The 57671-nt window shown below is 59.7% G+C and carries 53 protein-coding genes (2 of these 53 running past the window's edge); 19 read left to right on the top strand and 34 right to left on the bottom strand.

Annotated elements, in window-relative coordinates; genetic code table 11:
• On the bottom strand, positions 1-1384 hold the 5' portion of the coding sequence (locus AC1DCP_RS03025; RefSeq protein WP_112152806.1) for an acyl-CoA dehydrogenase. It extends 401 nt beyond the left edge of the window; 1384 of the gene's 1785 nt are visible here — the first part of the coding sequence; it begins with the start codon at positions 1382-1384; its stop codon lies beyond the left edge, outside the window.
• Positions 1385-1607: 223 nt separating this feature from the next.
• On the opposite strand from AC1DCP_RS03025, the gene AC1DCP_RS03020 reads away from it, so the two are divergent.
• Positions 1608-2603, top strand: coding sequence for a transporter (locus tag AC1DCP_RS03020; protein ID WP_065688054.1), 996 nt, complete (start codon positions 1608-1610; stop codon positions 2601-2603).
• Between the two features lie 102 nt (positions 2604-2705).
• Here the strand turns inward: AC1DCP_RS03020 and AC1DCP_RS03015 are convergent, their stop codons facing one another.
• The 4 genes from AC1DCP_RS03015 to AC1DCP_RS03000 all read right to left on the bottom strand — a co-directional run bounded on the left by AC1DCP_RS03015 (position 2706) and on the right by AC1DCP_RS03000 (position 6435).
• Positions 2706-3230, bottom strand: coding sequence for a BA14K family protein (locus AC1DCP_RS03015; RefSeq protein ID WP_065688053.1), 525 nt, complete (start codon positions 3228-3230; stop codon positions 2706-2708).
• A gap of 224 nt (positions 3231-3454) precedes the next feature.
• On the bottom strand, positions 3455-3919 hold the full coding sequence (locus AC1DCP_RS03010; protein WP_065688052.1) for a BA14K family protein: 465 nt from the start codon (positions 3917-3919) through the stop codon (positions 3455-3457).
• Between the two features lie 181 nt (positions 3920-4100).
• Positions 4101-5183: an FAD-binding oxidoreductase gene (locus AC1DCP_RS03005; protein ID WP_065688051.1), complete on the bottom strand. Its 1083-nt coding sequence runs from the start codon at positions 5181-5183 to the stop codon at positions 4101-4103.
• A gap of 7 nt (positions 5184-5190) precedes the next feature.
• On the bottom strand, positions 5191-6435 hold the full coding sequence (locus tag AC1DCP_RS03000) for an aromatic ring-hydroxylating oxygenase subunit alpha (RefSeq protein WP_003511714.1): 1245 nt from the start codon (positions 6433-6435) through the stop codon (positions 5191-5193).
• A gap of 332 nt (positions 6436-6767) precedes the next feature.
• On the opposite strand from AC1DCP_RS03000, the gene AC1DCP_RS02995 reads away from it, so the two are divergent.
• From AC1DCP_RS02995 to AC1DCP_RS02985, 3 genes are all read left to right on the top strand, one after another.
• Positions 6768-7376 (top strand): DUF6656 family protein, encoded by a 609-nt coding sequence (locus AC1DCP_RS02995; protein WP_065688050.1) that lies wholly within the window; start codon positions 6768-6770, stop codon positions 7374-7376.
• A gap of 64 nt (positions 7377-7440) precedes the next feature.
• On the top strand, positions 7441-8418 hold the full coding sequence (locus tag AC1DCP_RS02990) for an L-threonylcarbamoyladenylate synthase (RefSeq protein ID WP_065688049.1): 978 nt from the start codon (positions 7441-7443) through the stop codon (positions 8416-8418).
• Between the two features lie 48 nt (positions 8419-8466).
• Entirely contained in the window at positions 8467-9900 is a 1434-nt protein-coding gene (locus AC1DCP_RS02985) for an FAD-binding oxidoreductase (RefSeq protein ID WP_065688048.1), read from the top strand.
• Positions 9901-9927: 27 nt separating this feature from the next.
• On the opposite strand, the gene AC1DCP_RS02980 is transcribed toward AC1DCP_RS02985, so the two are convergent.
• The gene (locus tag AC1DCP_RS02980) at positions 9928-10446 is read right to left on the bottom strand and encodes a glycosyl transferase (RefSeq protein ID WP_065688290.1); all 519 of its coding nucleotides are present in this window, start codon (positions 10444-10446) and stop codon (positions 9928-9930) included.
• 288 nt (positions 10447-10734) lie between these two features.
• Between AC1DCP_RS02980 and AC1DCP_RS02975 the strand changes: the two genes are divergently transcribed.
• From AC1DCP_RS02975 to AC1DCP_RS02965, 3 genes are all read left to right on the top strand, one after another.
• Positions 10735-11892, top strand: coding sequence for a PA0069 family radical SAM protein (locus tag AC1DCP_RS02975; RefSeq protein ID WP_003511704.1), 1158 nt, complete (start codon positions 10735-10737; stop codon positions 11890-11892).
• 337 nt (positions 11893-12229) lie between these two features.
• Entirely contained in the window at positions 12230-12883 is a 654-nt protein-coding gene (locus AC1DCP_RS02970) for a ribonuclease HII (protein ID WP_065688047.1), read from the top strand.
• Positions 12884-13020: 137 nt separating this feature from the next.
• A complete protein-coding gene (locus AC1DCP_RS02965) occupies positions 13021-13710 on the top strand; it encodes a permease (RefSeq protein WP_065688046.1) in 690 nt (229 codons plus the stop codon).
• Positions 13711-13928: 218 nt separating this feature from the next.
• Here the strand turns inward: AC1DCP_RS02965 and AC1DCP_RS02960 are convergent, their stop codons facing one another.
• From AC1DCP_RS02960 to AC1DCP_RS02905, 12 genes are all read right to left on the bottom strand, one after another.
• Positions 13929-14414, bottom strand: coding sequence for a F0F1 ATP synthase subunit B (locus AC1DCP_RS02960; RefSeq protein ID WP_003511699.1), 486 nt, complete (start codon positions 14412-14414; stop codon positions 13929-13931).
• Position 14415: 1 nt separating this feature from the next.
• Positions 14416-15057, bottom strand: coding sequence for a F0F1 ATP synthase subunit B (locus AC1DCP_RS02955; RefSeq protein ID WP_003511698.1), 642 nt, complete (start codon positions 15055-15057; stop codon positions 14416-14418).
• Positions 15058-15138: 81 nt separating this feature from the next.
• Positions 15139-15366: a F0F1 ATP synthase subunit C gene (locus AC1DCP_RS02950; protein ID WP_003494147.1), complete on the bottom strand. Its 228-nt coding sequence runs from the start codon at positions 15364-15366 to the stop codon at positions 15139-15141.
• A gap of 73 nt (positions 15367-15439) precedes the next feature.
• Complete coding sequence (locus AC1DCP_RS02945) at positions 15440-16189, bottom strand: F0F1 ATP synthase subunit A (RefSeq protein WP_003511697.1); 750 nt, start codon at positions 16187-16189, stop codon at positions 15440-15442.
• A gap of 60 nt (positions 16190-16249) precedes the next feature.
• On the bottom strand, positions 16250-16615 hold the full coding sequence (locus AC1DCP_RS02940; RefSeq protein WP_003511695.1) for an AtpZ/AtpI family protein: 366 nt from the start codon (positions 16613-16615) through the stop codon (positions 16250-16252).
• 270 nt (positions 16616-16885) lie between these two features.
• Complete coding sequence (locus AC1DCP_RS02935) at positions 16886-18037, bottom strand: cell wall hydrolase (protein ID WP_065688045.1); 1152 nt, start codon at positions 18035-18037, stop codon at positions 16886-16888.
• Positions 18038-18183: 146 nt separating this feature from the next.
• The gene (locus AC1DCP_RS02930) at positions 18184-20103 is read right to left on the bottom strand and encodes a potassium transporter Kup (protein ID WP_003511693.1); all 1920 of its coding nucleotides are present in this window, start codon (positions 20101-20103) and stop codon (positions 18184-18186) included.
• Positions 20104-20118: 15 nt separating this feature from the next.
• On the bottom strand, positions 20119-21096 hold the full coding sequence (gene corA / locus AC1DCP_RS02925; RefSeq protein ID WP_065661583.1) for a magnesium/cobalt transporter CorA: 978 nt from the start codon (positions 21094-21096) through the stop codon (positions 20119-20121).
• Between the two features lie 337 nt (positions 21097-21433).
• Entirely contained in the window at positions 21434-22585 is a 1152-nt protein-coding gene (locus tag AC1DCP_RS02920; protein ID WP_065688044.1) for an Mrp/NBP35 family ATP-binding protein, read from the bottom strand.
• A gap of 127 nt (positions 22586-22712) precedes the next feature.
• The gene (locus AC1DCP_RS02915) at positions 22713-23936 is read right to left on the bottom strand and encodes a CmpA/NrtA family ABC transporter substrate-binding protein (protein WP_065688043.1); all 1224 of its coding nucleotides are present in this window, start codon (positions 23934-23936) and stop codon (positions 22713-22715) included.
• Positions 23937-24014: 78 nt separating this feature from the next.
• Entirely contained in the window at positions 24015-24755 is a 741-nt protein-coding gene (locus AC1DCP_RS02910; RefSeq protein WP_019564223.1) for a helix-turn-helix transcriptional regulator, read from the bottom strand.
• A 208-nt stretch (positions 24756-24963) separates the two neighbouring features.
• Positions 24964-25833: an IclR family transcriptional regulator gene (locus tag AC1DCP_RS02905; protein WP_065661318.1), complete on the bottom strand. Its 870-nt coding sequence runs from the start codon at positions 25831-25833 to the stop codon at positions 24964-24966.
• An 84-nt stretch (positions 25834-25917) separates the two neighbouring features.
• Here AC1DCP_RS02905 and AC1DCP_RS02900 point away from each other — a divergent pair, with 84 nt between their 5' ends.
• From AC1DCP_RS02900 to AC1DCP_RS02885, 4 genes are all read left to right on the top strand, one after another.
• A complete protein-coding gene (locus tag AC1DCP_RS02900) occupies positions 25918-26688 on the top strand; it encodes an SDR family NAD(P)-dependent oxidoreductase (protein WP_111798830.1) in 771 nt (256 codons plus the stop codon).
• Positions 26688-27602: a 2-dehydro-3-deoxygalactonokinase gene (locus tag AC1DCP_RS02895; protein WP_065688041.1), complete on the top strand. Its 915-nt coding sequence runs from the start codon at positions 26688-26690 to the stop codon at positions 27600-27602. Before AC1DCP_RS02900 ends, AC1DCP_RS02895 begins: the two co-directional genes overlap by 1 nt.
• Before the next feature lie 77 nt (positions 27603-27679).
• The gene (locus tag AC1DCP_RS02890) at positions 27680-28309 is read left to right on the top strand and encodes a 2-dehydro-3-deoxy-6-phosphogalactonate aldolase (protein WP_065688289.1); all 630 of its coding nucleotides are present in this window, start codon (positions 27680-27682) and stop codon (positions 28307-28309) included.
• A gap of 4 nt (positions 28310-28313) precedes the next feature.
• On the top strand, positions 28314-29201 hold the full coding sequence (locus AC1DCP_RS02885) for an SMP-30/gluconolactonase/LRE family protein (RefSeq protein WP_065688040.1): 888 nt from the start codon (positions 28314-28316) through the stop codon (positions 29199-29201).
• Between the two features lie 94 nt (positions 29202-29295).
• On the opposite strand, the gene AC1DCP_RS02880 is transcribed toward AC1DCP_RS02885, so the two are convergent.
• Positions 29296-30648, bottom strand: a complete 1353-nt coding sequence (locus tag AC1DCP_RS02880; RefSeq protein WP_003519050.1) for a putative bifunctional diguanylate cyclase/phosphodiesterase — start codon at positions 30646-30648, stop codon at positions 29296-29298.
• A 142-nt stretch (positions 30649-30790) separates the two neighbouring features.
• Positions 30791-32410, bottom strand: coding sequence for a response regulator (locus AC1DCP_RS02875; RefSeq protein ID WP_065688288.1), 1620 nt, complete (start codon positions 32408-32410; stop codon positions 30791-30793).
• A 407-nt stretch (positions 32411-32817) separates the two neighbouring features.
• Here AC1DCP_RS02875 and mutL point away from each other — a divergent pair, with 407 nt between their 5' ends.
• Together mutL and AC1DCP_RS02865 are read left to right on the top strand one after the other, a co-directional pair.
• Positions 32818-34638: a DNA mismatch repair endonuclease MutL gene (gene mutL, locus AC1DCP_RS02870; protein WP_041694517.1), complete on the top strand. Its 1821-nt coding sequence runs from the start codon at positions 32818-32820 to the stop codon at positions 34636-34638.
• Positions 34639-34788: 150 nt separating this feature from the next.
• Positions 34789-35010: a DUF2093 domain-containing protein gene (locus AC1DCP_RS02865; RefSeq protein WP_003519053.1), complete on the top strand. Its 222-nt coding sequence runs from the start codon at positions 34789-34791 to the stop codon at positions 35008-35010.
• A gap of 130 nt (positions 35011-35140) precedes the next feature.
• Here the strand turns inward: AC1DCP_RS02865 and lpxK are convergent, their stop codons facing one another.
• The 6 genes from lpxK to AC1DCP_RS02835 form a co-directional block, all read right to left on the bottom strand.
• Positions 35141-36187 carry a tetraacyldisaccharide 4'-kinase gene (gene lpxK / locus AC1DCP_RS02860; protein ID WP_065688039.1) on the bottom strand — a complete coding sequence of 349 codons (1047 nt, stop codon included), beginning with the start codon at positions 36185-36187 and terminating at the stop codon, positions 35141-35143.
• Between the two features lie 164 nt (positions 36188-36351).
• Complete coding sequence (locus AC1DCP_RS02855; RefSeq protein WP_065688038.1) at positions 36352-37089, bottom strand: HAD family hydrolase; 738 nt, start codon at positions 37087-37089, stop codon at positions 36352-36354.
• Positions 37083-38405: a lipid IV(A) 3-deoxy-D-manno-octulosonic acid transferase gene (gene waaA / locus AC1DCP_RS02850; protein ID WP_004432170.1), complete on the bottom strand. Its 1323-nt coding sequence runs from the start codon at positions 38403-38405 to the stop codon at positions 37083-37085. The genes AC1DCP_RS02855 and waaA overlap by 7 nt, the downstream gene beginning before the upstream one ends.
• Before the next feature lie 215 nt (positions 38406-38620).
• The gene (locus AC1DCP_RS02845) at positions 38621-38860 is read right to left on the bottom strand and encodes a DUF4170 domain-containing protein (RefSeq protein WP_019564234.1); all 240 of its coding nucleotides are present in this window, start codon (positions 38858-38860) and stop codon (positions 38621-38623) included.
• Between the two features lie 58 nt (positions 38861-38918).
• Positions 38919-39725, bottom strand: coding sequence for a 3'(2'),5'-bisphosphate nucleotidase CysQ (locus AC1DCP_RS02840; RefSeq protein WP_004432172.1), 807 nt, complete (start codon positions 39723-39725; stop codon positions 38919-38921).
• A 93-nt stretch (positions 39726-39818) separates the two neighbouring features.
• Complete coding sequence (locus AC1DCP_RS02835) at positions 39819-41165, bottom strand: TldD/PmbA family protein (protein WP_004432174.1); 1347 nt, start codon at positions 41163-41165, stop codon at positions 39819-39821.
• Between the two features lie 116 nt (positions 41166-41281).
• Between AC1DCP_RS02835 and AC1DCP_RS02830 the strand changes: the two genes are divergently transcribed.
• On the top strand, positions 41282-43111 hold the full coding sequence (locus AC1DCP_RS02830) for a monovalent cation:proton antiporter-2 (CPA2) family protein (RefSeq protein WP_004432178.1): 1830 nt from the start codon (positions 41282-41284) through the stop codon (positions 43109-43111).
• A 42-nt stretch (positions 43112-43153) separates the two neighbouring features.
• On the opposite strand, the gene AC1DCP_RS02825 is transcribed toward AC1DCP_RS02830, so the two are convergent.
• From AC1DCP_RS02825 to AC1DCP_RS02815, 3 genes are all read right to left on the bottom strand, one after another.
• The gene (locus AC1DCP_RS02825) at positions 43154-44080 is read right to left on the bottom strand and encodes a patatin-like phospholipase family protein (protein WP_013635561.1); all 927 of its coding nucleotides are present in this window, start codon (positions 44078-44080) and stop codon (positions 43154-43156) included.
• 188 nt (positions 44081-44268) lie between these two features.
• Positions 44269-44826: a 16S rRNA (guanine(966)-N(2))-methyltransferase RsmD gene (gene rsmD / locus AC1DCP_RS02820; protein WP_004432183.1), complete on the bottom strand. Its 558-nt coding sequence runs from the start codon at positions 44824-44826 to the stop codon at positions 44269-44271.
• Positions 44807-46783, bottom strand: coding sequence for a pseudouridine synthase (locus tag AC1DCP_RS02815; protein WP_142851140.1), 1977 nt, complete (start codon positions 46781-46783; stop codon positions 44807-44809). The genes rsmD and AC1DCP_RS02815 overlap by 20 nt, the downstream gene beginning before the upstream one ends.
• Positions 46784-46854: 71 nt before the next feature.
• On the opposite strand from AC1DCP_RS02815, the gene AC1DCP_RS02810 reads away from it, so the two are divergent.
• Entirely contained in the window at positions 46855-47313 is a 459-nt protein-coding gene (locus tag AC1DCP_RS02810) for a nucleoside deaminase (RefSeq protein ID WP_013635558.1), read from the top strand.
• Positions 47314-47365: 52 nt separating this feature from the next.
• Here AC1DCP_RS02810 and AC1DCP_RS02805 read toward each other — a convergent pair whose 3' ends face one another.
• From AC1DCP_RS02805 to AC1DCP_RS02790, 4 genes are all read right to left on the bottom strand, one after another.
• Positions 47366-48019: a hypothetical protein gene (locus tag AC1DCP_RS02805; protein ID WP_065661324.1), complete on the bottom strand. Its 654-nt coding sequence runs from the start codon at positions 48017-48019 to the stop codon at positions 47366-47368.
• Between the two features lie 205 nt (positions 48020-48224).
• Complete coding sequence (gene ileS, locus AC1DCP_RS02800) at positions 48225-51128, bottom strand: isoleucine--tRNA ligase (protein WP_004432190.1); 2904 nt, start codon at positions 51126-51128, stop codon at positions 48225-48227.
• A gap of 268 nt (positions 51129-51396) precedes the next feature.
• Entirely contained in the window at positions 51397-52377 is a 981-nt protein-coding gene (locus tag AC1DCP_RS02795) for a bifunctional riboflavin kinase/FAD synthetase (RefSeq protein WP_004432194.1), read from the bottom strand.
• Between the two features lie 43 nt (positions 52378-52420).
• Positions 52421-53269: a TIGR01459 family HAD-type hydrolase gene (locus AC1DCP_RS02790; protein WP_004432196.1), complete on the bottom strand. Its 849-nt coding sequence runs from the start codon at positions 53267-53269 to the stop codon at positions 52421-52423.
• A gap of 369 nt (positions 53270-53638) precedes the next feature.
• Between AC1DCP_RS02790 and groES the strand changes: the two genes are divergently transcribed.
• The 4 genes from groES (at position 53639) to AC1DCP_RS02770 (ending at position 57406) form a co-directional block, all read left to right on the top strand.
• Positions 53639-53935, top strand: coding sequence for a co-chaperone GroES (gene groES, locus AC1DCP_RS02785; protein WP_003494080.1), 297 nt, complete (start codon positions 53639-53641; stop codon positions 53933-53935).
• A 74-nt stretch (positions 53936-54009) separates the two neighbouring features.
• Positions 54010-55644, top strand: a complete 1635-nt coding sequence (gene groL / locus AC1DCP_RS02780) for a chaperonin GroEL (protein ID WP_004432205.1) — start codon at positions 54010-54012, stop codon at positions 55642-55644.
• A gap of 619 nt (positions 55645-56263) precedes the next feature.
• Positions 56264-56698, top strand: coding sequence for a hypothetical protein (locus tag AC1DCP_RS02775; RefSeq protein ID WP_025592588.1), 435 nt, complete (start codon positions 56264-56266; stop codon positions 56696-56698).
• A 261-nt stretch (positions 56699-56959) separates the two neighbouring features.
• Complete coding sequence (locus AC1DCP_RS02770) at positions 56960-57406, top strand: DoxX family protein (RefSeq protein WP_013635551.1); 447 nt, start codon at positions 56960-56962, stop codon at positions 57404-57406.
• Positions 57407-57469: 63 nt separating this feature from the next.
• On the opposite strand, the gene hisG is transcribed toward AC1DCP_RS02770, so the two are convergent.
• Positions 57470-57671, bottom strand: partial view of an ATP phosphoribosyltransferase gene (gene hisG / locus AC1DCP_RS02765; RefSeq protein WP_065688313.1) — the 3' end only. Its footprint extends 491 nt past the window's final position; only the last 202 of its 693 coding nucleotides appear in the window; its start codon lies beyond the right edge, outside the window; the stop codon is at positions 57470-57472.

Raw genomic sequence — 57671 nt, 5'->3', positions numbered from 1 at the left:
TTGAAACCGGCAGCTTGCGCACCACCAGGTCGATCGCCTGAATGCCGTTGGTGCCTTCGTAGATCGGCGCGATGCGGGCATCGCGCAGGTAACGCGCCGCACCGGTTTCCTCGATGAAGCCCATGCCGCCATGCACCTGAATGCCCATGGAAGCGACATCGACACCGGCTTCGGTGGAGAAGGACTTGGCGATTGGCGTTAAAAGAGCAGCGCGCTCCTGCCAGTGGGCGCGTTCAGCCACGTCCTCGGCGGCATGCGCCATATCGATCGCGTGGGCGCAGTTGAAGGAGATGGCGCGCGCGCCTTGCGTCAGCGCTTTCATCGTCAACAGCGTACGGGCGATATCGGGATGCTCGATGATAGGGCTCATGCCCGAACCCTGCCAGCCGGGCGCCTTGCCCTGCGTGCGTTCCCTGGCGTATTCGATTGCCTTCTGTGTCGCCGCCTCGCAGATCGCCACGCCCTGCATGCCAACGGCAAGGCGGGCGTTGTTCATCATGGTGAACATGCAGGCGAGACCCTTGTTCTCCTCGCCGATCAGCCAGCCCAAGGCACCCTTCTCTTCGCCAAACTTTCCGTCCCCGAAGATCATCGTGCAGGTGGGCGAACCGTGAATGCCGAGCTTGTGCTCCAGCGAATGGCAGAAGACGTCGTTGCGGCTGCCCGGCGTGCCGTCGTCTTCGGGCAGGAATTTCGGCACGAGGAACAGCGAAATTCCGCGCGTGCCGGCCGGCGCATCCGGCAGGCGGGCAAGAACGAGGTGGATGATATTGTCCGCGGCGTCATGTTCGCCCCAGGTGATGAAAATCTTCTGCCCGAAAATGCGGTAGGTGCCGTCACCATTACGCTCGGCACGGGTTTTCAGCACGCCAAGGTCCGATCCCGCATGCGGTTCGGTGAGGTTCATCGTGCCGGTCCATTCACCGGAGACGAGTTTGGGAAGATAGATGCGCTTCAGGTCGTTGCTACCGTGGGCAACGAGAGCTTCCACCGCGCCCATGGTGAGCGTCGGCGCAAGCGCGAAAGCCATGGAACCGGAATTCCACATTTCGAGTGCGGCGACATTCAGCATATGCGGCAGGTTCTGGCCGCCGAATTCTTCCGGTGCGGTGAGGCTGTTCCAGCCGGCCTCAGCCCAGCGCCGATAAAGATCGGCCCAGCCGTCCGGCGTTGAGACCTTGCCGTCGCTCAGCCGCGCGCCCTGGCGGTCGCCTATATCGGCAAGCGGCGCGACCTGCTCGGTGGCGAAACGGCCGGCCTCCTGTAATATGGCATCGACCACATCTTCACCGAGGTCTCCCAGAGCACCTCTGGACAACGCGTCTTGCAGACCCGCCACATGTTTGAGTGTAAAGGCGATATCATCCACCGGCGCGGTATACATGCTGCCTCCTCCCGAAGCTCTTGCCTATCGTGCTGTTGCTTTCGGGCTAAATGATTTTTACGTAAACGTCAATTTGAAAATTCCCGCCTTTTCAGCGGGATTGTTATAAAACTGTCATATGAATTTGCTCAGCATGCGCTGACAGGTGCCGTGCCACCGCTGCCGTTTCCGTTTTGGGGCGACGGACGCCTCCCCTCCCATTCCGCCGGTCAGGACTGCCACGATGGATCTCATAACGCCCGCTATCCCCGGCCTTGTCTGGGCCTATCAATTCCACCCCGGAACGGCGCCATGCAGGCGGCTTGCGCCCGATGCGGGCTTTAGCGAGATGGCGCAATGCGAGGGCTTCTTCTGGCTGCACCTCAATCTCGCGGATCAGCGGGTGGCGGGCTTTCTCGAAACGATCGATGGGCTCGATGCCGCAGCGCTGGCAAGCCTTACCACCCATGAAACCCATCCGTCCATCACGGTGGATGAAAAGTCACTTTATGGAACGCTGGTCGATTTCCAGCGCGAGTTCGATCAGGAAACGCGTGATTTCGGTTGGCTGCATTTCGCGGTCAGCGACCGTTTCATCATTACCACCCGTCTGCAACCGTTGCGCTCAGTGGACCGGCTGAAAGCGGCAGTCGACAAGAATTCCAACCGCTACCTCACGCCGGCCCATGTCTTCGAAGGCCTCGTCGCGGAATTCCAGCGTTCGCTGATCAGCCTGGTGATGGAAACGACCGAAGAGCTGAACGCCATCGAGGACCTGGTCTATGACAGCGAAAACCGCGACGAGCGGCGACGGCTTGCGCCGCTCAGGCGCACGGTCGTTCGCCTCCACCGGCATCTGCGCACGGTGCTCACCCTGATGCGGCGGGCGTCTGCCGCCGATGAGGACGAGATGCCTGACGGTTTCGAGGATGTCGCCTCGCGGCTGATGGGCCGCCTCGAGGCCGTCGATCACGATGTCTACGCCCTTCAGGAACGCGCAAGGCTGCTGCACGAGGAAATCGATTCCAAACTCTCGTCCGAAACCAACCGGCATCTTTATATCCTGTCGCTGATGACGGCATTCCTGCTGCCGCCATCGCTGGTCACCGGCTTCTTCGGCATGAACACGGATGAGTTGCCATTTACGGTCGGCACCGGCGGCACGATGGCGGCCAGCATCTTCATCGTGATTTCGGTTATGCTTGCCTGGTACGTGCTGAAGCGGGCGCGCATTCTGTGAAAACAAAAAGCCGCCCGTATCCGGGCGGCTCGTAGTAACTATCAGGCTGGTCAATCCCTACTCCGTCTTGCCGGATCAAGGCCGGATGACGGAGTAGTGCTATCAGCTGTAAGGCGAATAGCAGGGCTGGCGTGGGCCATTGTAGGGCTGGAACGTGTTGCTATAGGCATCGTAGGACCGATACCGGCCATAGCACCAGTTCACATGCGCCTGGCTCATGCCGGCACGACGGACCGGACGATATTCGCGGTATACCGGGCGCGGGCGATATTCCGGAACCGGACGGTAGACTTCGCGCGGCTGCGACAGTGCGCCGCCGATGATCGCGCCGGTCGCAAAGGCTGCGAGCGGGAACCAGTAACCGTCGTGGTGACGATAACCCGGGCGGTAGTCGCGATAACCGCGATGGCCGCCGTACCAGCCGCGGCGTTCGCCGCCCCAGCCGCCACGATTGTCACGATCGCGCCAGTATTGCACATTGACGATATTCTTGCCGGCATCGTTACCCAGGGTCTGGACACTCTTCGGCGCCATCAGCAATGGCATTGCCTCAGCGGGAACAATCGCTCCTGCAACCACGATTGCAGAAAGACCGACAGCCAGGATATTCTTCACATAGCTTCTCATCTGACTTCCTCCATTCACGACGGTCGACAGGCCGTTGCACGTGAATAATAACACCTTTTTCTTTTTATCCAGCCAGTTTGTCGGTGCTGGCTGGAACATCACAGGTTGCAGGCTAGGCGCTTTCGCCTGAACCCAGCATTAACGGCGTTGTCACGCTTCGGTTACCGAAACTCGCCACCTGAAAGCAAAAGCCCGGATCAGACCCGGGCTTTCGAAAGGCGTGCTTAACGGCTGTATGGAGATACACATACGCGACGCGGACCGCTGTTCGGCTGGTAGCTGTTATCGTAGGCGCGGTACGAGCGCCAACGGTTCTGGCACCAGGAAACATGGCTGCCGCCATAAGCCGGTCTCGGCTGCGCCATGGCACCGCCAATAATTGCGCCAGTGGCAAAGGCCGCCAGCGGGAACCACATTCCGTTGTGATAACGGTAGCCCGGACGGCGGTCGCGATAGCCGCGATGGCCGTTATAATATCCGTCCCGCGACGGGCGCGGACGATACATACGGTCGCCGTATCTGCGGTCACCTCGGCGGTCCCATTCACGGTACTGCACCGGCACTACATTTTCAGTTGAGATTGCCGGCTTCGCCATCGGAACAGGCGCCTGGAACGCCTGCGACGGCGTGAAGCTTGTCAGGAACAGGACAACCGCCGTAGCGACGCTCGTCGTGCGGAAATTCATCATGATCTTTCCTCCGTTTGCTGTAGCGCGTTGAACCGCGCTTTCTAACTACTCGGTCTTGTCGGAGGTAGGGGCAGCCCCATTGAAACACCCGAAAAGAATTCGATGACGTGCAAACGAGTTTTAAGACCTTTGGTTCCGGTTCAAAAATAGATTCCCGCATAAGACGCAGGATTTCGTGCGCTCAGGCTTCCACCTTCACGTCGGTCAACGGCCGCGAGCAGCAGGCGAGAATATAGCCTTCATCGATTTCGTCATCGAGAATGCCGCCATTGTGGTTCATCTCCACCTCGCCGGAGAGCTTCAGCACCCGGCAGGTGCCGCAAATTCCCGATTCGCAGGCGGCACCGATGCGCACACCGGCGGCGCGCGCCGTCATCAGAACGGTCTGGCCGGGCTGGCACGGCACTTCCTTGCCGGAAAGCGTGAACCCCACCATCGAGAGTGCTTCGCCATCCGCCACGGTGTGAATACTCTCGCCCACAGCAACCGGGGCGGCTGGCGAAAAGCTTTCCTGGTGGTAACGGCTCATGTCGAAGCCGGAAGCATCCAGCATGGAGCGGATGGCGGCCATGAAAGGCTCCGGTCCACAACAGAACACCGTGCGATCCATGAAATCAGGCGACAGAAGCGCGATCTTGGCCTTGTCGACCATGCCCTTCAAGCCGGACCAGAGATCAGTGCGGCCGCAATTTTCCACGATGAAACCGAGCGACAGTTTCGGCATGAAGCGGGCCAGATATTCCAGCTCGTGACGGAACACGATATCAGATGGCGAGCGCGAGCAATTGATGAAGGCGATGTCACTCTGCGGCGCGCGGTCGCTCATGTCGCGCACCATCGACATCATCGGCGTAACGCCGGAGCCGGCCGAGATGAACAGGTATTTGTCGCCGGGATGCCGAACATAAGAGAAATCGCCGAGCGGGCCGAGTGCCCGGATTTTCATGCCGGGCTTCAGATTGTCGAACATCCAGCGCGTGCCGATGCTGGTGGCCTGCGCCTTGACCGTGACCGACAGCGCATAGGGCCGCGACGGGCTGGAGGACAATGTGTAGGTGCGGTAGAGCGGCTCCTTGCTTACCGGCAATTCCAGCGTCACGAACTGGCCCGGCAGATAACGGAACCAGTTCTGATCCTCCGACCGGAACAGGAATGTCATCACGTCAGGCGTCTCGGGCGTCACCGAAATGCATTCCAGCAGGTGGAGCTTGTCGCTCCACGGCTTCATCTCGTCTATGTGCTTGTAGGTCACAGCCATATTCATCTTCGCGTTACGCTACTGCCGAAAGGCGGGCCTTGTCGCCCGACAGCCGGTCAACCATGAAATCGGCATACCAGTTGACGAACTGCATCACGCCGCCCTCGTCTTCCATGGAATAGGGGCCGGGCTGGTAAGCGGGCGAGCGGATGCCGAAGGCGTTTTCCTCGACGATGCGGCGGTCCTGATCGTTGGTTTCGTTCCAGACGTGCGTGAGGTCCTCGAGATCGTAATCCACGCCTTCAACCGCATCCTTGTTCACCAGCCATTTGGTGGTGACCATGGTCTCGTTGGCGTTGAGCGGCAGCACACGGAAGGAAATGGTGTGGTCGCCGAGGAAGTGGTTCCAGGTCGTCGGATAATGGAACAGAAGCAGCGCGCCGATATGGCTGATGCTGACATCATCGGAAAGCGGCCGGCGCACGGCGCGTTTTCCCGACATGGTGTAGCTTTCCGCCTCGCCGATCAGCGGCATGCGGGCAACACGGAACTGGCCTTTCGGATCGATCTTGAAGCGGCTCGGCAGGCCGGCAGCCTCGCAGCGTGCCCAGTGGCCACCGATCTCGGGATCGCTTGCACCACCGTCCGTACCCGTAACGCTCGGGTTTTCAGGATAGGTTCGGCAGAGTTCCGGATGGTTGGCGGCGCAATGGTAGCACTCGCGGTTGTTTTCCCAGACGAGTTTCCAGTTACCCTTTTCGATGATCGTGCTTTCATGCGCAACCTTGGCTTCCCAGATGCGGTGCGGCGCCATGTAGCTTTCGACCTCGGCGCGCATCGGCGCGAAATCGGCGGGCTGGTCTGCCAGGCAGATGAAGACGTAACCGGCAACGGTTTCGCAGTGGACCGGCTTCAGGCCGAATTCAGCCTTGTCGAAATCATCGCCCATATGACGGGCAAACAGCAGCTTGCCGTCCAGATCGTAGGTCCACTGGTGATAGGGACAGACGAGGCGTGCGGACTGGCCCTTATGAGAAGAGCAGACGCGGGAACCGCGATGGCGACAGGAATTATGGAGGGCGCGAATCTGTCCGTCGCGACCGCGAATTATGACGACGGAATAGGCGCCCACCTGAACGGTGATGTAGTTACCGGCCTTCGGCACTTCGCAATCATGGCCGACAAACAGCCAGTCGCGGTACCAGATGGTTTCCATGTCCAGATTGAAATAATCCGGGTCCGTGTAGAAAGACTGTTCCAGGCTGAAGCCTTCGCGGCGGTTCTTCAGCTGACGCAGTACGGTATCACGCAATTCCATGGCCAAATCCTCGATCAAACCGCCCTGCCCCACACCATTTATCGGACTGCGGAAGTGTGATCCCATCTAAACATCAGCGTTCATTTGCGGCAGCGCAGACAGCGACATCGGCTTCCGCATTGGCGACAAATTGCGACATGCGCCAATGGCCGTTGCACGCCATTCCGCTGCGAAATCCGGCAGCTATTCCCCGCCGGAAACCACGTCGCAATATGACGCATGATGTCGCGCGGCTCCCTCTCTACCCGTTAAAAAACGGGGGTTGCGGCGCAACGGAGTTTTAACATGCCCTAAACTATATTGCCTGATCGACAACAACGAGGGCGTTCCGGGTGGAGAAGGCGACACGCATACGTTATTTCGATGCCGGCAAACATTCGGTCACGCCGATACGTTCCAAGACCGCGCATTCGGATTTCCTGCGAACCGGGCGCATCAGCCGCTACGAAGAACGCTGGCTGCCGAGGGAACGCGTCTATTACAGCCATGACGAAGTGGCGGCGATGACCGGGCGCAAGCTCGAGGCTGCTGCCGATGCCACCCATAGCCGCCTCAATGGCTTTCACCAGTCCATCCGTTTTCCCAAGATGGTTTTCCACCATCTGCTGGATGAGCGGCCGCATCTCGGCTATTGCCATGTCACGGCAGCGAAAACCAGTTTCGACGCCGAGCGCCATGTGCTCTGGTCGTTCTATTTCGCGAATTTCTTCGCCGAGTTGAGCGGGACCGAGAACTTCTTCGAAAACATCGATGCGCGCTATTCACGGATGTATTTCGCAGTCGCCATCAACGCGCTTCCCAACAAGCACATCGCCATCGATACCTCCTTCCATCGCGGCGGCCTGCTGTTCCAGACCCACGACCCGCGCGTAGCGCTCAAAAACGTGCTTATGCTCGGCGCCCGCTCGGACGAGATGCGCAAGATCATCAAGGCAATATAAAAGCCACGATAGCGCTTTCCATAAGGCCCTGAAATACGCTATTGACGCCCTGAAAGGCAGCATCATGGCGCGTCATATCGATATCGAAAACGAGCGGGAAACCGCCTTGCAGGCGGCCGTCGAGGAGCTTTCCCGCGGCCAGCCAATCGCTCTGCCCACGGAAACCGTCTATGGCCTTGCTGCGGACGCCACCGATCCGGCGGCCATTACCCGCATTTACGAAACGAAAGGCAGGCCGCAGTTCAATCCGCTGATCTGCCATATGGCCGATATCGCCATGGCCGAACGTTATGCGGTTTTCGATCCCGTGTCGCGACGCCTCGCCGAAACCTTCTGGCCCGGCCCGCTGACGCTGGTTCTGCCGCTGAAACCGGCAAGCGGCATTCACTCACTGGCAACGGCGGGGCTCGATACCGTCGGCATTCGCGTGCCGCAGGGTTTCGCCGGTGATCTGATCCGCCGGTTCGACAAGCCGCTGGCTGCGCCCAGTGCCAATAGTTCCGGCAAGATCAGCCCCACCAGTGCCGCCCATGTCGAGGCCGATCTCGGTAACAGGATCAACCTCATTCTTGATGGCGGTGCTGCCTCCGTCGGTGTCGAATCCACAATCGTCAAGGTGGAAGACGACGGGCGGGTGCGGCTGCTTCGTCCCGGCGGCGTCGTCACCGAGGAGATCGAGCGCATCACCGGCACCCAGCTCGAACGGCCGGAAAAGGCATCAGCCGCCATCGAGGCACCCGGAATGCTCGCCTCGCATTATGCGCCCGGTGCAGCCGTTCGCCTCGACGCGACATCCGTTTCTGCCGACGAGGCACTGATCCGGTTCGGCGGCATCGCGGTTGAGGGACAAGAGATCGCCCGTACCGTTCTCGACCTCAGCCCTTCAGGCGATCTTGCCGAGGCGGCCGCCAATCTGTTCGATTATCTCAAAGCAGCAGATGCGAGTGGTGCCGCGACAATCGCGGTCACAACCATTCCCGCCCACGGTCTTGGAGAGGCGATCAATGACCGCCTTTCCCGCGCCGCCGCGCCGCGAGGCTGACGGTACTTCACCATTTCGCCCACCGTTTCAAATGACAGCGAGACGCCAATGACAATCGCCGCCCCCTCCACCGACATCCTCGATCGCTTCACTGCCATTGTCGGCGAAAAAAACGCGGTGCGCGACGCTGTGGAAATGGCGCCGCGTCTCGTGGAAAATCGCGGGCTTTATCATGGTGCGTCACCACTGCTGCTCAAGCCCGGCACTGTCGAGGAGGTTGCAGCCATCCTGAAGCTCGCCAGCGAGACAGGCACGCCCATCGTGCCGCAGACCGGCAATACCGGCCTTGTGGGTGGCCAGACGCCGCGTGCTGACGGAACCGACATCATCCTCTCGCTCGAGCGCATGAACCGCATCCGCGACATCGATCCGGTCGCCAACACCATCGTTGCGGATGCCGGCTGCATTCTCGACGACATTCACAAGGCCGCATCGACCGTGGAGCGGATGTTCCCGCTGTCGCTCGGTTCGCAGGGCTCGTGCCGCATCGGCGGCAATCTGGCCACCAATGCCGGCGGCACGGCGGTTCTCGCTTATGGCAATATGCGCCAGCTTTGCCTGGGGCTTGAAGTGGTGCTGCCGACAGGTGAAATCTGGGACGGGCTTCGCCGGCTGAAAAAGGACAATACGGGTTACGATCTGCGCGATCTCTTCATCGGTTCGGAAGGCACGCTCGGCATTATCACCGGAGCGGTGCTGAAGCTTTTCCCCGTGCCGCTCGGCCATCAGGTGGGTTTTGCCGGTCTTCGATCCACCGACGATGCGTTGAAGCTGTTCGAAATGGCCTCCAACCTCTGCGGCACAGCGCTGACCGGCTTTGAGCTGATGCCGCGCATCGGCGTGGAATTCACCGCCAAACATATTCCCGGCGTGCGCGATCCGCTACAAACGCCGCATGACTGGTACGCGCTCATCGATATCTCCACCTCCGATTCGGCTGAGACGGCTGAAACGATGATGCAATCGCTGCTGGAGCGCGGTTTTTCGGCCGGGCTGGTCGAGGATGCGGTGATCGCTTCATCGGAAGCGCAGCGTCAGGCGCTCTGGCATATGCGCGAAAGCATGTCGGATGCGCAAAAGCCGGAAGGCGGCTCTATCAAACACGACGTTTCCGTTCCGGTGTCGAAGATACCGGAATTCATGGCAACGGCGGAAAAGGCCGTTCTTGCCGCCATTCCCGGCGCCCGCGTCTGCGCCTTCGGCCATCTGGGCGATGGCAACATCCACTACAATATTTCCCAGCCGGTTGGTGCGGACAAAGCTGAATTCATCGGTCGCTGGCGGGATATGAACGAGATCGTGCACGGCATCGTGCTGTCGCTCGGCGGCTCGATTTCGGCCGAACATGGCATCGGCCAGTTGAAGCGCGACGAGCTGGCCGCGATCAGGCCTGACATTGAAATGGACCTGATGCGACGCATCAAACACGCCTTTGACCCCGCCGGCATCATGAACCCCGGCAAGGTGATCACCGCCCGCTAGGGACAGCAGCTTCATCATCGTTGCAGGTTAGTTGGAAGTTCTCGCCGTCCAGGCGGGAACCAGTTCCGCATTCAGGCGGCGCGGCTTTTGCGCGTGCACGAGCTGTGTCAGGCCCATGCCGGATTTTGCGATCGCCACCGCATGTTTCTTCGGCATCAGGTAGCCGCATTCCAGGGGAGGACGGCGGCGCACTATCCGGCTGAAAAAGGGCCGCTTGTGATACCGGGACGGCGAGAAACGCGCGGGCTCGGCACAGACAGCCACATATTCGAGAATCTCTTCGATCCAGCCGCTCTGCGGACGCGCACCCGGTTCGACCAGCAGGATCCACTGCCCGCGCGCCGAGCGCATGACATCCTCAATATCCCACTGCGCATAAAAACGGCAGCCAGCGGCATCGGCGACGCGCGACGATCCATCGCGCGAACCGTGATCGAGGATCACAACGTCGCTTACCAGCCCTTCCACGGCCCCGGTTACAAGCGCAGACAGCGTATGCGCCAGTTCCGGTTCCTGATCGCGGCATTCCATTATGACTGTCAACATATGCATAGCTCTAACGCATCGCACAATAAATTGCCACTGCACTGGATGTCAGAAAATCCGCGACCGTTCAGGCTTAACTCTAACCCACCTTCAGGTGGGATTGATACAAACAAGACCCCGGCCGCGGGTTGGTCAGCTATCGATTTTGCATTTTTTGTTCTTGTAATGTTCTCGTTTCTGCGGTAGGAATTTAATCATTCGAAGAGGCAATGAAACGCCGGTTCGAGTGGAAACGGTTTAGGGCGTTGACTTGCCTTGAGAGGCGTGCGGCACCCTGGGAGCATCCAGATGAGAGACCATACGCTTTCGGGGCAGGCTGCTTTCCAGCCGAGCCATACGCCTGACATTGCCAATGCGCTGGCCGATGCATCGGGCCTGCGCATCGAGATCGACCGTCGTCGCGGGCGTGGTGCCGGACTTAACCCGGGCGGGCGCTTCGAGGCCCTGCAGCGGGAGGTTTTCGACGATGGCTGGCAGACCCTCGAGGAGCTGCCGGAGTTCCGCACCGAAGTGCAGGTGGAAAAGCCGCGCAGCATCATCAGCCGCAACGAATCGCCTGACATCCCTTTCGACCGTTCCATCAATCCCTATCGCGGCTGCGAACATGGCTGCATCTACTGTTTCGCCCGTCCGACGCACAGCTATATGGGGCTTTCCGCCGGGCTGGATTTCGAGGCGAAGCTTTTCGCCAAGCCGGATGCGGCAAAGCTGCTCGAAAGGGAGCTGGCGAAGCCCGGCTACAAGCCGCGCGTCATTGCCATCGGCACCAATACCGACCCCTATCAGCCGATCGAGCGCGAATGGCGCATCATGCGACAGATACTGGAAGTGCTGGCAAAGGCCGACCATCCCGTCGCCATCGTCACCAAATCGGCCCTGATCAAGCGGGATATCGATATTCTGGCGCCCATGGCCAAGAAAGGTCTCGTCAAGGTTGGTATTTCCGTGACGACGCTGGACCGCAAGCTGGCACGCAGCATGGAACCGCGCGCCGCCACGCCTGAAAAGCGGCTGGAAGCGGTCAAGGCGCTGACGGATGCTGGCATTCCCGTGGCGGTGATGATGGCACCCGTCATTCCCGCACTCAACGATCATGAGATCGAACGCATTCTCGAAGCCGGCAAGGCCGCTGGCGCAACGGAGGCCTCCTATGTGCTGCTGCGCCTGCCGCTGGAGGTCAGCCCCCTCTTCCGCGACTGGCTGCTGCGCAACTATCCGGACCGCTACCGGCATGTCATGTCGCTGGTGCGCTCCATGCGCGACGGCAAGGATTACGATGCGGAATTCGGAAAACGTATGAAGGGTGCTGGTCCCTATGCATGGCAGATCGGCAGGCGTTTCGAAATGGCGACGAAACGGCTTGGCCTCATCCGCCGCGGCATTCACCTGCGCGACGACATCTTCGTGCCGCCGGGAGGTGCCGGCGTGCAATTGTCGCTGCTTTGAAAATATGAGGCCCGCTTGGCCGATCAAAGGCGCATTACGATGCGCGCAACGATACCCAGCGGTGCAGACCCATAAAGAGTGGCAGCCCTTTCCTGTTGACGGGGCCATGCTCTTGACGAAATGCCCGGCGGGTTTTCCCTGGCCCGTCGGACATCACCCCCGGAACCCGCCGCCTCGCGTGCGATCGTTTTTCCTCCGCCGCCCCGTTGGAGGATCAAAGGTCATGACGACCTAAGGGGCACGGTTGGCCACGCCCCTTGACCCGGCTGGCCGCGCCCGTCATCGCCCGCTTCCGGGGGCTTGCAGGAGATCGGGTGTGTGTGCAAGTTTCTGCCGCATGAAACGCCGCACCACACCCGATTCTCCTGCCCTCTTTGATCTCGCCGATACGGGCCCCGATTTCTCCTTCGAACTTGAAGCGAGGAAGAAGGGGCTTTGGCCCGTGGCCGGCACGGATGAGGCAGGCCGGGGACCTCTCGCGGGACCAGTGGTTGCGGCAGCTGTCATTCTCGATCCCGACAATATTCCTGGTGGTCTTGACGATTCCAAGAAACTGACCAGGCTGAAACGGGAAAGCCTGTTTCTGCAAATCATGGAAACATCGATCGTTTCCGTCGCCTCCTCCGGCCCCGGCCTTATCGACACCATGAATATCCTGCGCGCCAGCCTCGACGCGATGCGTCGCGCCGTACTCGGCCTCGAAATCTCCCCAGCCCTCGTGCTGGCAGATGGCCGCGACAAGCCGCCGGGCATCACCTGCGAGTCAAAGGCCGTCATCAAGGGCGATTCCCGCTCCCTCTCAATCGCCGCCGCTTCGATCATCGCCAAGGTGACCCGTGACCGGATGATGGAACGGGCCGGTGTAGTGCACAGCTCCTATGGTTTCGAAGGCCATGCGGGTTACGGCACACCAGCCCACCTGCGCGCCATAGAAAGCCATGGGCCCTGCCCGCTGCACCGGATGAGTTTCAGGCCGCTGAAGCAGGACTGATCGAAAACCACGATCCTGAAGCGGAGAATGCGGCCTCGCCCCGGATTTCAGCGCCCTGCCATGAGGTGACGATCTCCGTCTCCACTGGTAGAATTCTATCTCAATGCGTGGACTTGACGGGCTTTGGGAGAAGAGATTTGGATTTCATGAAACTGTTGAAGTCGCTCGAGGAACTTCTCTACGAGCTGGTTTCATGGCTCCTCTTCTATCCGCTGACAATGTGGCGATCGGTCGTCGCACCGCTCAGCATGATGCGCTACGCCGATAGCGAACTCGCGGATCGGCTCGAGGACCAGTATGACGACACACTGAGTCCACCCCTCTTCCTCCTGATCACTCTGCTATTTTCGCAGGGGCTCTCCGCCTCCCTTCCGACCATTTACGATCCCACATTGGCCGCCCGGGAGCTTGGTTCGGGTTCGAACCTGCTCATAGCGCGTGGCGTTATATTCGGGATTTATCCGCTGTGTATGGCCGTCACGCTTCTGCGGTGGAAACGGGTGAGGATCACCCGAAACTCCCTGCGTCCGCCGTTCTTCAGCCAATGTTACGTGGCTGCGCCGTTTACATTTGTCCTTGTTATGGGCTTCGATTTTGCATCCATGCCTCTGGAACATGGCCTTACGTTCGGGCTCGCCATTATTGCGCTCGCCACGATCTGGTATGCGCAGGCTCAGATACGATGGCTGATGCAGGATCTCGGCTTGGGCATCGCGAAAGCAGGCCTGGCTTTCAGTGGCGCATTTCTGGTTGCCACCGCGGCAGCTTTTGTACTGGCGGTGCTGATAGCGCTCGAGGCCAAGACAATCTATCCCGCGATCACTTAACAAGCCTCGACAAATTGGCAGCCACGAATTGCCGGCCAGCATCCAGTCTTCAAAGCCGATGCTTTTTCTCCAAAGGTCGACAGACATCGATAGACACGCTGCAAGCAGGCACCACAGTGTGCACCCACGAGCTTGCCAACACAGCCCCCGGCTGAGGCATAAAACAAAAAACCCCTCGCGGCGGGCGCCGGAGGGGTTTTGAATAGTACGAGATGAACTTAGTTCAGCTTCGACTTCACTTCGCCAATGGTGTTGGCGAAAAGTTTGGCCTTTGCGGCAGCGGTGGTCTTTTCGGCAATGAGCTTCTCGGAAGCTGCAATGGCGATGTCCACGGCGGCGGCACGAACGGCGCCTATGGCGTCTTCTTCGGCCTGCTTGATCTTCTGTTCCGACAGGGCCGTGCGGCGGACGACGAATTCTTCCGTCTTCTGCTTTGCTTCGGCGGTCAGGGCGGCCGCTTCGCGTTCGGCAGCAGCAACGATGCCAGCTGCTTCAGCTTCGGCTTCCTTGCGCTTGCGCTGATATTCGGCCAGCAGGTGCTGTGCCTCTTCGCGCAGACGCTTGGCTTCGGCCAGTTCGTCCTGAATGTTCTGCGCGCGCTCGTCCAGAGACTTGGAGAGCATGCCCGGAACCTTGAGATAGGCGATCAGGACGAAGAAAAGGACAAGACCGACAAGAGCGAAAAATGATGCATCAAACGCCATATCAGGCTCCCTTCACAGTCGAAGCGGCTGCAATGGCGGCCTTGACGTCGGCATCCTTGACCTTGGCGCCAACCAGCTGGTCAACGATTGCGGTCGCGGTTTCCTCGGCAATGGCGCCGACATCCGCGAATGCCTGATCCCTGATACCCGCAATGCGCTTTTCGGCGGCGGCAAGCTTCTCGGCAAGTCCGGCTTCGATCGCGACGCGGTCGGCATCGGCTTTCGCCTTGGCGGCGTCACGTGCCGCGGAGCCTATCGAGCTTGCCTTGGCGCGGGCTGCCGCGAGTTCTTTTTCATAGGTTTCGACGGCTGCGTCGGCTTCGCTTTTCAGCCGTGCCGCTTCATCGAGATCCTGTGCAATGCGCCCATGACGGTTTTCAAGAATGCCGCCGACGCGAGGAACGATGACCTTCTGCATGAGCAGGTAGAAAAGGCCGAACGTGATCGCCAGCCACAGGACCTGCGATGCATAAGTAGACTGGTCGAACGGCGGGAAAACGCCGGAAGCACCGTGTTCGGCGCCGTGCGCTACACCGGTTTCCGTGTGCGTGGCTTCCGGTTGCGGCTGGCCGACAGCCGGAGTTTCCGTATGCGTTTCACCTACGGTCGGTGCTGACTGGGCATAAGCCTCGGTCACGAACATGCTCACCTCCAGGGGGACTGCAAATGCGAAGGATCACGGCACGCAATTTGCGCGAGCCGTGATCCAGACCTGATGCCGTTATTAGACAGCGAACAGGAGAAGGAGAGCTACGAGCAGCGAGAAGATGCCCAGAGCTTCCGTAACGGCGAAGCCGAATACCAGACGGCCGAACTGGCTGTCGGCAGCAGAGGGGTTGCGCAGTGCGCCGGAGAGGTAATCACCGAAGATACGGCCGAGTGCGAGGGACGTACCAGCCATGCCGAGGCATGCGAGACCTGCGCCGATGTACTTTGCTGCTTCCGCTTCCATGTGAGACTCCTTGAGATATTGGTTGTTGCGGCTATCTTTTGGCGCCCGTTGCCGGGGCCAGCGACTTTACTTCTCAGTGACCACCATGCACGGCGTCGTTCAGGTACATGCAAGTCAGTACCGCGAACACATAAGCCTGCAGGAAGGCAACGAGAAATTCGAGAGCGGTCATTGCGACCGTCATTATGAGAGGCAGGACTGCACCGCCGATACCGAGCGCGCCGAGCGCACCCATGGAGGCGACGAAGCCTGCGAAAACCTTGAGCGTGATGTGGCCAGCCAGCATGTTCGCGAAGAGACGAACGGAAAGGCTGATCGGACGCGACAGGAACGAAATCATTTCAATTGACGCGACAAGCGGCAAAAGCGCCTTCGGAACGCCCGAAGGTGCGAAGATGCCGAAGAAATGCAGACCGTGCTTGTAGAAACCGTAAACGACGACCGTGCCGATGACGAGGCAGGCAAGCGCGAAGGTGACGATGATCTGGCTGGTGACCGTGAAGAAATACGGGAACATGCCGAGAAGGTTCGCGGTCAGCACGAACATGAACAGCGAGAATACGAATGGGAAGAACACCATGCCCTTTTTGCCGGCGCCTTCGCGCAGCATGGAGGCGATGAATTCATAGGACATTTCAGCAACGGACTGCATGCGGGTCGGGATCAGACCACGGCTCGACGTTGCGAAATAAAGGAAACCGGAAGCGGCGGCCACGGTCGCGACCATGAAAAGCGACGCATTGGTGAAGGAAAAATCGACGCCGCCAATTTCGATCGGAATGATCGGCTGCACCAAGAACTGATGGGTCGGATCGTTTGCCACCGGCTGCCCTCTTTACCTGTCGCCGCTCATGGCGGCATCTCAACTGCAAGAAAAAACAGCTTAAACGCCGTCTTTTCCACCCTCGTCTCGCTTGTCGGCTCTCTCAAGCAGCGGCGGCTTTGCCACCGCGCCCGTGGAGCGCAACACATTCAATACGCCTGCGCAGAAACCGAGAAGAAGAAGAACGATCATCCCCCACGGCGTCGTGCCGACAAAATAGTCCAGAAGATAACCCAGCATAGCGCCGACCACGATGGCCGAAATGAACTCCGATGAGAGCTTCACCGCCATCGCAAAGCCTTTCCGGCTTTCCGCGGCATTGGTCTCCGCCCTCACTTCCGCCTCATCCTCCGCCTTCACCTTTGCCAACTCTTCGGCAAGGCGCTTGCGACGCTCGTCCAGACTATCGTCACGGTTGCCAGTCATCTTAAAATCCCACCCATTTTCTCCGTTCCAGCCATGCCAGAACCCTTTGGAGTTGTAAACGGTGACGGATTAAGCCTGTTCCAGCCCGCTCTGAAGTCGCGCGCAACATAGTTTTAGGGGCTTCGCTAGTCAAGGCACTGGCGAAGCTTGTTTTTTCACAAATTAAATATTTAAAAACAAAGGCTTAACGCCAAATCGCCGTTTGTCGACGATGTTTCCCCCGGGAATCGGCATTTTTGACACGCAAATTGCGACAAATTGGCGGTGGTATCAGCTCCAGCCGCCACCATAGGTTCGATAAAAGACGTGCAAGCCAATCCTGCCGACCTTCTTCATGGATTTTCCCCAGGCGGGACGAACATAGACGGCATGATAGTGAGTCGCCGAGCCCACTTCCGTCAGCCAGATTTTGCCGGCGGTGGTTGCCATGGCCACTTCGCGCGCCATTTTCCAGTGACGTTCGGAATTCACCCGGTCCTTTTTATTGTCGCAGGCGAAGGAGAACTGGCAGCGGTTGCGCCAATCCTTGTTCTGATAAACCACACCGCAGATGGTTTTCGGATAAGCGGGGTTGCGCACGCGGTTAAGGATCACCTGTGCCACCGCCGCCTGTCCCTTGACCGATTCACCGCGCGCCTCGAAATATATGCCGGATGCAAGGCATTGCTGTTCGGCTGCGGAAAACACGGCAGCGGGCAGCGGCGTTGCCGCCCATGCGTGATCGTCCGCGCCGATCAACGGCACGAAGCGGCCGGCCTCCGGCTTTTTCAGAATGGCGTCGAACGGCGATTCACGGGCGAAATCCGGTTCGGCCGGCGCGTAAGCCGTGGCGAGAATATCGGGAGTCCTGTTGGTAACGAGTTCCGCCAGCATCGGAGAGACGCTTTTGTCCGCCTTCTTTTCTTCACGGCGGAAATAGAAGGAGGCAAGTTTGACGTCGCTGCCGCGTTTCGGTTTCACAAAAGCCGTGCGGTCCTTGCGCTTCAGCGGCTCTATATCCAGCATGCTAGTGCGTTCCAGCACGGAACCGGCGGTGAAGGCCTTTGGCGGCTGCATGATTTCGGTTGCGACGATGCGACCCTTCTTGGCGGCACGGTTGACGCGCTCGCTGTCGGGTGTCGTCTCGTCACCCTTCTTGTTGGTGACGAAAGCCACCTTGCGGCCATCGGGCAGAGTCATGCCGCTGCCATGCAGCGCCGCCTCCCCTTCCGCATCGTTAAAGGTGAGCGAGGCGTTATGGACAGAGCCTGCCGGTGACGCGGTCAGCACCATGCGCCATTGCTCGCCGCCATTGTCCAGCCCTGCCAGCAGGGAGGCCAAATCCGCGCGTGCGGCAATGGAAGGAAAGACGAGCCAGGCAGCAAGGCCGAAGACAACGGGTGAGGTCCATGCCTGAAGGGACGCAAAGGACCGACGACGCATTACTCTTTTCGAACGCAAAACCAGCACTCCGAACACCAGGAACCATATTTGTTACAGGTGTTCGAGAATCTCTTATTAACCTTGATGCTTGGTTAACGCCGCGCGCGGGCGCGGCTTCACGTTAATGTGTAACCACCTTCTAATAATCAGACGACGACGTGAGACCCGAGTTCCACCACGCGGTTGGCCGGAAGGCGGAAGTAGTCCGAGGGATCGGCGGCCGTTTCGGCAAGCGCGATGAACAGTCGGTTCTGCCAGCCGGGCATGCCCGATTTCGGATCCGGCACCAGCTTGCGGCGACCGAGATAAAACGAGGTGGACATGATGTCGAACTTGTAACCCGTGCGCCTGAGGTAACCGAGCGCCTGGGTGACGTTCTGCGTTTCCATGAAGCCGAAATGCAGTTCGACTACGGCAAAACGATCGCTCAGCTTCGTCAGTGTGTAACGATTTTCGGGGCGGACGCGCGGCTGGTCTTCCGTGCGGATCGTCAAAATCACGTTCTTGTCGTGCAGGACGTGGTTGTGCTTGAGATTGTGCAACAATGCAGCGGGTGCGGCATCCGGATCGCCAGTCAGGAAAATCGCTGTGCCGGGCACGCGCACCGGCGCATGGGCGCTTTCCTTTTCCACCGAAGCCACGAAAGCCTTCAGCGGCACATCGCTGCGGCGGGTTTTGGCGAAAAGGATTTTCGAGCCGCGCTGCCAGGTGGTCATGATGATGGTGAAAGCGATTGCCAGCAACACCGGCACATAGCCGCCATCATGTATCTTGAGCAGGTTTGCACCGAGGAAAATCAGTTCCAGCAGCAGAAGCGGCGCCAGCACGCCAATCGCCAGCCAGATGGACCATTGCCAGCGCTTGCGAACGAATTCGAAGAACATCATGCTGGTGACGACCATCGCGCCGGTAACGGAAATGCCGTAGGCGGTGGCCAGTGCATCCGAACTTTTGAAGGTGAGCACCAGTGCGACGACGCCGAACAGCAGGATGGTGTTGACGGCGGGAAGATAGATCTGCCCGGTATTGGTTTCCGAAGTGAAGAGGATTTCCATGCGCGGCAGATAGCCGAGATGGATCGCCTGACGCACGAGCGAGAACGCGCCTGTTATAACCGCCTGGCTGGCGATGATGGTGGCGGCGGTCGCCAGAATGACGGCCGGCAGGATCGCCCATTGCGGGAACATCAGGTAAAACGGATTGGACATCGCCGCCGGGTCCTTGAGAACCAGCGCGCCCTGACCGAGATAATTCAGCGTCAGTGCCGGGAAAACCAGACAGAACCATGCCCACTGTATGGGACGGCGGCCGAAATGGCCGAGATCGGCATAAAGCGCTTCAGCACCGGTGATCGTCAGGAAAACCGCGCCCAGCACGACGATGCCATAAAAGCCTTCATTGGCGAGAAACTCGACCGCATGCCAAGGGTTGAAGGCATAGAGAATGCCGAAATCATCGGCGATGTGAATGAGGCCGGCTAAACCCATGACCAGGAACCAGACGGCGGTGATCGGTCCGAAGAATTTCGCCACAGTTCCCGTACCGTGCGATTGGATCGCGAAGAGGCCGATGAGAATGCAGACGGAGATCGGAATGATAAAATCGTCCATGGCCGGAGTGACGAGCTTCAGCCCCTCCACCGCCGAAAGCACTGATAGCGCCGGCGTGATCATGGCATCGCCCAGGAACAGGGCTGCGCCGATGAGGCCGAGCACGATGAGAACGCTGCGGTGAGTGCCCGCCGTCTTCATCAACAGCGCCAGAAGCGAGAGTGTGCCGCCCTCGCCGTCATTGTCGGCGCGCAGCAGGAGCGTGATGTATTTGAACGTTACGATGATCGTCAGAGACCAGATCATCAGGGATGTCAGGCCGATGACTTCTTCTCTCGTCACGCCATCATAGGCGATCGGCTTTAGCGCTTCGCGGAAGGCATAGAGCGGGCTGGTGCCGATATCGCCGTAGACGACGCCGATAGAACCAAGGATCGCGGCATAAAGCCCCTTGTTCTGATGCTTGTCATCCGAATCCGGCTTCTCGGTAAAGTCCTTGTCTGCGATTTGAGACATGATGATCCTGGCTCCTTAGAGCCAGCCCTTCCAACGGAAAAAGAGAAACGGGATGATTGCCGACATCAGCATGACGACGAGCGCGAGTGGATAGCCAAACGTCCAGTTCAACTCCGGCATGAGCTGAAAGTTCATTCCGTAAACCGACGCCACCAGAGTGGGCGGCAGGAACACGACCGACGCGATCGAGAAGATCTTGATGATGCCGTTCTGCTCGATGTTGATGATGCCGAGAGAAGCGTCCAGCAGGAATGTCAGATTGCCCGAAACGAAGGAGGCATGTTCGCTCAACGACTGGATATCCCGACCGATCGATTTGCTCTGTTCCCTCGCTTCCTTGTCCTGCTGGACCTGCGCACTTGTGGACAGGAAAGTCTGCAGGCGTGCAAGGGAAGCAAGGCTGTCGCGAACCTTGGAGATCAGCCGGTGATAGGCGGCAATGTTCGTCAGTCGGTCTTCCAGATAACGCGGTGCCTTGCGCTTGCTGCGCGCCTGGCTGCCGAGAAGATCGGCGGCGAGATTGTCGATGCCTGCCACCGAGTTTTCGAGAATTTCTGCCGTGCGATCGACGATGGTTTCCAGCAGTTTCAGCAACAGCGCGGTGCCGCTGCGCATCTCGTGCGGCACGCGGGTAATGGCGGCGGTGAAGAGGTGGAATGATTTCGGCTCGGCATAACGGATCGTCACAAGGCGCTTGCCGGCAAGAATAAAGGCGACATCTGTCAGGCGCGGACCGTCGGAATCTGCCTTCCAAACCAGAGAGGCGGTCATGAAGACGTTGCCATCTTCCATGTAAAGGCGGCTGGAAGGTTCGATATCCTTCAAATCCTCGCGGGTGGGCAGCTCAAGCCCCAGCAGTTTTTCAACATACTGCTCTTCCGTCCTCGTCGGATTGATAAGGTCGATCCAGACGATATCGTCGGGAATCTGTTCACGGCCGTCGTCTGGCGACAGGCTGATCGCCTCGCAGTTGGCGCGATAGGCTTTTATCAATCCGTTTCTCCGGTCCGCATCGCTGGCTTCAGCCGCAATGCTGCTTAACATATCCTGTTCAAGGTCGGCAAACCTTTGGACGACACTTCAGGGAACACCGGAACGAGCGGGATTTTCACATCCCGCCGGACTGACGGACCAAGAACCAAACGGCGCAGGGCTATGCTCCCAAAGCGAGACCCAATCAAGCAATATTTTCTCGCGACAGCATTGCAGGCGATGCATCTCTGGCGTTCAAATGCATCGGCCTTTCCCGAAGCCACCAGTTAACATATTGTTTTTAAAATATATCCAGGCAGGACAACCGTCCGGCCTTTTTTCTTCCTTAACCGGTACGTTATTCGAAAACGATTTTCGGGGCGGCTTTTCTTTCGCCCGCACCGATGCGGGCCCAGACTTTTTCCGCAATATCGCGGTAGATGGCGGCCTGCGGACCATCTGGCTCGGCGGCAACGACCGGCGTTCCGGCATCAGACATTTCACGGATGGAAATGGTGAGCGGCACTTCGCCGAGGAACGGCACGCCAATCCGCTCAGCCTCTGCCTTTGCACCGCCATGGCCGAAAATATCATAACGCGCGCCGGTATCCGGTGCGATGAAGTAGCTCATATTCTCGACGACGCCGAGCAGCGGCACTTCCACCTTGCGGAACATGGTGATGCCCTTGCGCGCGTCGATCAGCGCCAGATCCTGCGGCGTGGAGACGATGACGGCGCCGGCGAGCGGCACCTGCTGGGCGATGGTGAGTTGCGCGTCGCCGGTGCCAGGCGGCATGTCGAGCACCAGCACATCGAGTTCACCCCAGGCGACTTCACGCAACATCTGCATCAATGCGGACTGAACCATCGGCCCGCGCCAGATCATCGCCGCTTCCTCATCCACCAGAAATCCCATGGACATGACCTTCAGTCCGTAATTTTCCATGGGAATGATGATGCGGTCTTCCTGCTGCTGCGGGCGTCCTGAAATCTTCAGCAGTCGTGGCAGCGAGGGGCCGTAAATGTCGGCGTCGAGCATGCCAACCTTGAGGCCCAGCGACTGTAGGCCCAGCGCCAGGTTGACGGCGGTCGTGGACTTGCCGACCCCGCCCTTGCCCGAGGCAACGGCGATGATCGCGCCGACGCCGGGAACGCCGACCTTCGACGAGCCTGGCTGCGCGGGCGGGCGGCCGGTTGCAGCCGCAGGGCGCGCCGGTGCCGGCGCCGGGCGCGCCGGTGCGGGTTGTTGTGTGCCGGGTTTGCGATCCGCTGTCAGCGCGACGACGGCACCGGCGATACCCGGAACGCCCTTGGCGGCCTGTTCAGCCGAAAGCCTCAACGGCTCCATGTCGGCTGCCCTGTCGGCCGGGACGGTAATAGAGAAATAGGCTTTCGCGTCGGCGATGAAGATTTCCGAGACCATGCCAAGCGCCACAATGCTTTTGCCGCTGCCCGGATAGATGACTGCCTCCAAAGCCTTTTCGACCTGGTGCTTGCTGACCTCTGCCATATGTTTACTCCGCTACATCATCCCGCCGGATATGGGCTGCATTCCGCGCCATCCATAGACAAACGCGGCCCGTTCGCCAATGCCAAACCGCAAACAGCGGATCATCGCGACGGTTTATTCGCAGACTTCAGATTTCGTCGTCCATATCAAGCGTTTCCGGATCGAAAACCCGACCATCGAAAAAACAGTCGGGGCCGAGGACAAGACCCGAGCGTGACGCCCCGACATGGACCGGCTCCCGCAACGTGCCTTCCAGCTTCAGGTTCGCACCCGGCACCGGCACGAAAAGCGGCTTCATCGCCTTGCGGAAGATATCCGGCCGATAGGCATTGCGCGCGGCCTCCACCACGGCCGCATCGAACCGGCGATCGGGGGGAACCTCGCCCCAGCGCAACATCTGGCTGAAGAACCACAGCGCCTGGCTTTGCCAGGGGAAATTGGCGGCCTTGGCGCTTGTTACGAAAAACTCCTGAAAACGCTGCATGTCCCTTTGCGAAGTGGAAATATAACCCGTCAGCGCCGGAAGCAGGAATTCGCCGTTCTCGTCAATATAATGGGGGGCGGCAAGAATGCCGGTAAGTTCCTCAATATTGGCGGAGTTGGCGCACCATTCGCCGGCGCGATAAAGCGAACGCAGCAAGCCTTCCAGCACAGTGGCGTTCTCTTCCGCCCAGGGCCGCTTCACGGCCAGTATCTTTTCAGGCGCATTGTGCCAGATCAGCGCTCCCGTGGTGACGATCCGCCCGCCGCCACCCAGCACCACAGCGCTGCCCGCCGGTTCGGCGGTACAGAGCGCATCGACCTTGCCGCTTTCCAAAAGTGCCGGCATAGCCTTCGGCAGGGCTTCAACGATTTCCATGTCGCGGCCGAGCAGCACGCCGCAGCTTCCGAGCAGATAACGCAGCACATAAAACGGCGTGGACACGATATCCTCGATCGCAAAGACCGGCGGTTTTTCATCCGCCGCCCGGCGCGCGGAACAGACACGGGCCATCGCCCGCCCGAACGCGGCCGGGTCCGGCAGCTTCATGCCCTCCCGGTAAAGCTCGTCGAAAAATCCGTGCGAAACGGTCGTTGCCGATCCGCCGAGGGAAAGAGTGAAGACGCCGACAATATCGGCCGGCAGGTCATCGAGGCCAACCGCGGAACCGACGGGAACCGCGGCGGGCAAATGGGCGATCTGAACCTCGTCCTCGCCAAGTGCTGCAAGCACGGCGCGCGCGGATTGTTTTCGGATGAGTTCCAGTTCGACGCCTTCGTCGGCAGCAAAGCCTTTTTCGGCAGCGGCTATCAGTACGGCGCAATCGACAGTCGGAGAAAACCCCGCTTTTATCCTATGCCGTTCCGGCAAACGATTTCTCCTTCCCGGTGATTCGAAAGAAGGATCGCCCAGGAACCCATTTATCACAATGATAAATTTGCGGTTTCGCTATTTAATCAGACCGACCCGGAGCGCCTTTGCGACGGCTTGGGTGCGGTTGACAGTATCGAGTTTTTTCGTCGCACGGTTCAGGTAGTGATTGATGGTATGTTCCGAGAGCATCATGATTTCAGCGATCTCGGCGCTGGTCTTGCCGGCGGCCGTCCAGTTCAGACAATCTATCTCGCGCTCGTTCAATGTCTCGGGAACCCGCAGGTCAAGGCGGCGGATTTCAGATAGCCGGGCAAAGATGTGGCTGGAAATGTAAAAAAGTTCCGCCAGCTGGCTGGTGGGCAAACTCGTTTTGTTACCGGAAAAGGACACCGCTCCCCGCATCGTGGTGATGTCGTGAACGGGAAACCACACCGAATTGATCATATCGAACCGCTCAAAAAGTCCGATGACCGGTTTCTTCGGCGCGTTTTCGTCGCCGCTGACCAGAAAATCCAGGGAGACGGAAAAGGGTGTGGTCGATTTCTTCAACTGCGCCATAACCCGGCTTCTCTGCAGCATGCCCTCTTCATCATAACGCTGCAAAAGCTCGGCCGGCCAGCTGGTGATGATGGTGCATTGCGACAATTCGCTCGCCATTTCGGCCGACAGGTCAAGCACCATGAAGGCCTTGAATCCCCAGGCTTCCGTCAGCCGTTTCAAAAACCGGAATATATCAAATTGCGTGTTGAGACCGGCGATCTCGCGAACGCAATCAACACCAATCGACTGAACGGCGGCCGTCTCTGTTTTCTGCATGAAGCGGTTCTTCAAAAAAGAGAAAATACCGCCGCAAAGGCCTGCCTTCGTGCGGAAATTGCGCGGATGTTACTCGCCAAAATGATTCATGCAAACAAAAGTTGAAACTTAATTCCGAATAATCGAAAATAAGATTTCACTTACACGCATCGGCGCGCGATCTGCCGTTTTTGAAGCGGAAACCAACAGCTTCACGCATCCATTTTTCTCAACCATTCGCAACCGGAGATAATCTGCAGGCAAGTTCCGCCGAAATTTGATCGGCCGTTTCGCGCACCAGAGGACCCCATTTCCGCAGTTGCTCCACATCCACGCGATAGGCTGGGCCGGTGACGGAAATCGCCGCGAGAAAATTGCGCCCCGGCGCCCATACCGGCGCGGCAACGCAGTGAATGCCGATCTCATGCTCCTGAAGGTCGAAACCGTAGCCATTGTTGCGAATGGCGGCCACATCCTGCGCCAGCATTTGCGGGGTTACGATCGTATTTTGCGTGAAGCGGTGGAAGTCCAGCTCTGCGGCAAGTGCAGCGAGATCGTCAAGGGAAAGCATTGACAGCGCGGCCTTGCCCACCCCTGTGCAATAGGCGGGGGATGTCTTGCCCACCTGCGAATGCATGCGCAAAGTATGCTTGCCCTCCATCTTGTCCAGATAGGTGACTTGCCCGCCGTTCAGAACGGCAAGATGCACGGATTCCTGCGTCGCCTCCTGCAATGCCGCCAGATGCGGCGCGGCAATGCTGCGCAGATCATTGCTGCTCCAGGCCTTGGCAGCCAATTGCAGCAGCCTCAGACCCACGACATAGGTCTGGTCGGCGACATGATCGACCAGACCTTCGGCCACAAGATGGGCGAGCTGGCGGTGCACCGTGCCGCGCGGCTGGCCGCAAGCCTCGACAACGTCGGTGAAGCGCATCGGTTTTTCGGCAAGGGCGATAAGCTCCAGAAGCGAGACGGCCTTACCAAGCGTGCCGGTTACGCTTTCCTTTTTTCGCTCCAAGGCAGGAACCACCTCATGCTCGCTGTCATTTGGGTTTTTGTGATCGGGCATGGCAACATCCACCGTCATCTGTCTTGACATAAGCCTGCGGCCAAGAGAATAATTCCACTTAGTAAAATCTAGTTCCAAATAATGGAACAATCAAGCCCCTCACTGGACGAGACGATGCCGATGATGCAAGCCCATTTCCCTGACCTCAAGGACGCGGGCGTGCTCGTCACCGGCGGCGGCTCCGGCATCGGGGCATCGCTGGTGGAGGCCTTTGCGGCGCAGGGCGCAAGGGTCGCGTTCATCGACATCGCCGAAGAGCCGAGTGTGGCGCTCGTTGCGCGGCTTGCTCATGCCGCACGCCATCCGGTCCATTTCTTCAAGACCGACCTGCGCGATATTGCGGCGACCCGGCAGAGCGTGGAGGCGGCAGCAGCTGCAACCGGCGGCATCAAGGTGCTCGTCAACAATGCCGCATGGGACGACCGCCACGACATCGATACCGTCACAGAAGCCTATTGGGATGCCAATCAGGCCGTCAATCTCAAGCAGATGTTCTTCACGGTTCAGGCCGCCTTGCCACATCTACGGCAGGCGCGAGACGCAGCCATCATCAATTTCTCCTCGATTTCGTTTTTGCTGAACATGGGCGAGCTTCCTTCTTATGCGGCAGCCAAGGCCGGCATCATCGGCCTGACGAAAAGCCTCGCCGGACGGTTGGGGCCGGAAAATATCCGCGTCAACACGTTGCTGCCGGGCATGATCGTGACGGAACGGCAGAAAGAATTGTGGCTGACGGACGACGACGTCACCTCGACCACGGCACGGCAATGTCTCAAGCGCACGCTTGTCGCCGCCGATCTGGTGGGTCCGTGCCTGTTTCTCGCATCATCGGCATCGAGCGCGATCACCGCGCAATCCATAATCGTAGACGGAGGCCTGTTATAATGTCTGAACCCGCTTTTATCGCCGTCGACTGGGGCACGACCAGTTTCCGGCTCTGGCTGCTCAGCCGGTCCGGCGCGGTGCTGGCTGAGCGCAGAAGTGCTGAAGGCATGACGACGGCCATGCGGACCGGCTTTACAGAGGTGCTGCAATCGCATCTCGATGCCATCGGCGCACCGGAAAAACTGCCTGTTCTTATCTGCGGCATGGCGGGTGCGCGGCAGGGCTGGGTGGAGGCCGGTTATATCGACGTGCCTGCATCGCTTTCAGCGGTTCTCGATGGTGCGGTGCGCGTGCCGGGTCAGGAGCGGGATGTCCGCATTCTGCCGGGGTTGGCGCAGCGGGACAAAAACGCACCTGATGTGATGCGTGGCGAAGAAACGCAATTGCTCGGTGCACTCAGCTCCGCCGGTGGCGGCAGGAAGCTGGTCTGCATGCCCGGCACCCATTCCAAATGGGTAATGGTGGATGGCAGCGATGTGACGGGCTTTGCCACCTTCATGACCGGTGAGCTGTTCGAGGTCATCTCGAAACAGACCATCCTTTCCCATGCGGTGGCGGAAGCCGAAGCCTTTACCGGCGAGCACGAGGTATTCAGGGCGGCCGTGCGCGACGTCTATGCCAATCCGCAGCTCGCCACCAACCGTCTGTTCACCCTGCGCTCCGGACAATTGCTGCACGGCCTCACCGCGACAGACGCCAAGGCCAAGCTTTCCGGCATCATGATCGGACTGGAAATCGCCGGTGCGCATTCCTCCGTACGGCGGGACACGCCGGTGGTGCTGATCGGCTCCGGCGCGCTCGGTGCGCTTTACGAGGGTGCATTCGCAGCCCTTGAGATTCAATATACTGTCATCGACGCAGACGAGGCCGTTCGGCGCGGGTTGTTAGCCGCCGCAAATGCCATCTGGTCATAGATTATTCAGTGGAGCGGAATTCCAGGCGAAAACCGCTCACGCTTTTCGCCATCCCGCTCAAGGACGAAAGACCCAACATGCGTATCCCCTTCCCCGCCATGAAATATCCGCTGATCGCCATCCTGCGCGGCCTTAAACCCGAGGAAACCAAAGGCGTCGTCGGCGCGCTGATCGAGACCGGCTTCCGCGCCATCGAAATCCCGCTCAATTCCCCCGATCCGTTCCGCTCGATCGAGATCGCCGCGAAGATGGCGCCCGCCGATTGCCTGATCGGCGCCGGCACCGTGCTCACCACGGAAGACGTGGATGCGCTGGACGCCGCCGGTGGCAAGCTGATGGTCAGCCCCAACGCCGATGCCGACGTCATCACCGCCGCGCGCGTCAAGGGCATGGTGACGATGCCGGGCGTTCTGACTCCGACCGAGGCTTTGGTTGCCGCAAAGGCCGGAGCAACCGGGCTGAAGTTCTTTCCCGCCAGCATCATCGGCCCGTCCGGCATCAATGCGATCAGGACGATCCTGCCGAAGGATCTGGTCATTGCCGCCGTTGGTGGCGTCTCGGACAAGAATTTCGCCGACTATACCAACGCCGGCATCCTCGCTTTCGGGCTTGGCACCAGTCTCTACAAGCCCGGCATGACGGCCGCGGAGGTGCGCGAGCGCGCCATCGTCACACTTTCGGCCTATGATGCAGCAATTGGAGGATAAAAGCATGGCGACCGTTTTTCCCTTTGCCGGACGTGTTCTTGACGAAACGCCGATGACGCTTGGCGAAGGCCCGACTTTCGACCCGGCGACCGGCACGGCCTGGTGGTTCAATATCATCGGGCGCGAACTGCATGAATTGCATCTCGCTTCCGGCCGCAAAACGGTGCACGCCCTGCCCTTCATGGGCAGCGCACTGGCGAAAATCAGCGACCACAAGCAATTGATCGCCTCCGATGACGGCCTTTTCCTTCGCGATACGGCAACCGGCGTGTTGACGCTGCATGCGGAGCTTGAAAAGGACATGCCCGACAACCGCTCGAATGACGGGCGTATGCATCCCTCGGGCGCGCTGTGGATCGGCACCATGGGCCGCAAGGCGCAAATCGGCGCGGGCAGCATCTACCACGTTGCCAGGGGAACCGTGACCAAGCTGTTTGCCGATGTCAGCATTCCAAATTCGATCTGCTTTTCGCCCGATGGCGCGACCGGATATTACGTCGACACCAAGGTCAACGAGCTGATGAAGGTGCCGCTCGATGCCGAGACGGGACTTCCCACCGGCAAGGCAGAGGTGTTCATTGACACCGCCGGCATCGATGGTGGCGTCGACGGATCGGTCTGCGATGCGGAAGGGCATATCTGGAACGCCCGATGGGGGATGGGTGCGGTCGATCGTTACGATGCCGACGGCAACCACATCGAACGCTATCTGGTGCCGGCGGGACAGACCACCTGCCCGGCCTTCATCGGCTCCGATGCGTCGCGCCTTCTCATCACATCCGCCCGCGAAAATCTTGACGACGACGCCATTGCCGCCAATCCGCAGCACGGAAAGACATTCGAGCTCGGGATTGAGGTGAAGGGCAGGTTCGAGCCGCTCTACCGGTTGTGAAGCGCGGCGCGTGCCGCCTTCTCATTCCTGTGCTCGTCACATGGATGAGGTTGGGGAGGTCCCTACAGCCTTATGTGCAAGGCCACTCCATTTCTCAGGGAATATCCGACAGGATCTCGCGATAGTTTTCGTGAAGGTAACGCTGCGTGGCGGCGGCATCGGCGGGGCGGCCGTAAAAATAGCCCTGCCCCATAGCGCAGCCGAGCGCGCGCAGTTTTTCTTCTTCCGCCTGCTCCTCGATACCCTCCGCGACGACCTCGAGATCAAGCCCTTCGCACATGGCGACGATGGCCTTGATGATATGTTCCGAAGGACGGTCGCTGCTGATGCGGGAGACAAAGGCGCGGTCTATCTTGACCTTGTCGAAGGTAAAGTCGCGCAGACGGCCAAGGCTCGACTGGCCGGTGCCGAAATCGTCGAGAGAGATACGAACACCCGCACCCTGCAATTCGCTGATGATGCGCTGCGCGGTATCGGCGGAAGTCATGACAGCGGTTTCGGTGATTTCAAGCTCCAGCCGGTGCGGATCAAGGCCGACACGCGACAGGATGGACAGAATATTATCCGCTGTGCCGGGGTCCATCAATTGCGCGGACGACAGGTTGAAGGACAGGAAAAGCTCTCGCGGCCAGAACAGCGCCGCTTCCGCCGCCTTCCTCAACAGCGCCTCCGACAGCGCGTCGATGAAACCGCGTTCTTCGGCCAACGGCACGAAAACGGCGGGCGACACGAAACCGAGATCGGGGTCGTTCCAGCGGGCGAGTGCCTCGAAACCGATGACCTTCGCTTCTTCCAGCCTGACGATGGGCTGGAAATGCACGTCGATCGCATCGGTGATGATGGCGTTACGCAACGCCTGTTCCAGCTGGGTGGCGCGCTTCATTTCCTGCGCAATCTCGCGCGAATAGACCGTTATCTGGCCACGGCCACGGCGCTTGGAGCGGTAAAGCGCAGTCTCGGCGCTTTTCAGCAAATCCTCGAAATCATCGCCGGCGAAGGGATAGATGGCAAAACCGAAGGAGGAGGAAAGCCGGACGTTGCGGTCGCCGAGATCGTAAGGCGCAGAAAGCACGTCCTTGATCATGTTGCCGATGCGCTCTGCGCCGGTGCGTTCGAATACCAGCGGCAGCACGAAGGCGAACTCGTCGCCATCATGGCGCGTCACGGCGGCGCCATCGGGAATGCAAGCCTTCAGCCGATGCGCGACCTGGCACAAAATCTCGTCGCCCGCCTGCACGCCGAAAAGATCGTTGATGGGTTTGAAGCCGTCAATATTCGCAATGCCGACGGTGAAGGGCGCGGGATCGCTGGAACGCTCGCTGGCGAGCATGCGGATCTTGTCCCGCAAACGGTAACGATTGCCAAGCCCCGTCAGCGGATCGCTGTAAGCCATCGCCTGCAGCTCGTTCTGGCTGACGTGCAACGCCTGCGGCTCTGCCCGTTTCATTCCTGCATCTCGTGAATCCCGTGTCGACCGCGATCACAATGCAGGGCAAGTATTAAAAAAGCCATAGAACCGCGCACCGAAAATGCGGCGGCGTCTCCGCAATGCCAGCGGCTCGAACACAAAAAGCTGAAATGGAGGAGCTTCAGGCTTGCAGCCGCAGGGCATCCTTGCCGAAAAGGCGCAGGAAAACGGCATCGACCATATCGGGACTGACGGGTTTCAGCAGCATGTCTTCCATGCCCGCCGCCAGGCATTTGTCGAGATCGCCCTCGAAAGCGTGGGTGATGACGCCGACGATGGGAATGCGCTCGTCGCCGGCCAGTGCACGCATACGGCGGGCGACCTCAAAACCGTCGATATCGCCAAGCGTGGTGTCGAGCAGGACGACGGACGGCGCCTGTTCCGCAAAAAGACGCAACGCCTCCTCACCCGACGTGGCAAGCCGCCAGGACAGCCCCAATCCCTCAAGGATTTGTGAGAAGACGATCTGGTTGACCCTGTTGTCCTCAACGAGAAGTATCTCGCAGACGCCGCCGGTCTTGAGGAATTTGGGCAGGTCCTCGGTCATGATCTCCCAGTCCTCGTCGGAGGACTTTTCCTTCGGAGACGATTTGAGGCCGACGGCGAGATAATGCAGCAGCGAAGCGTCGATCTCCTCTTCCTCGATGGTGACGACCGGCAGGTCATGCGCAGCCGCGATATCGAGGCATGTGACGCTCATCTGGGCGTCGACGACGACGACATCGATGCCGACGCCTGCGGAAGCGGCGATATCGATGAAACTACGCTGTTCTTCCTCGCTCCTCACCACGGCATGATCCATGCCGCTCGCGGCCAGCCGGTGGCAGGCGGCTTCGGCAAAGCGCCCGTTTCCGGAAACCACCAGCACTGCCTTGCTTTTCAGCAGACCGCCTGCGGAATCGCGATCTTCATCCTTGCCATAGGTGGAGGCGACGAAATCGACATGTTCGAGCGAGGGGATGACGGGCATGCCGTTCGCGTCGATGGTGGCGAGCGCGGTCACGTCCTCCATCGTCGTGACCAGAAAATGCCGGCCAGGCCGACCCACCCGCTGCTTGCGGGTAATCGTCAGCACCTCTTCACCATTCGCGCGCCTCACCCTTTCGGGAAGGATGCTCGGCGTGCCGCTGTCCAGCACCATGCGATCGGCAGCGTCGATCCGGCCTGCGACCTGGCGCGAATGCAGATCGAAAACCGTGCGGCCGAGAATGCTCTCTGCACTGGTCTCGACCATGGTGCAGGCGGCTTTATTTACGGCGACATAGGCGAGGTTCCGGTCCTTGACGAGGACCGGAAACGGCAGATTGTCGAGAATGTCTTCGATCAGCTGAACGCGTTCGAGGTCGATGCGCCACTGTTCTTCTCTTTTCTTCTGTTCGGAAATATCGGCAACGACGCTGATGCCCAGCCCGGAAGGCAGGCGATTCATGACGAAGCGCAGGAAGCGCTCCCCCTTCAGCCGCTCGGTTTTTTCAGACCTTTCCTTCCAGTGCAGCGCCAGCCGCTCGCCAATCCATTCCTCGCGTCCCAGCTGCCGGGCATTGGCGGACAGGCTTTCCGCTTCCAGAAGATAACAATCGTAAAGCGCGCTCAGATAGTCGCGCAGCCGCGCGCCCGGCCCGATAACGGCCTCTTGCAGTGGAAAAAAACTCAAAAGCTTCCGGCTTGCGAAAACGATGTGATCGTTCCGGTCGTAAACGACGATCGCCGCGCCAAGCGCGTCGCAAAGGGCATCAAGCATCACCGTATGAACGCCCGCGCCGGAGGACGCCAAATCACTCAACTGCAAACTCCCACCTGTTTTCAGGGTCAGGCTTATGTTTCTATTGGAATCGTCCGAGGCAAATGCCGGGATGAAACGGTAAATTCCGCAAAAGAGACATCAGGGTTCGCTACTTGAAGCAGTCTTGAGGGGAAGATGACGTTCACCCATATACGACGTCACACCACCCGGCGAAGGGGGGCCTCGTTCCTGCAGTCATTTCAAGCCGCCTCACCATATGCAAGGCCGATTAAAGGCGGATTAACGCTTAACCTGACGTTGAACGGAAATGATCAAACGCCGGGCAGGCCGCAAAACATGTGCAAACTTTCACGACTTGAGTTTTTTGCTTTCGAAGCCGTGACGAATCCGCGAAAATGATGATCATGGCCATCAAGCAGCTTTCAGAAACCCTCATCAACCAGATCGCCGCCGGCGAGGTCATCGAAAGACCCTCCAGCGCCACGAAGGAGCTGGTGGAAAACGCCATCGACGCGGGCGCAACGCGCATCGAGATCGCCACGGCGGGCGGTGGCAAGGGACTGGTGCGCATCACCGATAACGGCTCCGGCATGTCGCCTGCCGATCTGGAGCTTGCGGTCCGACGCCATTGCACCTCGAAAATATCCACCACGCTTGACGATATCCGCACGCTTGGCTTTCGCGGCGAGGCCCTGCCCTCCATCGGCTCGGTTGCCAAGCTTTCCATCACCAGCCGGCAACACGGCGCAGAACAGGGTTCGGTGATCTCCGTCACCGGCGGCAAAGTCTCCGAGGTCCGGCCCGCCGCCGCCAATGCCGGCACCATCGTCGAGGTGCGCGACCTGTTTTTCGCGACGCCCGCACGGCTGAAATTCCTGAAGACGGAGCGAGCGGAGGCAGCCGCCATTACCGAAGTCGTTAAACGGATGGCAATTGCCTTTCCGCATATCCGCTTCGTGCTGTCAGGCACCGACCGCTCCACACTTGAAATCCCCTCCACCGGCGACGATCACCTTGCCCGCATGGCGCAGATTCTCGGTGCCGAGTTCAAGGACAACGCCATCGAAATCGATGCCGGGCGCGAGGATGTAACGCTCTCCGGTTTTGCCGGCGTGCCGACCTTCAACCGCGGCAACTCGGCGCATCAATATGTTTTCGTCAACGGTCGCCCGGTGCAGGACAAATTGCTGTTGTCCGCCATTCGCGGTGCCTATGCCGAAACCGTACCGCACGGGCGATATCCGGTCGCAGTGCTGTCCCTGACGCTCGATCCCGCCTTTGTCGACGTGAACGTGCATCCGGCGAAATCAGATGTGCGCTTTCGCGATCCCGGCCTCGTTCGCGGACTGATCGTCGGTGCGATCCGCCAGGCGCTGACCCGCGACGGTGACAGGGCGGCGACGACTGGTGCCAGCCAGATGATGAACGCCTTTCGCCCCGGCTACAGCCCGTCCAATCTCCGACCGTCTGCCGCTGCGACATGGTCCGCCGCGGCCTCGCCTTCCCGACCGCTTGCCGTTTCCGGGAACATGCAATTTGCCGAGGCCGTGCAATCGCGCTTTTCCGACATCACCATGCCGACCGCGCGGGCAGAACCCCGCGAGGTTTACGAGGCCTCTGCAAGCCCGTCGCTGGAACCGTCACAATATCCGCTCGGCGCCGCGCGGGCGCAGTTGCACCAGAACTACATCGTCGCGCAGACGGAAGACGGCCTCGTCATCGTCGACCAGCATGCGGCGCATGAACGGCTCGTGTTTGAGGAAATGCGCAATGCGCTGCATTCCAGACGCCCGCCTTCACAGGTGCTGCTCATTCCTGAGATCATCGACCTTCCCGAAGAGGATTGCGACAGGCTGATGGACCATGCGGCTGGTTTCGATGCGCTGGGACTGGTCATCGAGCGTTTTGGGCCGGGGGCGGTCGCGGTTCGCGAAACGCCGGCGATGCTTGGCGAGGTCAACGTGCAGGGGCTGGTGCGGCAGCTTGCCGACGAGATCGCTGAATGGGACGCTGCCTCGACGCTTGCCAACAAGCTGGAATATGTCGCCGCCACCATGGCTTGCCACGGCTCGGTGCGTTCAGGGCGGCGCATGCGGCCGGAGGAGATGAACGCGCTTTTAAGGCAGATGGAAAACACGCCGGGTTCAGGACAGTGCAATCACGGTCGTCCGACCTATATTGAGCTAAAACTTTCCGATATAGAACGTCTCTTCGGCCGAAGCTGAGCCTTAACCCCGCGGGCAGCAGGCAGGGCTGGCCTTGGGCGTAGCTCAGCGATATAAATTCAAGGGACTGGAGCATCCGGATTGTTCAGGAGAACGCTACGCCGTTTCGGGCTGGATGCACTGACAGGACATAGCAGGAGACGAAAACGGATGAACAGATTTGAGGGAGGCGGAAACCGCATCGCCGTCATCGAATATCTCGACGGTGACTTCCGGATCGTGCAGACTGGCTCGCATGTCATATGCGCCATCACCGGCAAGACCATTCCGGTCGACGAGCTGCGCTACTGGAGCGTCGCCCGGCAGGAAGCCTATGTGGATGCCAGCGCCTCACTGGAGGCAGAGCGCAAGGCTGGTAATTTGCCCGCCTGATCAGGCGCGGAAGCACGCCCGAAATGGCCGCGTGTGCGAATTCTTCTTTTCGCGCTGAGGGCTGCTCAATTCCTGTGACAAGCACAGGAATGAGGGGGTGAGTGCCCGGCGGCTTGCGTTCCGAGATGCTCTAAATTGACGTCCGCGCATTTTCCCGCAGCAAACGGGCGCGGCAATTCCGCACCGCCGTCTCGATAATCGTTGTGGCCGCATTGGGATCGTCGAACACCATGTCGACCTCGATCACCAGGCTGTTCCACAGCAATTCTTCCGCACGGCCATGGTGCCCGTTAAGACGCACGGCGTCCTTGGCCGTTGTCACCAGCTGCAAGTTTTCCTTATCCGCGTCCTGCAGAAGATCGGCGATCTCGTCATCGCTGAAATGGTGATGGTCAGGAAAGGAGCGCTGCAGCACGATTTCGCCACCAAGCCCCTCGACAGTTCGGAAAAACTTGGCGGGATCGGCGATGCCAGCATAGGCCAGCACGCGCCTTCCCCTGAAATCCTGCGGTTCCTGCGGCTTTATCGCCGCGACGAAAACCGGTTTGGCGGCCTTTGCCGCGGTTCTGACCAGCGGATCGGCCGCATGGCCGTTACCGACCTTCAAGAGTCCGGTCATATGCCGCATCTGTTCGGCAAGCGGCGCCCGGACCGGGCCGCCCGGCACAAGATGGCCGTTGCCGATGCCACGCACCGTATCGATAACGACCAACGCATAATCCAGCGTCAGGCGTGCGCTCTGGAAGCCATCATCCATGATGATGAGATCCACGCCCTCCTTCACCAGCCGATGTGCACCTTCCACCCGCTTGCGGGAGATGACCGTCACCGCCTCGCGGGCAAGCAGCAGGGGTTCATCGCCGACATCAGCGGAGCGGTGCTGCGCGGGATCGACGAGGGTGGTGACATCAAGTGTGCCGCCATAACCACGGCTCAGGAAGCCGGGTTTCAGGCCCTTTGCGTTGGCGGCTCGGGCGATTGCCATTGCGGTCGGCGTCTTTCCGGCACCACCAACGGTGAAGTTGCCGATGCAGATGACCGGAACGGGAACGCTCGCCCGTTTTGCCGTGCGCATCCGCCGGCCGGCAATATTGCCGTAGAGAAGGGAAAACGGTGATAACAGCCAGGCTTGCCAGCCTGCTTTCTGCCACCAGAAAGGCGGCGCTTCAGAAACCATATATGCCTGCTCCCGGCCGCATCACCCACGGCATTGCGCTTAAATTCGATAAGTCACATGGGTATTTGCCAGAAAAAACCCTGAATTGCAAAACCCGGCTATACATGCGCAGCTTGTCTCTTCCCATCTTGTGCGACAAGTGGCGCGCACTGCGGGGACATGACCTAAACAACGCGTTCCGGAAGCAGGGTTTCCAGCGCGGTAATATCATCGAAACAATAATGGGCGTCGGCGCCAAGGCTTTCGCGCGAGCCGGTTCCGGTGAGAACGGCAATGCGCAATCCTGCGCCGGCATTTCTCGCCATGTGCAGATCATGATTATTGTCGCCGACCACTGCCACGCGCGCAGGCGCAAGACCAATCGCGTCGCAGAAACCGAGAACCATGCCGGGTTGCGGCTTCGTGCCGTAACCGCTGTCATAACCCGCGACGAAATCGACATCGCTTTCGAAACCGAAACGGATCGCCGTCTGGCGGATGGATTTTTCGTTGTCGCTGGAGGCGATGCCAAGCTTGTAGCCGCGTGCCTTGAGCCTTGCGAAAAATGCCTTGAGATCGGTCACCGGCACGGATTTATCCGCTGCTTCAGTGAATAGCCGGTCGAGCCGCGCAGTCAACTCCACGACATCGCAAGGCGAACCGGCGGCGACGAGACCGGCAGCTATCTCCGCCGTATTGCCGGCAGCCAAAAGACTGTCGGGCACCACATGCCCGGTAACCGGATCCATGCCGCAGGCGGCGAGAAGCTGGTCCGCAAGAACGGGATCGCCCTTGGCCGCAATCGCCGCAAGTTCGCGGTTCACCGGCCCCCAGCTTGCGTCATAACCCAACAGCGTACCGTCCTTGTCGAAAAGGACTGCGGCAATCGATTTGGTCGCATCAATCTCCATATCCGCTACCATGAACCGATGGCACTCCGCGGTTGCAGCTTGGCGGTGACTGTGAGCGGGTTGATGTAGGGCTCCAGCGCCTTGACGGTGGCGGAAAGCGCGCCGCGCATGTCCTGAATGACCCGGTTGCCGGCATCGATCATCTTGTAGCGTTCATTGTCGTTGACCAGGAGGTAATGCACCGCCTTGGCCAGCATCTCGACATCGCGGACGATGCGCCCGCCGCCGGCGCGGATCAGCTTCTGATAGGCCTCGCGGAAATTCTGTACATGCGCGCCTGACAGTACGGCGCAGCCCAGCATTGCCGGCTCCAGCGGGTTCTGCCCACCCTCGGCCGTCAGCGAACGGCCGACGAAGGCAAGTTCGGTGAGCCTGAGGTAAAGCCCCATTTCGCCAATGGAATCCCCGAGGAAGATATCGGTTTCCGGCGTGATCACGTCGTTGCGACTTCTGCGCGCCACGGTCAACCCCATGCCCTTCAGCATGGCTTCCACGTCGTCGCCGCGCTCGGGGTGGCGCGGCACGATGATGGTCAATTGACCGTTGCGCGACTTGATCGCCGCATGCACGGTGGCTGCTGCCTTCTCTTCACCGTCGAAGGTGGAGATCGCCGCCCATGTCTTGCGGGTGCCGATCTGCCTGCGATAGTGCTCGAGCAGAGCTTCGTCGCAAGGCGGCGGATCCGTATCGCCCTTGAGGTTGCCGGATATCACCACCGGCCAGGAGCCGAGATCACGGAAGCGTTCGGCATCGACATCGGATTGCGCAACCACCAGCGCCAGCTTGGAAAACAGCGATTCCGCAATGTCGTGCCGGTTGTTCCAGCGGTCGAAGGAACGGTCTGAGAGCCGCGCATTGACCCGGATCTGCGGAATGTGCCGGCGCTCCAGCTCCATCATCGTCACCGGCCAGATTTCCGATTCAGCGGTGATGGCGGCATCCGGTGCCCAGTAGGCGAGGAAACGGTTGACCGCGATCTTGATGTCGAGCGGCACATATTGGTGGATCACATCATCGCCAAGCCGGGTACGGGTCAGCTCGGCCGAGGTGACGGTGCCGGTGGTCAGAAGCACGAAGATATCGCGCTTGCGTATTTCGCGGATCAGCGGAATGAGGGCGAGCGTTTCGCCGACACTTGCGGCATGGAACCAGACGAGCGGGCCACGGGGGCGCTCCGCGCTGGCGTAACCGAAACGTTCTAGACGGCGGCGCTTGTCTTCCTTGCCCTTTGCGGCCCGATAGGAAAGATAAGGCCGTGCAAACGGATAAGCGGCGATACCGGCAATCCTGTAACCGGAAAGAGCGAAACGTGCGATACGGCTGCTCATGACATTCTGCCCTTGATCATTCCGCGCAATGCCCTGCCCCTGTTCTTTGTTGTTATCGCCGCCTACTTCTTCTCAAATTGCGTCATTTTTTATCATCGGAAACAAAAGCGCGATCACGTTTTCTCGCAACCGAATTTCCTGCCTGCCATTCCGGGCAGGAATCACGGGAAAACTCGCCTTCACCCAATAGTATTACAACGCACGGGCAAAAGGACTCAATTTTTATCGTCGGGATTGAGAAGACGGTGCATATGCACGATAAAATAACGCATATGGGCGTTATCAACAGTCATCTGCGCCTTGGATCTCCACGCGGTCAGCGCGGAAGCGTAGTCAGGATAGATGCCGACGATATCGAGCGCATTCAAATCCCGGAACTGAACATCCTGAAGATTTTCCAGTTCGCCGCCGAACACAAGGTGCAGCAGCTGTTTCTGTTTGCCAGATTCCGTCATGTCTTGTCTCTTTCTTAAGCTCTGAGAGCCCCTCATCTGCGGGATTTCCGGGCAAACGTCAACCATCGGACAGATGTGAAAACGCTTTCAAAAGCGCGGGAAGCGCATATTCTGCTGCAGCGCACAATGCGGGGTGGTTTACCTCGCGGCGATTATACATCAGGGGTTTTCCATCAAGTCCGACCAGACTGCCGCCTGCCCTTTCGAGGATAAGGTCTGCGGCGGCCAGATCCCACTCGTGCGAGTTCGCCTTGACCAGCGTTCCATCGATGCGGCCATCCGCCACCATCGCCAGCCGATAGGCGAGCGAGGGCACATGCGGAATGCGCTTGACGGTGCTGCGCACCTCTTCCGGCAGATGCGTAATCACGTCTTCAGGTGCGGCCAGATGGAAAACGCCGGTGTTTTCACGGGCGGCTGAAATCGGCTTGCCGTTCTTCAGCGCTTCGCCGCCTTCAAGTGCGGTGAATTCCTCTGCGAGTGCAGGCGCAACAAGGGCGGCAACGACGGGTCGGCCCTCATGCACCACGGCGACGCTGACGCACCAGGTATCCCGCCCACCGATGAAGGCGCGCGTTCCGTCGATGGGATCGATGACGAAGACGGTGGAGCGGGCCAGCCTTGTCGTATCGTCATCCGTCTCTTCCGACAGCCAGCCATATTCCGGCCGGGCGGTACGCAGGATGGTTTCGAGAATTTCGTTTGCCGCGTAATCGGCCGCGCTGACCGGTGAAAGCCCGCCATTCTTCCACCAGACCTCGGGGTCCTTGCGGAAGAAACCGAGGGCCGTCTCGCCCGCCTTGCGTGCGGCTTCGAGGACCAGCCTCAGATCGGAAGCCCAGCGGGCCTCAGCCATATCGTTCATTTTGCCGTCTTTTCCGCGCGCCTCATACGGCGCGCCTGTTTTTCCCTTCGCACTTGCACACAAAGTGCTGGCGAAAACAACCCGCAGGTCGCCTCACTTGCCCGCGATCGTCATGCCTTCGATAGCAAGCGTCGGTGCTGCGACACCGTATTTACGGTCGATATCGTTAGCCGGCGTGACACGCATGAACATGTCCTTCAGGTTCGAAGCGATGGTGACCTCGGAAACCGCGAAGGATTTTTCACCATTCTCGATCCAGAAGCCGCTCGCACCGCAGCTATATTCACCGGTGAGCATATTGGCGCCATGGCCAATCAATTCGGTGACGTAAAAGCCGGTTCCGACGTCCCTCAGCAGATCTTCCGGCGAAATATCGCCTGGCTCCAGCGCAAGATTGGTTGAGGACGGCGATACCGAAGTGCCACCGCGCACGCCGCGACCGTTGGTTTCAAGGCCGAGTTCACGCGCTGCCGAGGTAGAGAGGAACCAATGCTTCAGCACCCCGTCCTCGATCATCGTCATCTTCTCGCCCCGGACACCCTCGCCATCGAAAGGACGCGACGAGGGGCCACGAACGATCTGCGGATCGTCCGTCAGATAAAGGCCCTTTTTCAGAACCTGCTGCCCCATCCTGTCGCGCAGGAAGCTGGTCTTGCGGGCAACGGAAGCGCCATTGATCGCGCCGGCAATGGCGCCGACGAAACCGCGCGCGATGCGGGGATCAAAAACCACGGTAATATTGCTGCCGGTATCGACCTGACGCGGGCCGACCCGCCGCACGACTTTTTCGCCGGCGCGGCGGCCGATCTCTTCGGCTGCATCCAGATCGGCGTAATAGAGGCGGCTGTCGAAATCGTAGTCGCGCTCCATCTTCGTGCCCTCGCCGGCGATGACACTGACGGAACGGCTGAAACGGCTGCCCATGTAGCTGCCGGAAAAACCGTGCGAGGTGGCAAGGACGAGGCCGCCCATGCCGCTCGATGCGCCAGCACCGGAGGAATTGCTGACGCCCTTGACGGCAAGCGCCGCCTCTTCCGAGGCGAGCGCTGCCTCACGCAATTGATCTGTAGAGACCTCGGTCGCATCGAAAAGCTCGAGATCGTCGTAGGAGGTTGCGAGCCGTTCCTTGTCTGCCAGGCAGGCGAAGGGGTCTTCCGGCGAAACCTTCGCCATGGCCACCGCCCGTTCCGCCAGGGTCTTCAGGTCGAAGCCGGGATTGGCCGAAACGCTCGCCACCCGCCGCCCGACGAAAACGCGAAGCGAAAAATCATCGCTTTCGGAGGATTCGGTACTTTCCACCTTGCCAAGCCGGACGCCGACCGATTGCGAGCGAGAGCGGACGACGACGGCATCCGCCTCATCCGCGCCTGCAGCACGGGCAAGATCGACAAGCTCGCTGGCGCGATCGAGAAGTTTGGAAGAATCTATTTCTGAGGACATGAGTTGGCCTTTCATTCCTGTTCCATTTATTGTGCCATCAACCCCGCATCAAGGGCGAAACGCCGCTTTCTCCATCGACAAGGCTTTGTCGCCACCATATTCGAAAGTCAGCCAGCATGACCGAGCACGACGCTCTCTTTTCCGAACCCTTGCTGCTTCTGGCCGGCGCTGTCATCGCGGCGTCGATTTTCCGCAAACTCGGCCTTGGCACCGTGCTCGGTTATCTGGTGGCGGGCATCGTCATCGGGCCGTTCCTGCATCTGGTGACAGACGCGAAAGACATCTTCAACGTCTCGGAACTGGGCGTGGTTTTCCTGCTCTTCATCATCGGCCTCGAACTCAAGCCGTCGCGCATATGGCAGATGCGGCGCGATATTTTAGGGCTGGGGCTGGCGCAGGTGCTGGTGACGGGCAGCGTGCTGGCATTGATTGCCTGGTGGGCCGGACTGATCGACGCGCGCGGCAGCCTCGTTGCGGGTTTCGGCCTTGCACTCTCCTCCACCGCCTTTGCGTTACAGATTCTTGAAGACGATGGCGACATGAATACGCGGCATGGCAACCGCTCCTTCTCGATCCTGCTGTTTCAGGATCTCGCCATCGTACCGCTTCTTGCCCTTGTCACCATTCTTTCCAACCGCCCGGACGTGCCGACGGATTCGATGGCCTACGATCTCGTCGCCTCCGTTGTCGCGGTGGCTGGCATGGTGTTGGCCGGGCGTTATCTGCTGACGCCGATGTTCCAGATCATCGCCCGCACGGGTGCGCGGGAGGTGATGATCGCCGCCGCCCTCTTCGTCGTCATCGGTGCGGCCGCCATCATGGAGGCGGTTGGGCTTTCGATGGGCATGGGTGCGCTGCTGGCCGGGCTGATGCTGTCGGAATCTTCTTATCGGCACGAGCTGGAAGCCGATATCGAGCCGTTTCGCGGGCTGTTTCTGGCGCTGTTCTTCATGGCTGTCGGCATGTCGCTGCACATCAACATCGTCTACGAGCACATTCTTCTCATCCTGATCGCCGTGCCGGCGATGATGGCTGTGAAGGCGGCCGTAATCTATGGGCTGTGCCGCATCGCCGGTTCGTCCCGTTATGCATCGAGCCGTATCGCGCTGCTGCTGGCGCAGGGCGGCGAATTCGGTTTCGTGCTGTTTTCCACTGCTGCCGCCTCCCGCCTGTTTCCGCAGGCGACGGCTTCCATCCTTGTCGCCATCGTGACGCTTTCCATGGCGCTGACGCCGCTGCTGGCAGTGGTTTCTCGCCGGCTGACGGCGGAGGATGCCGATGAGGACACGCTGGACGAGGATTTTGACGGGGCTGGCGCCGATGTGCTGATGATCGGCTTTTCGCGCTTCGGCCAGATCGCCTCGCAAATCCTGCTTGCCGGTGGGCGCGACGTGACTGTCATCGACAGTTCGGCTGATCGTGTACGTCAGGCTTCCCGCTTCGGTTTCCGCATCTTTTTTGGCGATGGTACACGCAAGGACGTGTTGATCGCGGCTGGCATAGAGCGCGCCGATCTCGTGGCGGTCTGCACCCATAAAAAGGAAGTCACCGACCGCATCATCGACATGATCCAGTCGGAATTTCCAAGCGTGCGCATCTATGCCCGCTCCTATGACCGCATTCATTCCCTCGATCTCAGGAAAAAGGGCGTGGAATACGAAATCCGCGAGACGCTGGAATCGGGCCTGCTATTTGGACGCCGCATTCTGGAAGGTTTGGACATGGACGGCGAAAGGGCGCTTGCCATTTCCGACGACATACGCGAGCGCGACGAGGAGAGATTGCAGCTACAGGCCGTGGAAGGGCTCGCCGCCGGCAGGCAGATGCTGCACAACAAGCCGGTGCGCGAAGTGAAACCCGAGCCACTGATGAAGCCGAAGAACAAGGTGGAAAAGCGCGAGGAAGAAGAGGACGAAGACGAGGGTGAAATAGCAGTCACCCACTAAGCGGCACGCGCTCGCCCATAGCGAATACTCAAGGAGTACCGCTCAAGCCTCCACGCCCTGCCCGCGATGGAACAGTTCCACCTGCATTTCGATCTGCCGTTTCAGATCATCCTTGATCCCGGCGGAAGCGTTCAGCACTTCTTCCGATTTGAGGAAATCCAGCACGCCGAAACGGTGCACCGGTGGGCGCAGGAAAATATGCGGCGGGCGCAATCTGAGTTTCAGGGCAATGGCCGCCTGCATCATCAGCTGACTGGCGCCGAACAGGCTGTCCAGCCGGTTCGGCATGGTGGTGCCATCACCTTCAGGGCCGCCAACCACATCGATGCCGACGATGATATCGGCCTGATCCATCAGATGCTCATAGGGCACGGGATTGAAGATGCCGCCATCGATCATGATGCGGCCGTTAACGCGCACCGGCATGAATAGAGCCGGAATAGCCGCAGAAGCCGCCAGCGCCTGAATGATCTCGCCGGTTTCCACCACCACTTCGGTCTGCGCATAATAATCCGTGGTCACCACTTTCAGGGGAATGGCAAGTTCGGAAAAATCCTTCGGCAGGGCCTGCGGCATCAAGGCGTGCAGAATGAGTTCGAGATTGAACTGGCCAAGACGAAAACCATCTACCGCATGGCGCATGGATGCGGGGCCTAGGCTCCAGAGACGGTTGGCGACCGAACCCTTCCGCCCCATGAGTTCAAGCGTATATTCGCGGATTTCCTTGCCGCTCATGCCGGCCGCCATGCCTGCTGCGATGATGGAGCCGATGGAGGAGCCGGAAAGCGCGACCGGGCGAATGCCTAGTTCGTCGAATGCCTCGATGACGTTGATGTGGCAGATGCCGCGTGCGCCACCGCCGCCGAGCGCCAGGCCGAATGTCGGCTCATGACCGCTCTCGCGGCTGGCATCGATTGCCTCTTGCCCGGCGTGAACCATTGTGACGCTGTCGTTTACACCCTGCTCCATGCCAAATACCCAAGACCCTTTCCACGGCAAAGCCTCTGCCTATTCGGCAAACAAGACAAGACCGTGACGTGACGGGAAAGTGCTGCCGTCAGAGCGTTTTCGCTTTTCTTCAAATCGCGAAAACACTCTAACTCTTTGTTTTGCGGCATTTCCGCACGGAAACCGGGGCCGTTTTTGCTGGAAATGCTCTAGGGCTCGTAGCGGTAGAAGTGCATTTTCGAGTCACCGAAGATGCGGCTTTCGAGCGGTTTGAACACCGGCTCGACATTTACCACAACATCGCCGCGCTCTTCCAGAATGGCGAGCGCACCGGGGGCCAGCCAGCCGCCAGCATGGGCAGCGGCAAATGCCTTCTCCCCGTGGCCCTGGCCATAGGGCGGATCGGCGAAAAGGAGATCGAAGGGCTCGATATTGTTGACGCCGCCAAGCTTGGTCGCGTCACGCCGCAGGATGCGGGCACGCCCATGCAACCCCAGCGCATCGATATTTTCCCACAACAGCCCCCTGCCCTCAACGCCGTTTTCGACGAAGAGCGCCACACGACAGCCACGCGAAAGCGCCTCCAGCCCGACCGCGCCCGTTCCGGCAAAAACGTCCAGAACGCGCGTACCGTCAAGACTTTCCGGATAGGCGTGGCTTAGAATATTGAAGAGGCTTTCCCGTGTCCTGTCGATTGTCGGACGAATGGAATTTGTTTTCGGCGCGGCCAGATTTCGGCCGCGGAACTCACCGCCTACGATCCGCATTACGTGTCATTCCCCTGCCACCAGAAGGTTTGCCACCCGGGCCTTTGCCGCCCGGTTTGCCGCCGCCGGGGCCGCTACCGCCACCGGGGCCTTTGCCCTTGCCTGAAAAACCCGAACGTTCGCCACGTTCACCCGGTTTTCCAAAAGAAGGCTTGCCCGATGCGGGCCTGCCACCGGGTTTGCCGCCCGGTTTTGCGCCTCTTGGCTTGTCACCGAAAGGCCGGTCGCCGCGTGGGCGATCACCGTCTTCGCGGGGCTTGTCGCGGAACGGACGCTCACCGAAAGGTTTCTCACCACGTGCTGTGCGATCTCCGAAGCTCTTCTCGCCGCGTGGGCGGTCGCTGCGCGGGCGATCACCCTCCTCACGTGGCTTGTCACGGAACGGACGGTCGCCAAACGGTTTTCCACCGCGTGCGGTGCGATCTCCGAAGCTCTTCTCGCCGCGAGGACCGTCGCCACGCGGGCGATCTCCCGCTTCACGTGGTTTGTCACGGAACGGGCGGTCACCGAAGGATTTCCCGCCGCGATCTCCAAAGCTCTTTCCACCGCGCGGGCCGTCGCCACGTCCACGACCGCCTTCCTCTTCGCGCGGGGAATCCGAACGGATCCACTCGCCCTCGGAATCGGCATGCCTGACGACGTTGCGGCGCGCTTCCGCCTGGGCGGATGGCTTCTTGAACAGGCTTTCCGCTTCCGCGCGGGCAGAAAACTTCCGCTCCTTGCCATCACGGGTGGGCTTTGCGCCGGGCGCCATCCAGACATTGGCCGTGCGGCTGGTGCCCGCGGGCGGGCGGGCGGGGCGGCGTTCTTCGCCATCCTCTTCGCCACGGGTTTTCGCGCCGAATTTCCCGGCAGGTTTGCCACCGAACTTGCCGGCTGGCTTGTCACCGCGCTTGGTGTCGAGACGGCCGAGCGCCTTTTCGCGGCGATCTTCCGGTTTGCCGGCAGCCCTGTCGAACCGCGGCTTGCCTTCCGGCGCGTCGCTCTTTGCCCATTCGGACCGGGGCGCGCGCTTGGGCGTATTTTCTTCTTCATCGTCGGCGACAGGCGCATCGTAGATCGGCGCGTCGAAATTGGCGCCGGATTGTTCGATGAGGCGCGGACCAAGCTGGTCACGCAGCATGCGGCCACGCACTTCAAGCACCTTGCCTTCAGGCAGATCGCCAAGCTGGAACGGGCCGTAGGAGATACGGATCAGGCGGTTGACCTCAAGGCCGAGCGCGCCGAGCACGTTCTTGATCTCGCGGTTCTTGCCTTCGCGCAGACCCATGGTGATCCAGACGTTGTGGCCCTGGGTGCGGTCGAGCGTCGCGTCGATAGCGCCGTAAAGCACGCCGTCGACGGCAATGCCTTCCTTCAGCTTGTCGAGCGCTGCCTGATCGACCTCGCCATGGGCGCGCACGCGGTAGCGGCGCAGCCAGCCGGTCGTCGGCAGTTCCAGCACGCGCGAGAGACCGCCATCATTGGTCAACAGCAGCAGGCCTTCGGTATTGATGTCGAGGCGGCCGATGGAGAGCACACGCGGCAATTCACCCGGCAGATTGTCGAAAACGGTCGGGCGGCCTTCCGGGTCGGAATTGGTCGTCACCAGGCCAGCGGGCTTGTGGTAAAGCCACAGGCGCGTGCGCTCAGCCCCGCGGATGGGCATGCCATCCACTTCGATCTTGTCGGAAAGAGTCGCGTTCATCACCGGAGTGTCCAGCTTGACGCCGTTCAGCGACACGCGGCCTTCCATGATCATGCGCTCGATATCGCGGCGCGAGGCAACGCCGGCGCGCGCCATGATCTTGGAAATGCGCTCTGGCTTGGTGCCCATAACGGCTTCCTGCACCGGAGCCGCCTTGGCTTCTACCGGTTTCTTTTCACGCTCTGCGGCGGGCTTGCCGGGGCCTTTCGGCTTCTTGTCGCGGCTAAAAGTCTTGCCACCGTCACGCTTCGGCTTGTCTTTAAAAGTCATTTGCTGTTTGCCTGTTGTTTGGGCTGTCCTATCAGGTCCAAGCACAAGGGTTAAGAGGAAATTGAAACGCAATGGCCGAAAGGACGCATTTCATGGAACTGGCGCTGGCGGAAGCCCGTGCCGCCGGTGAGCGGCAGGAGGTTCCGATCGGCGCAGTCCTAGTTATGGACGGTCGCGTCATCGCCCGTTCCGGCAATCGCACCCGTGAATTGAACGATGTGACGGCGCATGCCGAAATCGCCGTGATCCGCATGGCCTGCGAGGCGCTGGAACAGGAACGCCTGCCCGGTGCCGATCTCTATGTAACGCTGGAACCCTGCACCATGTGCGCGGCGGCGATCTCGTTTGCCCGCATCCGTCGTCTCTATTACGGTGCGGAAGACCCGAAGGGCGGCGCGGTGCATAGTGGCGTGCGCTTCTTCAGCCAGCCGACATGCCACCACGCGCCTGATGTGTATTCGGGGCTGGCGGAAAGCGAAAGTGCTGAAATTCTGCGGAAATTCTTTCGCGAGAAACGTCTCGACGAATAAGCAGCCGGCGGGAGATGCAATCTTTCCCGCAGGCCATAAGCCCTTCATTTTATCAGAAGGGGTTCCACCAGGGTTTGCCGGTGTTTGCCATCGCCGCTTCTTTCTTACGGCGCTTTTCCTTCTTCTGCTCCGGCTCACCGAGGTCAGTCAGCTGATCCTGCGGAACGCTACGATATTCCTGCGGCGGATCGGTCAGGAACTTGCGCTGGGCGTTGACGACAGAGCCACCCTGGGCATCTGCCTTGGCCTTGCGGAAGGCTTCCCATTTCTGGCTTTCGGTCATCTGGCCGGCCGTGCCGTTGCCGGCAAGCAGCGGTGAGCGGTAATGCGGATTGTTCTTATTGGCATCCGCCTCTTCACGCAGGCGTTCACGGGTCTCTTCCGGCGATTCGACCCATTGCGGGTTGTTTTCGCGGCTCGCCATGTTCTGCTGCGGCGTCGTCAATTGCTCGGCGCGGGACTGGGCGGGGACAACGAGACCGGGACGCGGGCTGTATTTCAGGTTACGTTTTTCCTGATCGTTGCCGGTGATCGAAGTCGCGTTGCCGAGGTCGTCTACAAGCTGTTCTGCCGCAGTCTTGCCCGTACCATAGGTCGGGCTCGTGCAGGCGCTGAGCAGCACGCCTATCGCCGTGATACCTGCAACCGTGCGGAACATGCTCAAACCCTGCGCGTTATCCTGCCCAAAAGCCTTCATCGTCTTCATAAAAACCCTTCCAGCCGTCCGTCCCATTGCGCCAGACATAGTCTTTCGGCAGGCGGTAGCCCGCATTGCCGTGCAAATCCGGCCATTTTCAGGCAGGTGTACCGGATGAAGAGCTAAAGCGCAATTCATCCGGCCATTTTCCTCGCGCATCGGCCCGAAACTCGAAATCGATTTTTCGACAGGAACGATGCGCAGCAGCTTTAAATCATCCCAGCGCGGCAAGCTCGCGCAGTGCCGCCGCATCACGGGCCGAAACCTCCGGATAGTCCGGATCGGAACCGACATCGGTGGTGATGCGCCAGGAGCGTGCGCATTTTGCGCCTTCCGCCAGCTTCTGCTCGACCACGACCTTTGCGACCTCCGGCAAGCGGAAGCCATCGGCAGGGCCTTCATCGCCGACCACCGAAATGGCCGAGGTGATGCAGATTTCGGCAAAATCCTGCCCGGAGAGAGCCGCCAGAAGATCGGCGTCGGCAATGTGCACGACGGGCGCTGCCTCAAGCGAGGAGCCGATACGCTTTTCACGGCGTTCCACTTCGAGCGCACCGGTGACGACCGTGCGGACCTTGCGGATTTTCTCCCACTTCGCTTCCAGCGCGTCGTTGTTCCACTCCGCCGGGATTTCCGGGAACTGGGCGAGATGCACCGATTCCGCATCCGGATAGCGCGAAAGCCATGCTTCTTCAGTGGTGAAGGGCAGCATGGGCGCAAGCCATGTGACGAGGCAATCGAACAGCTTGGCGATGACCGACAGCGATGCACGGCGCTTCAGCGACGACGGCGCGTCACAATAAAGCGTGTCCTTGCGGATGTCGAAGTAGAAAGCCGACAGCTCCACATTGGCGAAATCGATCAGGGCGCGGGCGATCTTCTTGAAGTCGAAGGCGTCGTAGCCATCGCGCACGACCTTATCCAGCTCGGAGAGGCGATGCAGTACCAGCTTTTCCAGTTCCGGCAGATCGGCATAGGCGATCTCCTCGCCCTTGTCGTGGGCAAGCGTGCCGAGCATCCAGCGCACGGTGTTGCGCAGCTTGCGATACGCGTCGATATTGGTCTGGATGATGGCCTTGCCCAGACGCTGATCTTCCCAGTAATCGGTCGTCATGACCCACAGGCGCAGGATATCCGCGCCGGACTCTTTCATAACGTCCTGTGGTGCAACAACGTTGCCGAGAGACTTGGACTGCTTGCGGCCCTGCTCGTCCATGGTGAAGCCATGGGTGACGACGGCGTTATAGGGCGCGCGGCCACGCGTCGCGCAGCTTTCCAGCAGCGACGAATGGAACCAGCCGCGATGCTGGTCCGAGCCTTCGAGATAGACATCCGCCGGCCACTTCATGTCCGGGCGGTCTTCCAGCGTGAAGGTATGGGTGCAGCCGCTATCGAACCACACATCGAGGATGTCCATGACCTGCTGCCATTTGGCATGGTCATGGTCATTGCCGAGGAAACGTTCCTTGGCGCCTTCGGCGAACCAGGCATCCGCACCTTCAGCCTCGAAGGCCTCGAGGATGCGGGCGTTGACAGCCTCGTCGACCAGAACCTCACCCTGCTCGTCGGCGAAGACCGCGATCGGCACGCCCCAGCTGCGCTGGCGCGACAGAACCCAGTCGGGCCGACCTTCGATCATGGCGCGCAGGCGGTTCTGGCCGGATGCCGGAACGAAACGGGTCTGGTCGATGGCATCAAGCGAACGCGAGCGCAGCGTCGTGCCGTCGCCCAGTTCCTTGTCCATATAGACAAACCACTGCGGCGTGTTGCGGAAGATCACCGGCTTCTTGGAGCGCCAGCTATGCGGATAGCTGTGCTTCAGACGGCCGCGCGCGAACAGGTTGTTGGCCGCGATCAGCGCCTTGATGACGCGCTCGTTGGCATCGCCCTTCTTGCCGTTATCATCCATGACGCGGGCCGCGCCGCCTTCGGCAGACGGGCCGAAACCGGGTGCGTCCTCGGTGTAGAAACCGTCATCGCCAACGGGGAACGGGATGGCCGGCGAAACGCCGCGCGCTTCCAGCTCACGCTGATGCGCGGTCCAGACGTCAAAGTCCTCGCGGCCATGGCTCGGGGCGGTGTGCACGAAGCCCGTGCCTGCATCGTCGGTGACGTGGTCGCCATCGAGAAGCGGAACCGGGAAATCGTAGCCAAGCGACGCCAAAGGATGGGCGCAGGTGATGGCGGCCAGTTCTTCAGCTTTCACATCGCGCACGAACTTGAAGGTCACCTTCGCCTTGGCAGCAGCTTCATCGGCAAGCTTTCTGGCGAAGATCAGCTTTTCACCCGGCTGCGGACCGAAATCGTTCTGCGCGCTTTCGACTTCGAACAGGCCATATTCGACCCGCGAGGAGAAGGCGATGGCGCGGTTGCCGGGGATGGTCCACGGCGTGGTTGTCCAGATGACGACAGAGACGCCGGAAAGAGCTGGCGCAGCGTCCTTCACCGGGAACTTCACCCAGATCATGTCGCTTTCAACGTCGTGATACTCGACCTCGGCTTCCGCCAGCGCCGTGCGCTCGACAACCGACCACATGATCGGTTTGGAACCGCGATAGAGCTGGCCGCTCTTGGCGATCTTCAGCAGTTCGCCGGCGATGCGGGCTTCCGCGTGGAAGTTCATGGTTGTGTAGGGGTTTTCGAAGTCACCCTCGATGCCGAGGCGCTTGAACTCTTCCGACTGAACCTTGATCCAGCCAGCCGCGAACTCGCGGCACTCCTTGCGGAATTCGTTGACCGGAACCTCGTCCTTGTTCTTGCCCTTGGCGCGGTAGGCTTCCTCGATCTTCCATTCGATCGGCAGGCCGTGGCAATCCCAGCCGGGCACGTAATTGGCATCGTAACCGCGCATCTGGAACGAGCGGGTGATGACGTCTTTCAGGATCTTGTTCAGCGCATGGCCGATGTGGATGTTGCCGTTGGCATAGGGCGGGCCATCATGCAGCACGAATTTCTCGCGACCGGCGGCGGAGGCGCGGAGCTTTTTATACAGCCCCATTTCCTGCCAGCGCTTCACCGTTTCCGGTTCTTTCTGCGGCAGGCCGGCACGCATCGGGAAATCCGTCTGCGGCAAATAGAGGGTCGAGGAATAGTCGAATTTTTCTGCGGTGTCGCTCATAATTGTACCGTTGTTGCGCGCCGTGTCGGTCGCGCCGTCTCAATTTCAAAGAGGGCAAATACGGAAAGCGCCATGTCAAATGCCATGACGAGCGCCAAAATCCCGGACCTTCCGGCTCTTCAGAGCGGGCGGAAGGCCGGGCCAATAATTCGGCCTATCTGAACTTTAAACAGCAACCGGTATTGGGACATGGCCGGTTGTTTATGCGGTTTTCCGGCAAAAAGGAAGTGAAAAGCGACGACAATCCGGGACAGGATTATCTGCCCGCTCAAAATGCTATCTTCGCATCCAATTCACTGAGCGGCCGCACGCCTGACAGCATCGCCCGCGCCTCTTCCTCATCCCGCCTGATCTGCGCGACCAGCGGGTCCAAGCCGTCAAATTTCAGCTCGTCACGCAGGTGCCCGAAGAAGGATACCGAACAGACCTCACCATAGAGATCACCGGAAAAATCGAAGACGTAGGTTTCCAGAAGGGCCGCACCGTTATCGGTGACCGTCGGGCGGTAACCGAAGCTTGCAACGCCATCGTAAATCGCCCCGTCGGGGCGGCGGAACCGCACGGCATAGATGCCGGCTTTCAGCTCCGTTTCGGGTGAAAGCGCCATGTTGGCCGTTGGGTAACCCAGCGTTCGCCCCAGCTTCTGGCCGCCGATGACTTCACTTTCCACCGTGAAACGATACCCGAGTTGTCCGGCGGCACCTGCCACATCTCCTTCGCACAGAAGCGAGCGGATACGGCTCGAGGAGACGACATCCGCGCCCTCGTCGCGAAAGGCATCCACGAGCGTCACGTCGAAGCCGTTGCGCTTGCCGGCCGCCATCAGAAATGCCGGGCCACCTTCGCGGCCCTTGCCGAAATGGAAATCAAAGCCGGTGACGACGGCGCTGGCGCCCAGCCAGTCGACCAGAATGGAATTGACGAACTCTTCCGCCGAGCGCTGCGAAAACTCGCGGTCGAAGGGGTATTCGATGACCGAGCGGAAACCGATGGCCTCGAGAATACGTGCCTTCAACGGCGCAGGCGTCAGGCGGAAGACCGGCGTTTCGGGGCGGAAGACGGAACGGGGATGCGGTTCGAAGGTCAGCACCAGTGCCGGAACGCCACGCGCCTCGGCCAGTTCCAGCGCCCGGTCCAGAACGGCGCGGTGGCCGCGATGCACACCGTCGAAATTGCCGATCGCGATGACGCCGCCGCGCAAGCCTTCAGGCAGCGGCTCCTTTTTTTCATTGCGATGAAAGACGGTCATTGCAGTCGATCCATTGTTTACGCCGGCTTACGCCAGACGTTTCCTAGGCAAGGCGGGGCATCCACCAGCCGGGAGCCGCGCCCTGCCCCTTCAGATAGGCGTTCAGAAGCGCCTCGTCCGTCTGGCCATTCAGCGTATATTCGGCGGCGTGAATGCCGCCGCTGATATAAAGAAGGTTGAGGCCACTCGCAATTGCGCCCTTTACATCCGTCGGCATGCCATCGCCAATGGCGAGCACGCGATCCTTCGGGAAATCGCCGCGCACTTCTTTCGCCGCCGCAAGGCAGGCTTCATAGATCGGCGCGTGCGGTTTGCCGGCAATACGGACTTCGCCGCCAAGCTGTTCGTAATATGCGGCCATGGCGCCGGCGCAGGGAATGATGCGCTCGCCGCGCTCTACCACCAGATCGGGGTTGGCACAGATCATCGGTGCCTTGCGGGCGATGAAGCCTTTCAGCATTTCCGTATAATCTTCCGGCGTTTCCGTCTCGTCATCGAAGAAACCGGTGCAGACGACGGATTCCGCTTCCGCCTCGCCGACCCGTTCGACATCGAGACCTTCCAGCAGCGGCATGTCCCGCTCGGGGCCGAGCAGAAAGACTTTTCTCGGGCCTTCCGCGATCAGGCCGCGGGTGACGTCGCCCGATGTGATGATGCGGTCATAGGCCTCATCCGGCACGCCGAGAACGCGAAGCTGGGCGATGACACCGGGGGCCGGACGCGGCGAATTGGTGATGAGCACCACGGTCTTGCCGGCCTTGCGCGCGTCGTGCAGCGCAACCGCCGCATCCGGGAAAGCGCTAACGCCATTATGCAGCACGCCCCAGACATCCGAAAGAACAACGTCGAACCCATCAGTGATTTCGCCGAGGGTGAGAATGCGATGGGCCATGATATGCTTTCCGGGTGCGAAAAAAGGGTGTGCGTCACATGGCAAAGCACGACGCCGATGGCAAGGAAAAAAGCGGCGCCAGGCCTGCCTCCGGACCACCGGCCACCATCCGAACATAAAACCCCTCTACGCCGAAAACGAAGGTTGCCTGAAAAAGAGCGATTTGTCCTCGTCCGTCATAGCGTGGAAATTTTCTGTCATGGAACGCTGGTAACCATAGGCCGTGAAATTTTTCCGGCAGTGCGTTCTTGACTCCGGGGGGACGCCTCCTTATCTCGGCTTTGCTGGCACTCCAACAAGAGGAGTGCTAACACCCATCACGTGAACCTGCAAAAGGTTCCTGAAGTCATTTGATCGAGGGATTAGGCAATGACAAGCACCAATTTCCGCCCGCTTCATGATCGCGTCGTCGTTCGTCGCGTTGAGTCCGAAGCAAAGACCAAGGGCGGCATCATCATTCCCGATACCGCCAAGGAAAAGCCGCAGGAAGGCGAAATCGTCGCCGTCGGTTCCGGCGCTCGCGATGAGGCCGGCAAGGTCGTCGCTCTCGACGTCAAGGTTGGCGATCGCGTCCTGTTCGGCAAGTGGTCGGGCACCGAAGTCAAGCTCGACGGCGAAGACCTTCTGATCATGAAGGAAGCCGACATCATGGGTATCATCGGCTGATTTCGCCGCACCCATTGTTTCCTTAAATTTCAAGCCGGACCCCGTCCGGCCATTCGAAACCAGGAGTTTTGAAAATGGCAGCCAAAGAAGTCAAATTCGGCCGCACAGCGCGCGAAAAGATGCTCAAGGGCGTCGACATTCTCGCTGATGCAGTGAAGGTCACCCTCGGCCCGAAGGGTCGTAACGTCGTTATCGACAAGTCCTTCGGCGCACCGCGCATCACCAAGGACGGCGTTTCGGTCGCCAAGGAAATCGAACTCGAAGACAAGTTCGAGAACATGGGCGCACAGCTCGTTCGCGAAGTTGCCTCCAAGACCAACGACATCGCCGGTGACGGCACCACCACCGCAACGGTTCTGGCCCAGGCCATCGTTCGCGAAGGTGCAAAGGCAGTTGCTGCCGGCATGAACCCGATGGACCTCAAGCGCGGTATCGATCTGGCCGTTGCTGAAGTCGTCAAGGACCTTCAGGCCAAGGCCAAGAAGATCAACACTTCGGAAGAAGTTGCACAGGTCGGCACGATCTCTGCAAACGGCGAGCGTCAGATCGGTCTCGACATTGCTGAAGCAATGCAGCGCGTCGGCAACGAAGGCGTCATCACCGTTGAAGAAGCCAAGACCGCTGAAACCGAACTCGAAGTCGTCGAAGGCATGCAGTTCGACCGCGGCTACCTGTCGCCTTACTTCGTGACCAACCCGGAAAAGATGGTTGCGGACCTCGAAGACGCATACATCCTTCTGCACGAAAAGAAGCTTTCGAACCTCCAGGCCATGCTGCCTGTTCTCGAAGCTGTCGTTCAGACCGGCAAGCCGCTCGTCATCATCGCTGAAGACGTAGAAGGCGAAGCCCTTGCAACGCTCGTCGTCAACAAGCTGCGTGGCGGCCTCAAGATCGCTGCCGTCAAGGCTCCTGGCTTCGGCGACCGCCGCAAGGCCATGCTGGAAGACATCGCCATCCTGACCGGTGGTACCGTCATTTCCGAAGATCTCGGCATCAAGCTCGAAAGCGTTACCCTCGACATGCTCGGCAAGTCGAAGAAGGTTTCGATCTCCAAGGAAAACACCACGATCGTTGACGGTGCTGGCCAGAAGTCCGACATCGAAGGCCGTGTTGCCCAGATCAAGGCGCAGATCGAAGAAACCACTTCCGACTACGACCGCGAAAAGCTGCAGGAACGTCTTGCCAAGCTCGCTGGCGGCGTTGCCGTGATCCGCGTTGGCGGTTCGACGGAAGTTGAAGTGAAGGAAAAGAAGGACCGCATCGACGACGCTCTCAACGCGACGCGCGCTGCTGTTCAGGAAGGCATCGTACCGGGCGGCGGCGTTGCCCTGCTGCGTTCTTCCACGAAGATCACCGTCAAGGGTGAGAACGACGACCAGGAAGCCGGCATCAACATCGTCCGCAAGGCTCTGCAGTCTCTGGTTCGCCAGATTGCAGAAAACGCAGGTGACGAAGCTTCCATCGTTGTTGGCAAGATCCTCGACCGGAACGAAGACAACTACGGCTACAACGCCCAGACCGGCGAATATGGCGACCTGATCCAGCTCGGCATCGTCGACCCGGTCAAGGTTGTTCGCACGGCTCTGCAGAACGCAGCTTCGGTTGCTTCGCTGCTGATCACCACCGAAGCCATGATCGCCGAACTTCCTAAGAAGGAATCGGCAATGCCCCAGATGCCTGGCGGCGGCATGGGCGGCATGGACTTCTAATCAGTCCTGTCACTGGAATACGAAAGGGCGGTCTTCGGATCGCCCTTTTTTCGTTGCCGCCCATGCCTTTTGGTGATCTGGCGTCGCAAGCGCGCCAGACGGGCGGCATGGACTTCCAATCAGTCCTGTCACTGGAATACGAAAGGGCGGTCTTCGGATCGCCCTTTTTCGTTGCCGCCCATGCCCCTTGGGACAGCTGGCGCGATATCTTCACTTGCCGGGATCGGGCTTAAAAAATATTGTCTCTTTTTGAAACAGCGATAACTTTAGTCGGCTTGTTTTTGGCAGCGCGTGCAATAATCGGGTGCCGATAGAGGCGAATCACAATTGCCGATGGGGCGGATTTTCGCCCTCTCCAGTTTATAAGCACGACATTTGGTTGTCTTTTTTTCATATATTTCGCGATTACGATGAAGGAATACATATTATTTTTGATTTTCTCTCTGACAGGTTGTTGTGGGTAGAAGAAAATAAACTATAAGTCAGCGCCCGTGAGGGTGCAGCGGCGGGATGCAAGCATTGAAGGGGTTCGATGCTTGGCAGGCACGCTCGAATGCGGATGGCGATGAAAAATCAACTTGGCAGCGACGCTTGAGATTGCAGCGCTGGTACGATGTTCATGCGGGGGCGCGATTTGTTCGAAATATCAAGACGCAACGATGCTCTGCCTGCGGCCGCGACAACCATGCCGGATACTCAGACCCTCTCGCATTTCTTTATTTCGGAGGAATGGAGCGGCGATCTTTCGAGCGGCGTCATCAAGCTTGGCGAACATGCATCTTTCATGCATGGGCTGCCGCAGGGTGAGTGCGGCCTGCTCAGCCTGATCCGCTGTTATGATCGGGGTCACCACGACCGCGTGCTCGAAATTTTCGAACAGGCTTCCGCCGCACCCTCACGCTTCTGCTTTTCCACCGGCCTGTTCACCCTGCCGGCAATGCGGCAGCCGCTTATTTGCATGGGCGAATCCTCGGGTTTCGAGATCGGCCAGCAAGGGCGCATTTCGGGGCTCTTCCTGTTTCCGCGTTTCGAGGATATGCGCTTCGCCGCCTAGCGCGTTTCCAGTAAAACTGCGCAGCGGCTTTATGTCAGGAAAATTTGTTAAAACAAATAGATAGATCGAGTCGAATGGTCCCGTTCAAACGGGGATGCGCGCTCAATGTCATTGAACGACATTGTTGGTCGTTCACAAAATGAAGACAATTTGTCTTCTATTGTTCATCTTTATAGATGCATGATTTTCGGTCATTGATATCTCCAGACATCACCTTGCAGTTTAACCGGCGACACGCCGATCACTTACCGGAGATACTCCATGTCCAGCAGCCAGAACGCTCTCGTTCTCATCGCCCGCATTCTGCTTTCCTTCATCTTCATCTATTCCGGCTTCGGCAAACTCACCGATCCGGCTGGCACTGCCGGCATGATCTCGGGCGCCGGCATGCCTGCCGCAACCGCGCTTGCCTATCTTGCCGGCCTGTTCGAACTCGTTGCCGGTCTTGCCATTCTCGCCGGTTTCCAGACGAAGATCGCCGCATGGGCGCTTGCAGCATTCTGCGTGTTCACCGGCCTCGTATTCCACAGCGGCACCGTTGCCGTTCCCGGCTGGCCTGAGCCTGCTCTCGGCTGGATCAACACACTGAACGGCATCATGCTGATGAAGAACATCACCCTTGCCGGCGCCTATATCCTGCTCGCAACCTTCGGTGCAGGCGCCTACTCCGTCGACGCAAAGCGCGGCTTCGTTACCGCCCGCGCCTGAACCCATAGGCTGACCAAGAAAAAAGCCGCCGGATCGCTCCGGCGGCTTTTTTCTTTTATGCTATCAGACAGCCGCTTTTATTCGCGCCGCGATCTCCTGAACCGCCGGATCACCTTCGTGGTCCGGCTTGCGGGCGCGCACGAAACAGGCTTCCGAGCGGACGATGATGCCGTCGGAGAGGATTTTCAGGTGGTTAGCTTTCAGCGTCGAGCCGGTGGAGGTGATATCGACGATGATATCCGCCTGCCCTGCCGCCGGAGCACCT

The sequence above is a fragment of the Agrobacterium sp. 10T429 genome (assembly GCF_056393925.1).
The sequence above is the reverse complement of the archived record's forward strand: the minus strand, read 5'-3'. Positions and strand labels throughout refer to the sequence as shown.

Coding starts and splice junctions, on each gene's coding strand:
- AC1DCP_RS03020 (WP_065688054.1), top strand. CDS start 1,608: ATGGATCTCATAACGCCCGCTATCCCCGGCCTTGTCTGGGCCTATCAA.
- AC1DCP_RS03015 (WP_065688053.1), bottom strand. CDS start 3,230: ATGAGAAGCTATGTGAAGAATATCCTGGCTGTCGGTCTTTCTGCAATC.
- AC1DCP_RS03010 (WP_065688052.1), bottom strand. CDS start 3,919: ATGATGAATTTCCGCACGACGAGCGTCGCTACGGCGGTTGTCCTGTTC.
- AC1DCP_RS03005 (WP_065688051.1), bottom strand. CDS start 5,183: ATGAATATGGCTGTGACCTACAAGCACATAGACGAGATGAAGCCGTGG.
- AC1DCP_RS03000 (WP_003511714.1), bottom strand. CDS start 6,435: ATGGAATTGCGTGATACCGTACTGCGTCAGCTGAAGAACCGCCGCGAA.
- AC1DCP_RS02990 (WP_065688049.1), top strand. CDS start 7,441: ATGGCGCGTCATATCGATATCGAAAACGAGCGGGAAACCGCCTTGCAG.
- AC1DCP_RS02985 (WP_065688048.1), top strand. CDS start 8,467: ATGACAATCGCCGCCCCCTCCACCGACATCCTCGATCGCTTCACTGCC.
- AC1DCP_RS02980 (WP_065688290.1), bottom strand. CDS start 10,446: ATGTTGACAGTCATAATGGAATGCCGCGATCAGGAACCGGAACTGGCG.
- AC1DCP_RS02975 (WP_003511704.1), top strand. CDS start 10,735: ATGAGAGACCATACGCTTTCGGGGCAGGCTGCTTTCCAGCCGAGCCAT.
- AC1DCP_RS02970 (WP_065688047.1), top strand. CDS start 12,230: ATGAAACGCCGCACCACACCCGATTCTCCTGCCCTCTTTGATCTCGCC.
- AC1DCP_RS02960 (WP_003511699.1), bottom strand. CDS start 14,414: ATGGCGTTTGATGCATCATTTTTCGCTCTTGTCGGTCTTGTCCTTTTC.
- AC1DCP_RS02955 (WP_003511698.1), bottom strand. CDS start 15,057: ATGTTCGTGACCGAGGCTTATGCCCAGTCAGCACCGACCGTAGGTGAA.
- AC1DCP_RS02950 (WP_003494147.1), bottom strand. CDS start 15,366: ATGGAAGCGGAAGCAGCAAAGTACATCGGCGCAGGTCTCGCATGCCTC.
- AC1DCP_RS02940 (WP_003511695.1), bottom strand. CDS start 16,615: ATGACTGGCAACCGTGACGATAGTCTGGACGAGCGTCGCAAGCGCCTT.
- AC1DCP_RS02935 (WP_065688045.1), bottom strand. CDS start 18,037: ATGCGTCGTCGGTCCTTTGCGTCCCTTCAGGCATGGACCTCACCCGTT.
- AC1DCP_RS02930 (WP_003511693.1), bottom strand. CDS start 20,103: ATGTCTCAAATCGCAGACAAGGACTTTACCGAGAAGCCGGATTCGGAT.
- AC1DCP_RS02920 (WP_065688044.1), bottom strand. CDS start 22,585: ATGGCAGAGGTCAGCAAGCACCAGGTCGAAAAGGCTTTGGAGGCAGTC.
- AC1DCP_RS02910 (WP_019564223.1), bottom strand. CDS start 24,755: ATGCAGAAAACAGAGACGGCCGCCGTTCAGTCGATTGGTGTTGATTGC.
- AC1DCP_RS02905 (WP_065661318.1), bottom strand. CDS start 25,833: ATGTCAAGACAGATGACGGTGGATGTTGCCATGCCCGATCACAAAAAC.
- AC1DCP_RS02900 (WP_111798830.1), top strand. CDS start 25,918: ATGCCGATGATGCAAGCCCATTTCCCTGACCTCAAGGACGCGGGCGTG.
- AC1DCP_RS02895 (WP_065688041.1), top strand. CDS start 26,688: ATGTCTGAACCCGCTTTTATCGCCGTCGACTGGGGCACGACCAGTTTC.
- AC1DCP_RS02890 (WP_065688289.1), top strand. CDS start 27,680: ATGCGTATCCCCTTCCCCGCCATGAAATATCCGCTGATCGCCATCCTG.
- AC1DCP_RS02885 (WP_065688040.1), top strand. CDS start 28,314: ATGGCGACCGTTTTTCCCTTTGCCGGACGTGTTCTTGACGAAACGCCG.
- AC1DCP_RS02880 (WP_003519050.1), bottom strand. CDS start 30,648: ATGAAACGGGCAGAGCCGCAGGCGTTGCACGTCAGCCAGAACGAGCTG.
- AC1DCP_RS02875 (WP_065688288.1), bottom strand. CDS start 32,410: ATGCTTGATGCCCTTTGCGACGCGCTTGGCGCGGCGATCGTCGTTTAC.
- mutL (WP_041694517.1), top strand. CDS start 32,818: ATGGCCATCAAGCAGCTTTCAGAAACCCTCATCAACCAGATCGCCGCC.
- AC1DCP_RS02865 (WP_003519053.1), top strand. CDS start 34,789: ATGAACAGATTTGAGGGAGGCGGAAACCGCATCGCCGTCATCGAATAT.
- lpxK (WP_065688039.1), bottom strand. CDS start 36,187: ATGGTTTCTGAAGCGCCGCCTTTCTGGTGGCAGAAAGCAGGCTGGCAA.
- AC1DCP_RS02855 (WP_065688038.1), bottom strand. CDS start 37,089: ATGGTAGCGGATATGGAGATTGATGCGACCAAATCGATTGCCGCAGTC.
- waaA (WP_004432170.1), bottom strand. CDS start 38,405: ATGAGCAGCCGTATCGCACGTTTCGCTCTTTCCGGTTACAGGATTGCC.
- AC1DCP_RS02845 (WP_019564234.1), bottom strand. CDS start 38,860: ATGACGGAATCTGGCAAACAGAAACAGCTGCTGCACCTTGTGTTCGGC.
- AC1DCP_RS02840 (WP_004432172.1), bottom strand. CDS start 39,725: ATGAACGATATGGCTGAGGCCCGCTGGGCTTCCGATCTGAGGCTGGTC.
- AC1DCP_RS02835 (WP_004432174.1), bottom strand. CDS start 41,165: ATGTCCTCAGAAATAGATTCTTCCAAACTTCTCGATCGCGCCAGCGAG.
- AC1DCP_RS02830 (WP_004432178.1), top strand. CDS start 41,282: ATGACCGAGCACGACGCTCTCTTTTCCGAACCCTTGCTGCTTCTGGCC.
- AC1DCP_RS02825 (WP_013635561.1), bottom strand. CDS start 44,080: ATGGAGCAGGGTGTAAACGACAGCGTCACAATGGTTCACGCCGGGCAA.
- rsmD (WP_004432183.1), bottom strand. CDS start 44,826: ATGCGGATCGTAGGCGGTGAGTTCCGCGGCCGAAATCTGGCCGCGCCG.
- AC1DCP_RS02815 (WP_142851140.1), bottom strand. CDS start 46,783: ATGACTTTTAAAGACAAGCCGAAGCGTGACGGTGGCAAGACTTTTAGC.
- AC1DCP_RS02810 (WP_013635558.1), top strand. CDS start 46,855: ATGGCCGAAAGGACGCATTTCATGGAACTGGCGCTGGCGGAAGCCCGT.
- AC1DCP_RS02805 (WP_065661324.1), bottom strand. CDS start 48,019: ATGAAGACGATGAAGGCTTTTGGGCAGGATAACGCGCAGGGTTTGAGC.
- ileS (WP_004432190.1), bottom strand. CDS start 51,128: ATGAGCGACACCGCAGAAAAATTCGACTATTCCTCGACCCTCTATTTG.
- AC1DCP_RS02795 (WP_004432194.1), bottom strand. CDS start 52,377: ATGACCGTCTTTCATCGCAATGAAAAAAAGGAGCCGCTGCCTGAAGGC.
- AC1DCP_RS02790 (WP_004432196.1), bottom strand. CDS start 53,269: ATGGCCCATCGCATTCTCACCCTCGGCGAAATCACTGATGGGTTCGAC.
- groES (WP_003494080.1), top strand. CDS start 53,639: ATGACAAGCACCAATTTCCGCCCGCTTCATGATCGCGTCGTCGTTCGT.
- groL (WP_004432205.1), top strand. CDS start 54,010: ATGGCAGCCAAAGAAGTCAAATTCGGCCGCACAGCGCGCGAAAAGATG.
- AC1DCP_RS02775 (WP_025592588.1), top strand. CDS start 56,264: ATGCGGGGGCGCGATTTGTTCGAAATATCAAGACGCAACGATGCTCTG.
- AC1DCP_RS02770 (WP_013635551.1), top strand. CDS start 56,960: ATGTCCAGCAGCCAGAACGCTCTCGTTCTCATCGCCCGCATTCTGCTT.